Source organism: Orbus sasakiae (assembly GCF_039542345.1).
Lineage (GTDB): Bacteria > Pseudomonadota > Gammaproteobacteria > Enterobacterales > Orbaceae > Orbus > Orbus sasakiae.
This window is the reverse complement of the sequence record NZ_BAABHY010000014.1, coordinates 1-47,389: the sequence shown is the minus strand read 5'-3', so window position 1 is coordinate 47,389 and position 47,389 is coordinate 1. Positions and strand designations below refer to the sequence as shown.

The 47,389-nt window shown below is 37.5% G+C and carries 43 protein-coding genes, 1 tRNA gene and 1 pseudogene; 20 read left to right on the top strand and 25 right to left on the bottom strand.

Annotation, left to right across the window (positions count from 1 at the left end):
• The 4 genes and pseudogenes from ABEA36_RS12835 to ABEA36_RS13305 form a co-directional block, all read left to right on the top strand.
• On the top strand, positions 1-778 hold a 778-nt coding region (locus ABEA36_RS12835; RefSeq protein WP_345492752.1), incomplete at its 5' end, for a DUF2345 domain-containing protein.
• Between the two features lie 16 nt (positions 779-794).
• Positions 795-1,667, top strand: coding sequence for a DUF4123 domain-containing protein (locus ABEA36_RS12830; RefSeq protein ID WP_345492751.1), 873 nt, complete (start codon positions 795-797; stop codon positions 1,665-1,667).
• Positions 1,660-4,743, top strand: a complete 3,084-nt coding sequence (locus tag ABEA36_RS12825) for a T6SS effector BTH_I2691 family protein (protein WP_345492750.1) — start codon at positions 1,660-1,662, stop codon at positions 4,741-4,743. The genes ABEA36_RS12830 and ABEA36_RS12825 overlap by 8 nt, the downstream gene beginning before the upstream one ends.
• Before the next feature lie 416 nt (positions 4,744-5,159).
• Positions 5,160-5,258 (top strand): annotated as a pseudogene (locus tag ABEA36_RS13305) (hypothetical protein); the annotation flags it as partial.
• 36 nt (positions 5,259-5,294) lie between these two features.
• Here the strand turns inward: ABEA36_RS13305 and ABEA36_RS12820 are convergent.
• The 16 genes from ABEA36_RS12820 to ABEA36_RS12745 are packed head-to-tail and all read right to left on the bottom strand — an operon-like array spanning position 5,295 to position 18,874.
• Positions 5,295-6,521, bottom strand: a complete 1,227-nt coding sequence (locus tag ABEA36_RS12820; protein ID WP_345492749.1) for a beta-ketoacyl-ACP synthase — start codon at positions 6,519-6,521, stop codon at positions 5,295-5,297.
• Positions 6,518-7,249 (bottom strand): 3-ketoacyl-ACP reductase FabG2, encoded by a 732-nt coding sequence (locus ABEA36_RS12815; RefSeq protein ID WP_345492748.1) that lies wholly within the window; start codon positions 7,247-7,249, stop codon positions 6,518-6,520. The genes ABEA36_RS12820 and ABEA36_RS12815 overlap by 4 nt, the downstream gene beginning before the upstream one ends.
• A gap of 5 nt (positions 7,250-7,254) precedes the next feature.
• Positions 7,255-7,728 carry a hotdog family protein gene (locus tag ABEA36_RS12810; RefSeq protein WP_345492747.1) on the bottom strand — a complete coding sequence of 158 codons (474 nt, stop codon included), beginning with the start codon at positions 7,726-7,728 and terminating at the stop codon, positions 7,255-7,257.
• Positions 7,725-8,909, bottom strand: a complete 1,185-nt coding sequence (locus ABEA36_RS12805; protein WP_345492746.1) for a beta-ketoacyl-[acyl-carrier-protein] synthase family protein — start codon at positions 8,907-8,909, stop codon at positions 7,725-7,727. The genes ABEA36_RS12810 and ABEA36_RS12805 overlap by 4 nt, the downstream gene beginning before the upstream one ends.
• Before the next feature lie 4 nt (positions 8,910-8,913).
• Positions 8,914-9,480, bottom strand: coding sequence for a DUF3261 domain-containing protein (locus ABEA36_RS12800; RefSeq protein ID WP_345492745.1), 567 nt, complete (start codon positions 9,478-9,480; stop codon positions 8,914-8,916).
• A 42-nt stretch (positions 9,481-9,522) separates the two neighbouring features.
• Positions 9,523-11,820 carry an MMPL family transporter gene (locus ABEA36_RS12795; protein WP_345492743.1) on the bottom strand — a complete coding sequence of 766 codons (2,298 nt, stop codon included), beginning with the start codon at positions 11,818-11,820 and terminating at the stop codon, positions 9,523-9,525.
• A 1-nt stretch (position 11,821) separates the two neighbouring features.
• Entirely contained in the window at positions 11,822-12,427 is a 606-nt protein-coding gene (locus ABEA36_RS12790; RefSeq protein WP_345492742.1) for an outer membrane lipoprotein carrier protein LolA, read from the bottom strand.
• Entirely contained in the window at positions 12,424-12,846 is a 423-nt protein-coding gene (locus tag ABEA36_RS12785; RefSeq protein WP_345492741.1) for an acyl-CoA thioesterase, read from the bottom strand. The genes ABEA36_RS12790 and ABEA36_RS12785 overlap by 4 nt, the downstream gene beginning before the upstream one ends.
• Complete coding sequence (locus ABEA36_RS12780) at positions 12,836-14,584, bottom strand: glycosyltransferase family 2 protein (RefSeq protein WP_345492740.1); 1,749 nt, start codon at positions 14,582-14,584, stop codon at positions 12,836-12,838. The genes ABEA36_RS12785 and ABEA36_RS12780 overlap by 11 nt, the downstream gene beginning before the upstream one ends.
• Positions 14,575-14,922 carry an ApeI family dehydratase gene (locus ABEA36_RS12775; protein WP_345492739.1) on the bottom strand — a complete coding sequence of 116 codons (348 nt, stop codon included), beginning with the start codon at positions 14,920-14,922 and terminating at the stop codon, positions 14,575-14,577. The genes ABEA36_RS12780 and ABEA36_RS12775 overlap by 10 nt, the downstream gene beginning before the upstream one ends.
• Positions 14,923-14,925: 3 nt before the next feature.
• Positions 14,926-16,287, bottom strand: coding sequence for an AMP-binding protein (locus ABEA36_RS12770; RefSeq protein ID WP_345492738.1), 1,362 nt, complete (start codon positions 16,285-16,287; stop codon positions 14,926-14,928).
• Complete coding sequence (locus ABEA36_RS12765; RefSeq protein WP_345492737.1) at positions 16,257-16,820, bottom strand: COG4648 family protein; 564 nt, start codon at positions 16,818-16,820, stop codon at positions 16,257-16,259. Before ABEA36_RS12765 ends, ABEA36_RS12770 begins: the two co-directional genes overlap by 31 nt.
• Positions 16,821-16,848: 28 nt before the next feature.
• Complete coding sequence (locus ABEA36_RS12760; protein WP_345492736.1) at positions 16,849-17,094, bottom strand: acyl carrier protein; 246 nt, start codon at positions 17,092-17,094, stop codon at positions 16,849-16,851.
• 13 nt (positions 17,095-17,107) lie between these two features.
• The gene (locus ABEA36_RS12755; protein ID WP_345492735.1) at positions 17,108-17,362 is read right to left on the bottom strand and encodes a phosphopantetheine-binding protein; all 255 of its coding nucleotides are present in this window, start codon (positions 17,360-17,362) and stop codon (positions 17,108-17,110) included.
• Positions 17,346-18,155, bottom strand: a complete 810-nt coding sequence (locus ABEA36_RS12750) for a lysophospholipid acyltransferase family protein (RefSeq protein WP_345492734.1) — start codon at positions 18,153-18,155, stop codon at positions 17,346-17,348. Before ABEA36_RS12750 ends, ABEA36_RS12755 begins: the two co-directional genes overlap by 17 nt.
• Positions 18,155-18,874: a beta-ketoacyl synthase chain length factor gene (locus ABEA36_RS12745; protein WP_345492733.1), complete on the bottom strand. Its 720-nt coding sequence runs from the start codon at positions 18,872-18,874 to the stop codon at positions 18,155-18,157. The genes ABEA36_RS12750 and ABEA36_RS12745 overlap by 1 nt, the downstream gene beginning before the upstream one ends.
• Positions 18,875-19,164: 290 nt before the next feature.
• Between ABEA36_RS12745 and ABEA36_RS12740 the strand changes: the two genes are divergently transcribed.
• Together ABEA36_RS12740 and ABEA36_RS12735 are read left to right on the top strand one after the other, a co-directional pair.
• Positions 19,165-20,250 carry a methyltransferase gene (locus ABEA36_RS12740; RefSeq protein WP_345492732.1) on the top strand — a complete coding sequence of 362 codons (1,086 nt, stop codon included), beginning with the start codon at positions 19,165-19,167 and terminating at the stop codon, positions 20,248-20,250.
• A gap of 39 nt (positions 20,251-20,289) precedes the next feature.
• Positions 20,290-20,688 carry a hypothetical protein gene (locus ABEA36_RS12735; protein WP_345492731.1) on the top strand — a complete coding sequence of 133 codons (399 nt, stop codon included), beginning with the start codon at positions 20,290-20,292 and terminating at the stop codon, positions 20,686-20,688.
• A 94-nt stretch (positions 20,689-20,782) separates the two neighbouring features.
• Here ABEA36_RS12735 and ABEA36_RS12730 read toward each other — a convergent pair whose 3' ends face one another.
• Positions 20,783-21,349, bottom strand: a complete 567-nt coding sequence (locus tag ABEA36_RS12730) for a hypothetical protein (protein ID WP_345492730.1) — start codon at positions 21,347-21,349, stop codon at positions 20,783-20,785.
• Between the two features lie 134 nt (positions 21,350-21,483).
• Between ABEA36_RS12730 and ffh the strand changes: the two genes are divergently transcribed.
• Positions 21,484-22,863 (top strand): signal recognition particle protein, encoded by a 1,380-nt coding sequence (gene ffh / locus ABEA36_RS12725; protein ID WP_345492729.1) that lies wholly within the window; start codon positions 21,484-21,486, stop codon positions 22,861-22,863.
• Positions 22,864-22,946: 83 nt separating this feature from the next.
• Here ffh and ABEA36_RS12720 read toward each other — a convergent pair whose 3' ends face one another.
• On the bottom strand, positions 22,947-23,693 hold the full coding sequence (locus tag ABEA36_RS12720) for a M48 family metallopeptidase (RefSeq protein WP_345492728.1): 747 nt from the start codon (positions 23,691-23,693) through the stop codon (positions 22,947-22,949).
• Positions 23,694-23,855: 162 nt separating this feature from the next.
• Between ABEA36_RS12720 and queA the strand changes: the two genes are divergently transcribed.
• Positions 23,856-24,884, top strand: a complete 1,029-nt coding sequence (gene queA, locus ABEA36_RS12715; protein ID WP_345492727.1) for a tRNA preQ1(34) S-adenosylmethionine ribosyltransferase-isomerase QueA — start codon at positions 23,856-23,858, stop codon at positions 24,882-24,884.
• A 1-nt stretch (position 24,885) separates the two neighbouring features.
• Here the strand turns inward: queA and ABEA36_RS12710 are convergent, their stop codons facing one another.
• Positions 24,886-25,596, bottom strand: coding sequence for a M48 family metalloprotease (locus ABEA36_RS12710; RefSeq protein ID WP_345492725.1), 711 nt, complete (start codon positions 25,594-25,596; stop codon positions 24,886-24,888).
• Between the two features lie 405 nt (positions 25,597-26,001).
• Between ABEA36_RS12710 and ABEA36_RS12705 the strand changes: the two genes are divergently transcribed.
• The 3 genes from ABEA36_RS12705 to ABEA36_RS12695 all read left to right on the top strand — a co-directional run bounded on the left by ABEA36_RS12705 (position 26,002) and on the right by ABEA36_RS12695 (position 28,553).
• Positions 26,002-27,018: a CAP-Gly protein gene (locus ABEA36_RS12705; protein ID WP_345492724.1), complete on the top strand. Its 1,017-nt coding sequence runs from the start codon at positions 26,002-26,004 to the stop codon at positions 27,016-27,018.
• Positions 27,019-27,282: 264 nt separating this feature from the next.
• The gene (tgt, locus tag ABEA36_RS12700; RefSeq protein ID WP_345492723.1) at positions 27,283-28,422 is read left to right on the top strand and encodes a tRNA guanosine(34) transglycosylase Tgt; all 1,140 of its coding nucleotides are present in this window, start codon (positions 27,283-27,285) and stop codon (positions 28,420-28,422) included.
• A gap of 54 nt (positions 28,423-28,476) precedes the next feature.
• Positions 28,477-28,553: transfer RNA gene (locus tag ABEA36_RS12695), tRNA-Pro, on the top strand.
• A gap of 296 nt (positions 28,554-28,849) precedes the next feature.
• Here ABEA36_RS12695 and ABEA36_RS12690 read toward each other — a convergent pair.
• Together ABEA36_RS12690 and adhP are read right to left on the bottom strand one after the other, a co-directional pair.
• The gene (locus ABEA36_RS12690; protein WP_345492722.1) at positions 28,850-29,593 is read right to left on the bottom strand and encodes an FAD-binding oxidoreductase; all 744 of its coding nucleotides are present in this window, start codon (positions 29,591-29,593) and stop codon (positions 28,850-28,852) included.
• Between the two features lie 136 nt (positions 29,594-29,729).
• Positions 29,730-30,764, bottom strand: coding sequence for an alcohol dehydrogenase AdhP (gene adhP / locus ABEA36_RS12685; RefSeq protein ID WP_345492721.1), 1,035 nt, complete (start codon positions 30,762-30,764; stop codon positions 29,730-29,732).
• Between the two features lie 420 nt (positions 30,765-31,184).
• Between adhP and ABEA36_RS12680 the strand changes: the two genes are divergently transcribed.
• The gene (locus ABEA36_RS12680) at positions 31,185-32,348 is read left to right on the top strand and encodes a M20 aminoacylase family protein (protein ID WP_345492720.1); all 1,164 of its coding nucleotides are present in this window, start codon (positions 31,185-31,187) and stop codon (positions 32,346-32,348) included.
• Positions 32,349-32,450: 102 nt separating this feature from the next.
• Here ABEA36_RS12680 and ABEA36_RS12675 read toward each other — a convergent pair whose 3' ends face one another.
• From ABEA36_RS12675 to orn, 4 genes are all read right to left on the bottom strand, one after another.
• A complete protein-coding gene (locus ABEA36_RS12675; protein WP_345492719.1) occupies positions 32,451-32,771 on the bottom strand; it encodes a hypothetical protein in 321 nt (106 codons plus the stop codon).
• A 66-nt stretch (positions 32,772-32,837) separates the two neighbouring features.
• Entirely contained in the window at positions 32,838-33,806 is a 969-nt protein-coding gene (gene hemH / locus ABEA36_RS12670) for a ferrochelatase (RefSeq protein WP_345492718.1), read from the bottom strand.
• Positions 33,807-33,823: 17 nt separating this feature from the next.
• Complete coding sequence (gene waaA / locus ABEA36_RS12665; protein ID WP_345492717.1) at positions 33,824-35,089, bottom strand: lipid IV(A) 3-deoxy-D-manno-octulosonic acid transferase; 1,266 nt, start codon at positions 35,087-35,089, stop codon at positions 33,824-33,826.
• Positions 35,090-35,094: 5 nt separating this feature from the next.
• Entirely contained in the window at positions 35,095-35,652 is a 558-nt protein-coding gene (gene orn, locus ABEA36_RS12660) for an oligoribonuclease (RefSeq protein WP_345492715.1), read from the bottom strand.
• Positions 35,653-35,980: 328 nt separating this feature from the next.
• On the opposite strand from orn, the gene ABEA36_RS12655 reads away from it, so the two are divergent.
• From ABEA36_RS12655 to hemG, 8 genes are all read left to right on the top strand, one after another.
• Positions 35,981-36,319: a hypothetical protein gene (locus tag ABEA36_RS12655; RefSeq protein ID WP_345492714.1), complete on the top strand. Its 339-nt coding sequence runs from the start codon at positions 35,981-35,983 to the stop codon at positions 36,317-36,319.
• Positions 36,320-36,455: 136 nt separating this feature from the next.
• The gene (gene secA, locus ABEA36_RS12650) at positions 36,456-39,170 is read left to right on the top strand and encodes a preprotein translocase subunit SecA (RefSeq protein ID WP_345492713.1); all 2,715 of its coding nucleotides are present in this window, start codon (positions 36,456-36,458) and stop codon (positions 39,168-39,170) included.
• A gap of 107 nt (positions 39,171-39,277) precedes the next feature.
• Positions 39,278-39,682, top strand: a complete 405-nt coding sequence (gene mutT / locus ABEA36_RS12645) for an 8-oxo-dGTP diphosphatase MutT (RefSeq protein ID WP_345492712.1) — start codon at positions 39,278-39,280, stop codon at positions 39,680-39,682.
• A gap of 293 nt (positions 39,683-39,975) precedes the next feature.
• Positions 39,976-41,865: a DNA topoisomerase IV subunit B gene (gene parE, locus ABEA36_RS12640; RefSeq protein ID WP_345492711.1), complete on the top strand. Its 1,890-nt coding sequence runs from the start codon at positions 39,976-39,978 to the stop codon at positions 41,863-41,865.
• Positions 41,866-41,917: 52 nt separating this feature from the next.
• Entirely contained in the window at positions 41,918-44,161 is a 2,244-nt protein-coding gene (gene parC, locus ABEA36_RS12635; RefSeq protein WP_345492710.1) for a DNA topoisomerase IV subunit A, read from the top strand.
• Between the two features lie 47 nt (positions 44,162-44,208).
• Positions 44,209-45,051: a co-chaperone DjlA gene (gene djlA, locus ABEA36_RS12630; protein ID WP_345492709.1), complete on the top strand. Its 843-nt coding sequence runs from the start codon at positions 44,209-44,211 to the stop codon at positions 45,049-45,051.
• A 23-nt stretch (positions 45,052-45,074) separates the two neighbouring features.
• Complete coding sequence (locus tag ABEA36_RS12625) at positions 45,075-46,526, top strand: TrkH family potassium uptake protein (protein WP_345492753.1); 1,452 nt, start codon at positions 45,075-45,077, stop codon at positions 46,524-46,526.
• 116 nt (positions 46,527-46,642) lie between these two features.
• Entirely contained in the window at positions 46,643-47,176 is a 534-nt protein-coding gene (gene hemG / locus ABEA36_RS12620; protein WP_345492708.1) for a menaquinone-dependent protoporphyrinogen IX dehydrogenase, read from the top strand.
• The last annotated feature ends 213 nt before the right edge of the window (positions 47,177-47,389 follow it).

Below are 47,389 nucleotides of genomic sequence, written 5' to 3'. Positions count from 1 at the left end.
AAATAAAGAAAACCGCGGTCAGGGTTTTGAGCTACGCACCGATGAGTGGGGCGCGATTGCAGCCAACAAAGGGCTATACTTAACCGCCCAAACTGAGCCGAAAGCACAGGGTCAGCAGCTCGACATGCAAGGGGCTATTACCCAGCTTGAAAATGCATTATCGATTGCCAAGGCATTACAAAATGCGGCCAATAATGCTCAGGCGCATCCGGCTGATACCGATTCACAGCAGCAACTCAAAGCCGCGTTAAGTCAACTGAGTCAAGCGGGGATTTTAGCGTATGCACCAGAGGGCATTGCGTTAACCAGTGATGAGACCATTCAGCTATCATCCAGCAATACCTTAACCACCACCTCAGCGGGTAACACAGACATTAACAGTGCTAAAAACCTGACACTGGCCGCCAGTGATGCGGTGAGTGTATTTGCCCATTCACAAGGTATGAAGCTGTTTGCTAACCAAGGTAAGGTTGAGATTCAGGCACAAAATGCCGCCATGGATCTTGCCGCTAAGCAAGATATTAAAATTGATAGTGTTGATGGGTATTTTTCTATAACATCACCCACTGAAATTAAGTTAATTTGTGGTGGGTCATACATAAAAATTACACCATCAGGGATTGAGTTAGGTACCTTAGGTAATATCATCTTAAAGTGTGTGGCTATGCAAAAAATGGGAAGTGCTAATTTAGAAAACATAATGCGCGAATTTAAACAGTGTGATATGAAAACAATTAATTCAGCATTAGTAGGTGACGCCATAACCCCATTAACTTAAATGTGAGAGTTATTTAATGCTTAAAATAACACCAAACCAGTTACTTGATTATCAATATGCAATTGTTGACCAAATTCAGTTCAATGTAAATTTTTTTGAGAGTTATCCAATAGTTGAGTTGTTCCCAGATAAAAATAAAAAGCATCTTTTCCCTATTTTATTACCATTAGAAAAATTATCAAAAATTCAAAAAGAGGAACTGATTGAGATTCTTTTTTCAGAACTTGAACAGAATAATAAACCGATTGTGAGTATGTTTATTAACGCTGATAACTTGAAATTAGTAGCATTTAAAAATTATTTAGAAAAAAAATTAGTGATATCAACCAATGGACATTATTCATTATTCCGATTTTATGATCCGCGAGTTTTTACGCAATTATTATGGATGTGGTCATCTGAACAACTTAGCTACTTTTACTCTTCGATTAACTCTTGCTGTTTTTGCCTTAACAAACAATTTTATTCCTATATTAATCATGATATTAAACATAATTATAATCGAAAACAATCTAAAGTGAATCTAAACACGCTGCATCGAATTGGGCTGATTAACAGGACGCTAGATATATTAAATTTAAAAGTAGATTTGCAAGAGCATACAATAAAAAGTCAGCAAATCAATACATTAATTGAAAAGGCCCAAAGCAACTATCAAATTTATTCTGAGTGTGATCTTATTTTATTTGCAAAACACGGAATGCTGATTTCACTTAATTTTGACTTACACTCTATTTTACAAAATAGATTTAATGATAAAAAATTTTTTTCTAAAACAAATCATTATACGCAAATGTGTCGTCTTATTAGTTCGACAGAATGGCTTTCAATTTTAAATGACTTTGATATTGAAGACGAAATAATTATAAGGAAGGTAATATATGGATAGTTGTCCACGTTGTGAAAAAGGGGATGGATTACGAGTATTATTGACAAGATATACTGTTGTTAATGACAAAAAATATTGTCATACGACAAATAGCGTATCTGATGAATATAAAAATTTAACAGATGAGTTTTCAAAACAAATTGAATATGAAAAAAAATACCGTCTATTACAAACAAAAGAGATTAAAATTCAGGAATATTTAGAAAAGCTAAAACTAACAGATGAGAAAGTTTATAAGGAACTAGTTACAACATTAAAAAAAGTAGAGGATGAGGAGTATGCGGTATGGATAGAAACATCTGCATCAATACCAAAAGAAATAGAAAAAGATGCGTATGATGAATTTATCGAAATATTAAGAGAGCTTTTTAATGAGCATCGATATAGGCTACAGGTAGAACAAGTTGATGATATTAATTATGATTTATCTATAGAGTTTAGTTTGACAAACATGCTAATTACAGGTTGTAGTAAAACACTATTTTCAACAAATCAATATAAAAATATTTCAGCAGTAGGCAAACAAAAATTTGTACAAAAATTATTAAGAGCAGGGTTCTTATATGTCTACAATGAATGTGCTGGGAAACCTAGCTTTTGGGAAGCATACCAAGTAACGGATAATGGCTACTTAATTCCGTTTGATTACGATAATGATACTGATATGAATCATAGTGTTAGCAATGTTGAATCATGTTGTACTGCAGATAAAAAAATAGCTAACTCACTCGTCCTTACAATAAAAAGACCTGAAGATATGACCAATGTTTGGTTTAAATTTTCAAATACAAAATGGACAAATAGAATTAAAGAAAAGTATGCCCATAAAAAACATATAAAAAGCAATATGCAATGTTTAAATGTCCAACAGTGGCTATCGGGGCAAAGCGATCAAAATTATTATCCACTAAATAGCCATTGTTTGTTTAAAACTGTGATTGATTTTTTTCTGCCTGAATCTTTAAACGAGAACAAAAATGAAGAGGTATTCAATATTAATCAATACCTAACAAATATTAATACAAAAAGTATTAGTACTTCTTTCATTCGTAATTCAATGTATCTACATAATATAAGTTCTTCTTTACTACAATTTACTCCGAAGGCAAAACCATTGGTTCTGCTTGATAATGATAATGATAATGATAATGATAATGATGCAAATACCTATAATAATTTTAAATTGAGAAATATCGCAAAAACATTTGATTATGATTTATCAGGAAAAAGTCAAGAAGAACTTGATAGTCTCTCAATAAATGATGCTTATCTGTATGCTGGGGTAATAGTACCAATTGATGATATGGTTGGTTTGGCTGTTGATGCAAATGCATATTTAGCTGCCTCTTATTCTCTTGATAAAGAATTAATTTCAAAAGAAGAAAAAACAGCTGCAATAATACATACCTTAGAACCTATAATAAGAAAAAAAGCCCAATATGATTATGTTGAAAATAAAAGAGATGAAGCGAAAAGCCGAACCTCTTATTATCCTGAGGCAGTAAGATTTTACTATCCATCAAAAGAAGCACAAGAAGCATATTTGAATAGTCTAGAAGAGGATTTTTATGGAATATTAACTTCTTATAATACGTTAAAGGAATATGAAAATGCTACTTGGCATTCTTATTTAGAAAAGAATATTTATGTTAATAAGTATAAGAATGCATTAAATAAAATACAAAATAGAGAGAGGATAAGAAAAAGTCAGATATCTGAATTAGAAAAATTTTATTTGTCAATTCTCCAAAATAAGGCATTTCGTAACATATTCGAAATTGATTTTGATGATGAGAATCTTACTCATGGTATTCAATATACTAATACAGTAACGTCTTGTATTTATGATGCACAAATTAGTCATTTTTGTCAAAAATTTATCGAAAACGAATTAAATAATACGAATAGTTATTTATATAAAGCCATTCTTCTTAACCAATCTGTATTACATAACAAAATTAATGAAAATAAATCTAAATTAACATCACTTATTAATGCAAATAAGCAAAGTCCTGATGTAATAAAAATTTTTAGTGATCTTACTTCAATTGTCGAGCAATATGGTAAATACAAACCTGATGGTCTATATAAATCATTAAATATATTAGTTGCTCAAATATCTGGAGCACTGACATCCATTATGTTGAAAAGTGCCTCTAAATTACAAGAAGTATTAGTTGCAATAGGTATAATGTCACATCAATATTTTTATTATGCAAAAATTACAGATGAATACCAGGTATTTCATAAAAAACTCAATGAAACAGTTAATAATTTTTCTAAAAGATATACGAATAAGAGAGCTCAGGACTATCAATCTGCAGCCTTATTAAAAAGAAAAGATGAGTTTCTTAATAAGACTCTTTTCAGCCATTCAGTGGATCGCAAAGTTACAGTTGATGTTCTTCTTTTTACATCAGATATGTCGAATGCCAGTACCCATTCTAAAAATGTTGACCTAACATTGTTAGGACATCAACGTGTGCAAGAAATCAATAATTCAGCTTTCTCTACTTTTTTAACGACAATTCAATTTTTAGCATCGATTGCCGCTATAAATAAATCAATAAAAGAACTTATCTCTAAGAAAGTCAACAACAATTTAGTCAGAGATTTAATAAGTTTGGGGCTTAGTTTAGGTTCTGTTGTCTGTGCTTTTTTTGAAGGAGTAAAACCTCTTATTATTGCTTGGACGAAAACATCTAGCACTGTTACAACAAGATTTCTTGTTTCAACAAAAATTTTTAGTAAGGCTGGGAATATAATTGGTGTTTTAACAGGACTTTTTGAAATTTATTCCGGAATACAACATTATTTAGAGAGTGGTGAATTACTCGAAAGTAGTTTTATGATTTTTAATGGCATATTAACTGTGGCTATAGTATTGGTAGCTTCAAGAAATGCAATTGCTGGAATTATTCTTTTCTTGATTTCTATAATTACTACTTTAATTTATCCTTCTATATTAGACAGCGAGCTAGAAAAATGGCTAAAACGTTGTTGTTTAGGGATTAATCATGATAAAAATCCTAAATATGATGATATTGAAGAATATAAAAATTTAATAGCACATTAATGAAAACTATTAAATAAAGCTATGTGCTATATCCCTTATAAAGGGAATATAGTACTTAAATTCTTCATATTATAATGCAAATAAGCGTTTTATTGTTGTTTTTTATACTGATTAGGCTAGCTATTTTGTATTCCCATAAAAGGGATATTTTGATGTACCGCAATACTTTATAATATGAATACTATTTTAAAAACAAAACTGATGTAACATCAAAAATAAATTCAAATCGATAAATAGTAATATCGAACCATATAATGAAATTTGATTTGAAGACTTATTATGTTGCAGTCCTCAAGAAAGATTAGAAATCTTCAAAACACTCTTTAAATAGAAAGAAGATAGATAATTCATTTATTTAGTAAACTATGTATTTGTTTGTAAAATGATTTTATACATGGGAAGTTAAAAATGAAAATTTTGAGAAAATGTATAGTGAAGAACAGTTGATTGCTGTTTGGCAAAATATCACCAATACTATAAGAGTCCGCCAGCCTGTATATGAAATAGATGCTTAACCTTAAAGTAAGGTGCCTTTGGCACCTTTGTTCATTTTAAACTCGCTTAATAATAATCGACGTATTGATCCCACCAAAAGCAAAGTTATTTGTCTGAATATACTCAACATCAAGTTCTCGGCCATGACCCATTATATAATCAAGTTCACCACAGTTTGGATCGGGAGTATTAAGATTGATTGTTGGATTGAACCAACCCGAATGCATCATTTCGAGCGATAACCACGCTTCTAAAGCACCACAAGCCCCTAACGTGTGCCCAAAGTAACTTTTTAAGGATGAGATCGGCGTTTTGTTGCCATAAATGGCAGCCGTTGCATTGCTTTCAGCAATATCACCACGATCCGTCGCTGTGCCGTGTGCACTAATATAACCAATCTCGCTTGGGGGCAGATTCGCTTGTTTCAGTGCTTGTTCAATACAGATTTGCATCGTTTCTTTACGTGGCTGTGTAATATGACTGGCATCGCAATTCGTCATAAAGCCGACGATCTCACCATATATTTTTACTCCGCGCGCTTTCGCATGTTCATATTCTTCAAGGATTAAGGCTCCCGCCCCTTCCCCAATCACTAAACCATCGCGATTGTGATCAAATGGTCGCGGTGAGGTTTTAGGATGATTATTTTGTTGGCTGGTTGCAAAAAGCGTATCAAATACGGCGGCTTCTGAGGGGCATAGTTCTTCTGCGCCACCCGCCACCATGACGGTTTGCATGCCGTATTTTATCGCTTCATAAGCATAGCCAATGGCTTGACTGCCAGATGTGCATGCACTTGATGTTGGAATCACTCGCCCTTTCAAACCAAAAAAGAGCCCCGTATTTACGGCTGTGGTGTGGGGCATCATTTGGACATAGGTGGTTGCCGTAATATTATTGGTATGCTTTTCATTTAACATCGTTGCAAACGCTGCTACTGGCGCAGTGCTACCTGTCGATGAGCCAAACGCAATACCGGTTCGACCATCAGTGAGCACTGTTTCGCCAAGTAGTCCTGATTGTGTTAATGCAATCTCGGTGGCTTGGGTCGACATTAATGAGACGCGTCCCATTGAGCGAATTTTTTTGCGAGTATAGTGTGATGGTAGTTCTAAATGATCAATGGGGGCGCCCAGTTTTGTATTTAAGCCGTCATAAACTTCCCATTCCGGCATATATCTGACGGCATTTTCAAGTTGTTTGAGCCGTGATTGTATTGATTGCCAATTATCGCCAAATGCTGTAATTCCAGCCATGCCCGTTATGACTACGCGCTTACTCATACCATTCCTCCATTAATCGAGATGACTTGACGTGTCACATAACCTGCAATGTCCGACATCAAATAACTCGCAAGCCCTGCAACTTCATCAACATTTCCCATCCTTTTTAAGGGGATCATTTTCATGGCTTCTTGTAGTGCAATCGGTTCCATATCGAGAATGCCCGTATCAATCAAACCCGGCGCAATGCAGTTAACCGTAATTTTGCGTTTCGCAAGCTCCAAGGCTAAGGCTTTACTTGCACCAATTACCCCCGCTTTAGCTGCGCTATAATTAACTTGCCCACGATTACCAACAATTCCTGACACGGATGATAATACAATAATTCGTCCACCATTACGCAGTCCAATCATCGGCATGATACAAGGATGGAGGACGTTATAAAAACTATCTAAATCAGTATGAATCACATCTAACCAATCTTTTTCAGTAAGGGCTGGGAATGCACCATCACGAATAATGCCTGCATTATTGACCACGCCATAATAAGCGCCATATTGCTCAATATCTTGCTCTAATGCTGTTTGGCATTGTAAGCGATCACTTACATCAAATTGAATTAAGCGAGCGGTGCCGCCTTGTTGTTGTATCTTTTGTTGAGTGTCTAAAGCACCTTGCTGATCACTATGATAGTGGATCACAATATCAAAACCATCTTGTGCCAGTTTATAGGCTATTGCTTTACCAATGCCTTTACTTGCACCAGTGACTAAAACTGTTTTTTTCATTATCATTATTCTCCTAATCGCTTACTACCGAATAAATGTGCTAATTCCTCTTCATCAGGTTCATAGACATTTAACTTACCAGTAGCAACACAGTTTTCGTTTATTATTATTTTGCAGTCAAAATTGGCGAGTTTTGAGTCTGCAAGAACCAGTTTTGCGTGAATAAGTAATTCACTATTCGTCGGGAATGCATTCAATGACATTTTGATGGCGCGGCCACCAAGCAACATACCTAATCGAGCTGTGTGATTCGACTTAATGCCATGAAAACCATTCCATACCCCTACCGTTTGGGCCATGAGTTCGATAGCATAAAGGTTAGGTAACGTATCATCAGCGTTTAAAAATGGTGCTAATATGCTGTGCTTGCTGACATTAACACTGCATACACACGTTTCATCATCCACGAGGTGGACCTTATCAATCATGACCATCGGGGCTTCATGAGGTAAATAGTGTGTGGCTAAATCATATTTCATTTGTGTGTACCAATAATCAAAGAGGCATTATTACCACCAAAAGCAAAAGAGTTTGACATAATAATGGGCTGTTCAAGTATCATTTTTTGAGTAACCATCGCGATATCTGCTAAGTTTGGATCATAGGGCGATAGTGAAAAGTCTTGTTGAGGTAATGCAATTTTTTGACTCATGAGTATATAACTAATGGCAAGTTCTGTAGCCGCAGCAGTACCTAATGTATGACCGGTTAAGTGTTTTGTCGAACTACAAACCGCATTACTACCATGAAATACACGGTAAACGGCAGCACTCTCTGCCTGGTCATTCAGTGGCGTTGCCGTGCCATGCAGATTGATATATCCGATATCATTTGGGGTTAGCTTTGCATCTTGCAGTGCGTTGACCATGGCTTTTTCAGCACCAATACCTTGTGGATGAGGGGCCGAAATATGGTGTGCATCAGATGATTCACCTGTGCCTAAAATCGCAATATCACCGCTGGCGTCTTTAGTTAGTAAAAAGAGTGCGCCTGCTTCACCAATATTGATGCCATCGCGTGCTTGAGCGAAAGGCATACACGGTTTATCCGACATGGACTCAAGAGCCAAAAAACCATTGATTGGCATACGGCTAAAGCTATCTGCACCACCGACAATCGCTGCATCAACAAGACCAGACTCAATCAGGCGTTTACCACTTATGATTGCTCTAGCACTTGATGTACACGCGGTTGAGATTGTATAAGCAGGGCCTTTTAAGTCCAGTAATGTCGCTAAAAAAGAAGCAGGATCACCGAGTTCTTGTTGATTATAATAATAACCGTTTGGTAAAGTATTTGATTGTAATTGCTGTTTTACTGCTAAATCACCCTCGTGAATACCGGATGTGCTAGTGCCCATTATCACGGCTATTTTTTGTTTGCCAAACTGTTTTATTGCCTTTTCTACCGTGTGTTCAATTTGTAAATAGGCAGTGTAAATTAATTGGTTATTCCGGCTATTAAACTTTGCTAACTGTTTAGGGATGCAAGCTAATTGCTGACTTGCTTCTCCAAACCAAGCTCGCTTATCATGTAATAGCCAACCACTACGCTCAACTAAATGATGATGGGCATTATAATTTAACGCAAGATTATGACTGATTTCAGTTATATCTTGACCTAATGAATTAACAGCGCCGACAGCTGCGATATATGTCATGAATTTACTCCATACTTTCAATATTGATTTGATATCCAAAAATATGGTGTTCAATCAGTATGGGTTTTCTCATTTGTGATGAGGGTGGTTGAAGATAGGTGATATCTATAATTACATCGCGCTGTGGGTTAAGTAGCTTACGGTGTAATTTTTCGTCAACTAATTGCCATCCCGTCGGTAGTACGCTTTGCCATTGTTCAAGTGGGTAAATGCTTAACATGATATCAGACAGTATTTGTGACGCAGAGGGTAACTCTTTAATGAAGATATTTTGTTCTGTTTTAATGTGATTATCACGATATTCAATGTTAAATAAACGAATACCGAGCGTTGAAAGTCCGACGACATTCAATGATTGAGCATCGGCATCAACCACGGTAATGAGTGAATTTTGTTTATCATGATAATGGAACGTTAAAAGTTGTTGATCATGATAGGCCTGATTTAATCCTGCACTGGGTAAATTGATACTGATATCTTTTGTTAACCAAGCTTGTGTTGATGGTTTATTTGCACATGCAGATAACAACAGTGTGACTAAACAGATGAGCCATAGTTGATAATTTTTCATTGTTATTCCTAATTCTTGTTATGATTATTAATCTTGTACTGCTTATTTATTTTGTGATATTTGGGCTAGGGGTGCAAATAAAAATGCACTAAAAATACCGCCAACCAATACCATACCAAATCCAACAATCGCACTTGTGTGACTTAATACTAATAAACCAAATGATAATAAGGTTGTCAATGCCGCCATGGTGACAGCAAGTAGCGAGCTACTTGCTTGATTATGCTGGTTACTTAAAAACAAACTATAATCGATACCAATTCCAATCACCAAAATAAGCGCAAGCATTGAAAACAAATTGAGCGATTGATGTGTTAAACCTAAAATTGAAATGGCGCAGCCAACCGATAATAACGTTGGTAACGTGCTTTTTAACGCATTTTTAATGCCATAATGGCGATTACGATACATAAAACTTAAACAAATAACACTCACCGCAATCATTAATAAATGCGTTAAGTTCACTCGATAAGCAGTAAACATATCATTAAATTCTTGTCGGCGATCGAGCCATTGGACGCCAGATTGCCGATCACTCAGCTTTTTGAGTTCAGCTAAGTTATTAATTCGACTAATTGGAATCAGTGTTGCACTTTCGCCGTTTGGCAGTGTTAACCATAATAATTTTCGACCTTGGCTGATTACGCTTTGTTGCCATTGTGTCGGGGTGATAAATTTAAGTGACGATGGCTCAAAAGATAATGGTTCTATATTCAGTCCAAGATCTTGTAATCCTTGAATAATAGACGGTGCATATTGTTCAATTTGTTGAATATTTTGCAGTTGTTTTTGTCTTGATGGTAGGTTGATCGTTTGGTATTTGCCAAACCATCCTTGCTGCTGGGCATACTGTAATTGTGGTAAAAAATGTTCAAGGCGCTGCAATGTTTGCTCAGCAGTGTCACCATATACGACAAACCATTTTTGATCACTGGATTGATCGGTAATGGTAATAATCTGTTGTTCTTGTTGCTTAAGGGTATCAGGGAGGGCTTGTAGTTCACCAATATCATCATTAATCGTTAATCTAAACAATCCACTTACAATAAAAATACAGGCTAAACCAATCATGGTCAATTGCATGATTTTGTGTTGCCATAATGCCAGCCAAGTACTTAATAAACGCTGCCCAACATCTTCCCTGACGGGCAGTTTGTTGACAAGCAATGGATACCAACAAATGACACTTAAAAACGCACCAATTAAACCAAATACGGCAAATACCGATAACTGCTTTAAGCCAGGAAATGGTGTAAATAATAAAATTAAGTAAGCGAATAAACTGGTTAATAAAGCTATCGTTAAGGTTGATATCAATTTAAGTAAGCTCTGATAAGCGGATTCTTGATTGCCATGCCGTAAACGTTCGGTTAAATAATGCAGTGCATAGTCAATCGCAATACCGATGATACTTGTACTCATAACGAGTGTAATAATATGAATTTCACCAAATAAGGCAAGCACTGCAATTAGTCCGCATAAAATACCAATGGTGATTGAGATAATAGTCAAGACAATCGGTCTTATTGAGCGAAATACTGCATAGATGAGGATAATAATACCGAGTATCGATAACCCACCAATAGTGGATATATCACTTTTTGCCTGATTACTTGCATAATCACTATAGAACAAGACTCCGCGTTTGAGGATTTCGGTCTCTGGCCACTGTTGTTGTAACGTTTCTGCAAGTTGGTTCAAATGCGTAACAATTTGATGTGAGCTATCCATGTTAAATGATGAATTATTTAGCTCTGCATAAATCATATACCATGTCTGACCTTGATCATCTTTTGCCGTTAACCAATTATTTTTAACGGTAAGATGGCTAGTTTGGCTAAGTTGATTGAGTTGAGCTGATCGTGTAAGTAACAATGGGTCATGATTGAGTTCATTAATATTTATGCCACTAAAGGGGGAATAGATTTGACTTAAAATCCAAGGCAGTTGTTGCTGAGAATGTAAACGTTCAATTGTATTTTCATCAATTAATTGATAGCGATAATGATAAGAAAACTGTCCCCAGCGTTGTTGAAAATCAGCATCGATTAAACCATTAACTTGGCTTATAAAGGGCTGTTCTTGCAATTGGCTATACCACCATTGAACTGCGGATAAATCATGTTCATTCGCTGGTTTAATTAACCAAACGAGCTGTTTATCTAAACGATTTTGAAATCCATCAATAACTTCAGTCGGTACATCATTAACCTGAGTTTGTGGTAATAACGACAGTACACTACTATTGAGTCTACTATTGGGTATCAAATAACTTGCAAAACAACATAAGCCGATCACAATGATTAACCAGCCGATCGCTGCTTTTTTTAATAGTGCCATCTTAGTCAAATAAATGTTTCTCTTCGGTAGTTAGGGCTTTTGTTTGGTGATTAAAAAACTGAATAACCGTTTTATCATTTTGCATATCATCAATCGTGATTTGTGACAGGTATTGATGTCCTGTTAGGTTAATCTGTTTAAATATTCTATCTAATGGCGTTGTTTTAGGGACTAAACGCAGATGCCATTGATTCTCTTTTTCTGATAAAGTTAGCGTAAAATTAGCATTTAATGTTGCACTATCGGCATTAAACATTGCAGCAAGAAGTGAATTAAATTGAAATAACTGAGGTTGATCTTGTGCTGTAATAACCTGGGGCGGCTGGTCGCCAATACCTTGTGACATGCGCTGGTCATTCATTTTAAGTGTTAATGCAAAAGGGGTTTTTTGTTGCCACCAAAGCCCTAGCTGTTTTGAGATAATCATTTGACCTGAAGAGTGTAACGGTTTGCTTAATCCATTAATATAGCGATCTTGCTCAAAGTTTGCCCGCACCACTGAATATTGGCTAAATTGCTGTTGGAGATCGTGTAGCGTCAGCCCATAGGCCGATAAAGATAACGCCATTAAACAGATCGTGATAAAGTAAGCTAAGTATTGTTTCATTTTAAAAGTCCAAATTGTGTGAGTAACACATTAGGTGTCACAAAACTCATTTCTTTGGTATCCGTTGATACCGCGACTTGAATCGTGTAACCAGTGGTGGTTTTTTGACCGCTTAATGCATCTTTAATTAAATATTTAATTTTAATACGATGTTCATATTCTTCGAGTTGAGCGGTAATCAGTAGTTTTTGTTCAGCAGTTGTGGTTGCGATAAATTTAACTCGCGTATCGACTATTGGCCAAGCATAACCAGATTCGAACATGGCTTGGTAGCCATAATGAAATTTTTGAAATAATGCTTCTCGGGCTTTTTCAAAGAATTTTAGATAATTACCATGCCACACGACGCCCATTGCATCCGTGTCATGAAATGAGGGCGTTAATTCAACGGTCGCACTGTAATGCAAATTATTTTTCATCATTATTCCCCTTGTTATTCGTTTTTTGGGGTTTAGTCAGCTGCCAAAAATCATAAAAATTAAACCAGTCAAGGGGTGAGATTAAGCAATAATGAGCAAGGCGATCTGCATATTTTTGAACCCAAGTACTGAGCACTTGTTGACGTTCTTTCCTTGGTAATTCAAGTCTATCTGAAAAATGTTCAAAATAGAATTGTAATCGGCCGTTTGGTTTCAACCCCCAAATAAGGTAAATCGGTGCGCCAAGTACCGCAGATAAAATAAAGGGACCTTTTGGAAAAGGGGCTGGTTTACCTAAAAAATTTGCCCATACAACCGCGTCTTCTGATACTCTCTGGTGTTGACTTGGCGAGGTCCGGTCACCAACGATTGCCACCCATTCGCCTGCATCTAATTTTTGTTTTAATAAAATGGCCGTATCTGCACCAAGGGTATCAACTTGAATAAGATTAACGGTCGATTGTGGGTTAGTTTCTTTCAATATTTGATTAAAACGCGCGGCATGGTGCGTAAAAACTAACGCATTGATGGTTATATTGTGTGATAGGCTTGCAATCGCTCTGCACATTTCAAGGTCACCGAGGTGTGAGCCAAGCAATATAATACCTTTTTTACTTTCGATAACATCAAGACATTGTTTTTTATCGGGATAATAAAGATCATCGATTTTAATATCACCGCGCCAACTTGCAAGTTTATCAAGTAATGCGTCACCAAAACGGTAAAAATGTTGAAAAGTTGTCAGTTTTTTTCGATCCACTAAAGGGACTTGTGGGTAATACTGTTTTATTTGATTTAGATAAGAGTGTGATGCATGGCGTTGTTTTCGCCCTGTTAGCCAGAAATAGCTGATAACGGGTAGCATTATACATTGTGCGCATTGGCGACCACATAGTTTGTACAACATTAAAATAAATTTGATGCCCCATAATCCTTTTCTTTCTTCTGTTTGTGACCAATGCTTATTAGGAATATTTTGTTTATTGCGTTTTATTAACGAAATAGCGCGAGGCAACATACCGAAAAATAATTTGGTGTGCATCCACGATATTAACATATTATCTTTAAAGGCTTTAAAATGTGATATACCACCTTGTGGGTAAATCACATTGGTTGGAATAAATATCGAATCAGTGCCTTGCCAATAAAGTCTGACCATTATTTCAGTGTCAAAATCCATTCGACGACCGATTTTATGCTTATTCAATACGGAAATCGTTTGTGATAGTGGATAAATTCGAAAACCACACATACTGTCTTTTATGGATAAAGACAAGGTTTCAACCCATACCCAAAAGTGTGTGATATAGCGAGCAATTAAACGATGTTTGGGAACTGAATGATCATAAATGGGTTGACCTGAAATGAGTTGAGTTGGATATTGTTCGGACATATCAAGCAGTTTTGTAATATCGTGGCAGTTATGTTGACCATCAGCATCAATTTGGATCGCATGCGTATAGCCTAGTGAAGCCGCTTGTAACATGCCTGCCATAACAGCACCACCTTTACCCTGATTAACGTTTAATCGGATTAATTTAACCCAACTAAACGGTTCCGTAATTGCTTGTAAATGGTGAGCTGTCTTTTGGTCACTCCCGTCATCAACTAAAAAACAATCCAAATGATAGGATTCAATTTGCTTAAGTACAGTAAATACAGTACTACCATGATTATAACAAGGAATAATAAAACAATATTGATTTAATAAAGGTTTGGGTTGAGTATCTATAGACATAATTTAAGTTTACCTGAACTTGCTACTTTATGAGCTACCGTATAAGAGAACTGTAATTTATGTTGCTCTTCATGCCAATTAAGTTGTAAAAGTAAGCGATCATTAGGAAGTATTGGAATTTGAAATTTGATGACTTCAATAGACTCAATAGATGAACTCATTCCCAATAAGCATTGACTGTAATGCATTACCCAATTCAATTGCACAACACCCGGTAATAATGGTTGTGATGGAAAATGACCATTGAACCAAAATAAATCGTCAGGGACATACAATGTCAGTTCAGCTTTCGGCTGATTAATATTAATATCAAGTTCATCGGGTAATATTTTTTTCATTATCTACTCTATATTATCAAACAAGGTTTTAAGGGCTATAAACGTTGATTTTCCTTGTTTATTTGTTGGGAGTTGTTCAACAAACCGCCATTTTTTCGGGATAGTGACTAATGATAATTTATCTTTTAATTGTTGTCGAAAATATTGTGACAGTCTAAAGTGACCAAGTTGCTGTTTTTGTTGAATACCAAATTCTGATAGTTGTACGACTGCCGCCAGGATAGTTCTATTTTTTTGTTCTAGCGGAATAACACAAACCTTTGCAATTTCAGCTAACTGACTCAGTTGATTTTCAATATACGTTAGTGAGACGCGTTTTTCTGAGATTTTAATAATCTTATCAGTACGACCTTTAAGCGTGAAGGTATATTGGTCAATCAGTTCTATCTGATCATTCAGAGGCTCAGCACCCTCAATTAAGGGTGACATAAGTTTTGATTGTTGTTTCGTGTTAATTATTTGCATTTGTGGGAACAATTGCCAAGGGATATCTGCTGCTACTTGTGTTCGCGTCGCAATAATACCCGTTTCACTTGAGCCATAAATTTCGGTCGGTAGCTTGCCAAAGCATTGTAAACTGTATTGTGCTGCGTGATAAGCAAGTGGTCCTCCAGCAGAGATAACCTGATCACATTCCACGTTAGTTATTTTACAATCAAGCGTCTTGAGTAGTGAAGGGGTTGTAATATAAATGATCTTTTGACCATTATATTGAGCCAATTGTTCTTGATATTGAATTGATTCACAAACAAATGTTGCTCTGTTAGATAGCGCTAGCATAATCTTAAACGTTAAACCGTACATATGATCATGAGATACGGAAGCAATAAAAAGATGCTGAGATAATGAACCAAAATAAGTACTTAATAAATGACTTTCATATTCAAGTTGATAAAGCGTTTTATTTACAGGTTTAGGTAATCCCGTTGATCCTGATGTAAATAAGGTCAGAGATGTGGACCGTAACTCGCCAATAAATGCAATGTCGATGTTATGAGTGGGTAATTGTGTGATATTAGTAATATTGTGGTTTGGCCAATCGTATGCCGTGATCGCATCATTATCTGTTAATATAGCCTGAAAATAGGGCGCCAAGTCTTGATGTAATGGGTTAATAAGAATGGGGTGTTTACCACAATAGAGCAAGGCGAGTAACCCAGCGACAAAGTGAAAACTATCTTGCATCACTAGCGCCCAGTGGTGCTCTTTTGATGTGTTTAGTTGATGATAAATTGAAATGACAGCATCTTTAAGATCCTTTGTATGCAATGTCTGGCCATTTCTAATCGCAATGATATCGCAATCGTCACGATAAATTTGTTTTGATAAGGGGATTAGGGGTGGTATCGTTTGCGAATAAGCCATTCTGCCCCCATCAATAAAGCCATTAAAAGATAGCTTATTCCACCATTATACAGTGTCCACAAATCTAAATTTTCTAATAGACACGTGAATAACGCAATACCCCCATTTACGATAAAAAAAATGCACCAAACGATGGTTACTTTGCGAGTATATGTGATCGCTTGTAAGGGTAAATTTGGGTTTTGCATTCTCGCAAATCGTTCAATGATGGTAGGGGAGGTACTTAATGAATAACCAAAAACGATCAAGAGTGCAACATTCACCATGACGGGATAATAAAGCAATATTTGGTAATGGTTAAACAACCAACTTGTTGCTGCTAAAAATAGCCCTAAACAAGGCAGCATGTAAGCAAACCAACGCAATTGTGAAAAAAGCGCAGGCAGCATAAATAGTTTTAAGATAAAAATAATGACTAAAGATAAAATTGCTAAATTCACATATCCGTAACGTAGTGATACGAAAATAATAAGTGGATAGCAGACCAATAATAGATTAGTCACTATTTTAATGATTAATTGTAATTTGAACATGATTAAAGGTCAGTCAATAACTCGACAGTTAACCATTCACTAATTTATCGACGGCATCAACAACATCTTGAACGGTTCTGACCGATTTAAATGTTTCAGGATCCACTTTTTTGCCAATTTTTTTTTGTAAATGAACAACTAAATCCACTGCATCGATACTATCGAGATCGAGTTCTTCAAAAAGTTTTGATTGTGGCGTGATATCATCGGGTGAAAGTTCGAAAAGTTTCACCAATGCAGATTGTATTTCATTGAAAATTTGTTGTTTATCCATGTTGTATTCCTTATTATTGTTGTGATGAAACAAAATCAGCCAGTGTTTTTACTGAATAAAACACTTGTTTTGTATCTTCACTTTCTGCTGACAATACAATGCCATAACGGTTTTTAATCGCAAGTCCAAGTTCTAGGGCATCGATCGAATCTAACCCCAAACCCTCACCAAATAGTGGCGCTTCGGTTTCAATGTCATCAGGTGTAATTTCTTCTAAATTTAACACATCAATAATGAGTTGTTTTATTTCATCATGTAACTGGCTCATTGTTTTCCTTATAATTGATTTTATTTGTAGTATGACTGAGTTTTGACGTTAAATAACGCGTTAGCTTTCTCGCTGAGACTGTAATATTATCATCAGCAAAGTCAGCAATTGCAACCTTTTCACCGATCCTGATATCAAAAAACGGTTTTGTTGGTGGAACATCATACCATTTTTGATGTTTAATCAACATCGGCGGGTTGCATTCAATGTGGATGAGGCGGATATCCGCCTGGCAGCGTAAAGCAATATTTGCAGCACCTCTTTGTAAGGTAATCGGTTCACCCGGAATACTACGTGTTCCCTCAGGGAAAATGAGAATTCTGCCATCCTCTGCGAGTGTATCGAGACAGTGTGGTAACATTTTACTGGCTTTACTATTTGGGATATAACCAGCTGCTTTAATCACACCTCTCACAAAAATATTATTTAATAATGACTCTTTAACCATACAATCACAACGCGGCATAACGGATGCAAGCAAGACAAAATCAAGTAAGGAAGGGTGATTTGCGATAACAAGACAGCTTTTATCTTGTCGCAATTTTTCGAGGCCAGTAAACCGATAATCAATTACTCTTAAACCTTTAATCAGCCATAAAAAGAACGTGAAACTAAAGCTAATACTGTATTGAGCAATAATGTGTCGACGATGCTTATCCCAAATAAATAGCCTGATTAAGCTAAACCAAAGGGTTGATAAAATAATTAAACCACCAAGCCCAAATAATGTAAAACCAAAGGCAGTTGCAAATATCCGCCATAGTTGATTCAATTTATTAAGTAAATAGTGCATTAGCGATTAATTATCCATTGCCAATTTTGCAAATTGCCTTGCAAATTAAATACGTGTTGCTTGTTTAAATAAGCATGCAAAAATGCTAATGATTGGGGATAGTGAGCTTGGTATAATGTGACTTCATTCTCAATTGCACTCACCATCAGTTCTTGACCCGCCGTTAAAATAAAACCACATGCATAAGCTGGAATTAGGGCATTAACTTCAGGCTGATAAATATCAGGAATTGCACCATCAAAATCAATTAATAAAATCCGTTTAAATCCTTGGTTAAATAAGGATTGCGCTTCAATTAAAGCTTGTTGAAAACTATCTTGTCCTGCAGCGATAGACGTTAATGGAATCGGATTTTTAGCAATGATGGTAAATAATCCGGCAGCCGTATTGTGTACAGAGAGGGCGAAGTCAGTGGGTGAAATATCGGTATTTTGATTGAGTGTTGTCAAGATCTTGTAGGTTCTTTCTAGCTCACCATGACGACTCACAAAAATAGCAAAATCAATCGATTGTTCATCGAGTAAGTGTAATCCAACTTCAACGGCTAAGCGTGATGGAATACTCATTCTACGAGCTTGCATCATGGGTATTTTGGTCGGTTTTGCTATTGGCAATGACCAGTCATGATTAATGTCATTTGCCCATACTTGCCAGTCAGAGTGTGTTGCTAGTCCACTGGACAATCCAAACCACTTTTCTATTGCAAAAGAAAATTTCATTTTTATTATTTTTTATCTTATGTATTATTATTAGCTAATCAGTTTAGTTAACCATTATATCGTCTCTTAATTGATTTCCAAAATAAAAAAATATTGGAATAGGGTCCGTTAGATATTATGCTATATAGGTTATCATTAAATTGGTGGCAATCAATTAATTGATATTTTAGTAAAAAGGTAAAGGTGTTAAGTGATCATTTATTATGATTATTTCGTCTTTTATATTGCACAATAGCATACTTTTTACTAGCAATAATTATTTGAAAATAATAAATAAAAAGGGATATACATTGCATAATAAGGAATATGTTAAATATGGGTATGATAAGGAATCATACACCGCGTTAGAGGCGATCACTGAAGCCCAAAAAATTGCGTTCTCACCTATTTTGTTTCAAGCCGTTGTGTGTATGCGCAATAAAGGCCTGTTAGCTTATTTAGATCAGGTCGGCGAAAAAGGCGCTACGATAGCTCAAATTCACGACAATATTGTTTTATCCGATTATGCGACACAATTACTCCTTGATGTCGCATTAAGTATGCATATTGTTTATTTGAATGAACAGCACTATATTTTAGGTAAAGTTGGGTATTTTATTTTGCATGATAAAATGACTCAAATTAATTTAGATTTTACGCAAGATGTCTGTTACCAAGGGATGTTCCATCTTGAAGAAGCGTTAGAAAATGGGACGCCAGCGGGCTTAAAAGTTTTTGGTGATTGGACGACAATCTACCCCGCATTAAGTCAACTACCTGAAAAAGCAAAGCAAAGTTGGTTTGCTTTTGACCACTTTTATTCAGATGGGGCGTTTCCTGCTGCCTTCAACCATATCAATCAGCTTAATCCAAAACATATTTACGATATTGGTGGTAATACCGGTAAATGGGCATTGTATTGCGCGAGTAATAATCCAGAGTTAGTCATAACGATTTTAGATCTACCGGAACAAATTGCTTTAGCTAACAAAAATATTATTGCTGCTGGCGTTGAGTCAAGGGTAAAAGGATTTCCTGTCAATGTGTTATCTGCAACATCACTACCAAACCAAGCAGATGTGTGGTGGATGAGTCAGTTTTTAGACTGTTTTAGTGAAACACAAATCACCAATATTCTGTCATTGATTCATCAAAATATGCAAGATGATGCTGTGGTATGTATCATGGAGATTTTTTGGGATCGACAACCTTTTGAAGCTGGTGCACTTAGCTTAAATGCCTCTTCATTATATTTTACCTGTCTAGCTAACGGTAACAGCCGTTTTTATCATTCTAAAGTATTTTATCAATGTTTGCGGGAAGCGGGATTCCATGTCGAACAAGATATTGATGGGTTAGGGTTAGGACATACCTTACTTATTTGTAAAAAACGTTAAATAACAATAGTCAGTCACTTTTATTTTAAGGAGTAAACAATGAAATTTTGGAAAATTGCTTTATCAACTATTTTTGCCATCACACTCTTTGGATGTGCTGGTAAATACCAAGCACCGCAAGAGTTTAATACTACAGTAACTGATGTATCAAAAGCACAGGTAAAAAGTGCAATTTTGGCATCAGGTACGACAGGTAAATCAACATTTGGTACATGGCGAATGAAAGACGTTAATGATAATACGATTCAAGCAACACTATTTAATCGTGGATATGAAATTGTCGTCAATATTCCGTATTCAGCAAAAGGCTATTCAATCAAATATGTATCAGCGAGTGATAATTTAAAAGATAAAAATGGTAATGTTCATCGTAACTATAATCGTTGGGTAAATAATTTAAATACCAAGATTAAGCAAAATATCTTTATGAGCAACTAAATCCATCAATAAAAAAAACCTCTATTGAGGTTTTTTTTATTATGTAATCAATAATGATGGATTAATGGACTATATTTTTATTTGTATAAAAAAATTATAAAATCACATCACTGCCATCAAGTTCTTTCTTGATCTGATCCGTACTCTTTTCTAATGCAGGAATTAATTGTTGCTCAACAATATCAATTTGCTCTTGAAACTGTTTAATCCCATAAGCGGTTGAAATATCACCTTTAGCAATTTTTTGTTGGGTTGTCGCAATGTTGCGGTAAAATTGCTGAGCAATACGCAAAAATTCTGGAGGTGTACCTAATGTTGTTTTAGAAAACTTCATGTTTTCCCAAACTAACGAATAGAAATTAAGTGATTCACTGCGAGCGCCATAGTTATTCGGGTCTTGTAAGCGAGTCATTAAGTCTTTAAGGAGCGAAATATTATCTTGTAGTTCGTATTGGAGTGATTTTTGTAAATAGTAATTTTCTTTGTAACTGGTCATATTTTCAAATTGTACCGCTTGTTTATAACCTTGACTTGCTGCTAAATAAACACCGAGTACTGTCGCCACTAAAATAAACAGTTGACTAACCCAAAAACTGGCTTTTTTTATTTCATTAACACGTTCAACATCCATTTTTGGATGTGTAAAATTATTATCAGACATCATGACTTTCCTTACAATTATTTTTTTATTAAAATTAATCAAAATATGTGATTAGATAACAAAATCACATCACCCAATATTATAATTTTCTGTTATCATTATACAAAGACTTTTTTAGTATGATTGAGAAAATTATGTTTGAGAATTTAACCGATAGACTGTCGCAGACATTACGTAATATTAGTGGTCGTGGTCGATTAACTGACGATAATATTAAAGATGCATTACGTGATGTGCGAATGGCATTACTTGAAGCAGACGTTGCTTTACCCGTAGTGCGCGATTTTATCGCCCAAGTGAAAGAAAAGGCGATCGGCTTAGATGTGAATAAGAGCCTCACACCGGGCCAAGAGTTTATTAAAATTGTGCAACAAGAGCTGACCGTTGCCATGGGGGAGGTCAATAGTTCACTGAATCTGGCCACCCAACCCCCTGCTGTGTTGCTCATGGCGGGCTTACAAGGTGCGGGTAAAACGACCAGCGTAGCTAAACTGGCTAAATTTCTTAAAGAAAAACAAAAAAAGAAAGTTTTAGTGGTTTCTGCCGACGTATATCGTCCGGCTGCGATTAAGCAACTTGAAACATTAGCAAATGCGATTGAGGTTGAATTTTTCCCGTCAGATGTAAATCAAAAGCCGATTGATATTGTTAATAAAGCGATTGCTCATGCTAAATTACAGTTTTTTGATGTTTTAATTGTCGATACCGCCGGCCGTTTACACGTTGACGGCGAAATGATGGATGAAATAAAAGCCCTCCATCAAGCCGTTAAGCCTATTGAAACATTGTTTGTCGTTGATGCGATGACGGGGCAAGATGCTGCAAATACAGCAAAAGCGTTTAATGATGCCTTACCGTTAACTGGGGTTATTTTGACTAAAGTCGATGGTGATGCACGTGGTGGTGCGGCATTATCGATCCGTAATATTACCGGTAAGCCGATTAAATTCTTAGGGATGGGTGAGAAGACCGATGCGTTAGAACCATTTTATCCTGAGCGTATTGCCTCCCGTATTTTAGGTATGGGGGATGTCATCTCGTTAATTGAAGAGATGGAAAGTAAGGTTGATCGTGAAAAAGCCGAACGTATGGCTAAAAAAATCAAAAAAGGCGATAAATTTGATTTTAACGATTTCCAAGAACAATTAAAACAAATGCGTAACATGGGTGGTATGAGTGCCATGTTGGCTAAATTGCCTGGCGCAGGGCAACTGCCTGAACATATTAAATCACAAATGGATGATAAGGTGACCGTTAAGATGGAAGCCATTATTAATTCAATGACATTTAAAGAACGATTAAACCCTGAAATTATCAAGGGTTCACGCAAGCGTCGTATCGCGCAAGGTTCCGGAACTCAAGTGCAAGATGTGAATAAATTATTGAAGCAATTTGATGATATGCAGCGCATGATGAAAAAAATGAAAGGCGGCGGCATGATGAAAATGATGCGCAATATGAAAGGTATGATGGGGGGTGGCATGGGCGGTTTTGGTGGATTACCACGGCGCTAAGTCACCAGTTATCTGTTTTATTATTTGATTTAGTCAGGCTAAGCACGTGAACGCTGCTTAGCCTTTTTGTTTACGAGTAGTCTTTATTTAGCTTGATTCATCTGTGCAATTCGATCCCGAATATTTTGTGATCGTGCTGATGATGAAGGGTGCGTACTGAGTAGTGAGGCTTCTCCCCCACCTAATTTTTCAAATGCAGTTGCAAGACCAATTGGATTAATGCCTTTTTTAACTAAATAATCAAACGAGAAGTTATCTGCTTCACGTTCTTGCTTTTGAGAAAACTGTGCATTAATGGCTTGCTCAGCGATATCACCTAATTGGGAACCGGTTAAGCTAGCAATGGTTGCATTGGTTGTTGCAGCAATCGCACCTCGCGCAAGCTGTGTACCGTAAGCCACCTGCATTGCTTTTTTACTATGACCAAGTGCAACGTGCCCTAATTCGTGTCCAACCACACCTTGAATCTCATTATCCGTCATTTTGTCCATCAAACCGCTATAAACACGCACGCAGCCGTTTGCCATTGCCCAAGCATTCACATCTTGAGTTAAGTACACTTTATAATTAATTTTAGTCCCGTTGATAGTGTCGCCAAGGGATTGGCTAATTTTGTTTAAACGAATAGCATAGGGATTGTTATCAGGTGCAACTTTTGCTTCGGCGTCCATTTGAGTACATGATTTGTCACTGAGTTGTTTGACTTGAGCATCATTTAGTGTGGCTAACTGCACCGACTGGCTACCTAAGTTGACTAAACTGTCTGCATTTACTTGGCACGCTGTTAATGACACCATCAGCAATGAACTTGCAATTAATTTTAATTTCATCCAATATTCCTTCCTTTTATTTATTTACTTACCTATTGTAATAAAATTTGGGTCTTTATTAAACCCAATCTTACTAACTTAAATACTAAAATCCTTGCATGATTGATTTTCGACAATTAGACTAGCCGACAATTGATCGTCACATAATGGTTAAATTGTTTTATGCAGCTTTCTAATTTTCATTTTGAATTACCCAATGCACTTATTGCTCGCTATCCAACCGAAAAACGTAGTGAATGCCGTTTATTATCACTCGACGGTCAGACAGGTATCATTGAACACGGCGTATTTACTGATATTGTGGATAAATTACAAATGGGGGATTTACTCATTTTTAATAATACGCGCGTCATTCCAGCGCGCGTTTATGGGCATAAAGCATCAGGTGGTAAGATTGAAATACTTGTTGAACGATTGCTTGAAAATCATCGTGTATTGGCACATGTCAAAGCTTCTAAGTCACCCAAAGAGGGGGCTGAGCTACTGCTCGGTGAACAAGATCCCGTGAGTGTCACGATGATCGCTCGGCATGATTCATTATTTGAACTGCAGTTTCCAAGTGATGTGTTAACCATTTTGGAGCAAATTGGTCATATTCCGCTTCCGCCTTATATTGATAGAGCAGATGATGAACAGGATCGTGAAGTTTATCAGACGGTATATAATAAAGTACCTGGCGCAGTCGCTGCACCGACAGCGGGTTTACATTTTGATGAGCAGTTACTTGACACGCTTAAGCAAAAGGGCGTCGAAATGGGCTTTGTGACATTACATGTCGGTGCCGGTACGTTTCAGCCGGTCCGCGTTGATTCCATTGAAGAGCATATTATGCATGCCGAATATGCTGAAGTGAGTCAAGCTGTCGTGGATGCGGTTAATGCATGTAAAGCACGCGGTAATCGCGTTATTGCGGTAGGGACGACTTCGGTACGTGCATTAGAAAGTGCGGCTCAACACACCGGCAAAATTGCGCCATTTTTTGCTGATACTCGGATCTTTATTTACCCTGGATATAAATTTAATGTGGTTGATGCATTAATTACCAATTTCCATTTACCTGAATCAACGTTGATTATGTTAGTATCGGCTTTTGCGGGTTATCAAAATACCATGCAGGCCTATCAAGAAGCCGTCAAGGCAGGCTATCGCTTTTTTAGTTACGGCGATGCGATGTTTATTACTAAGCAATAAACTATGGTTGAATCCATGTTAAGATATGGTTTTTGCGGATCAGTATACTAGGGTGACTTTGTGATTGTTCTTTGTGGTAATCACTGAGTTTATCTAACATACTAATGAGCCCATTTGGATCGATATGATGCTGTTTAAGTAATCGTACGGCGTAACGATCTGCTTCAAGTTCTTGTTGCCAAGATAATGTTTTTGGAACCAATAACATTATTTTACCGTTATCTTTTATTTCTGCATATTTAGCCATTTGAAAACGTTGTTCCGAATGGTGTAAGGCAATATGCCCTATTTCATGTGCAATCACCGCTTGCACTTCTTGAGCGGTTAAATGATTCAGTAAGCTACTTGTGATACGAATACAGCCATTAGATGTTGCCCAAGCATCAGGTTGAGTGTGCAGATAAACGCGATAGTTTAGTGTTTGGTTTGCAATTGATTGTGGTAATGACTGTGTCAATGTATCAAGATATTGTTGCCATTTATGTGTGGGTCGCACCATTACCGCATATTTATCTTGTTGCAGACAACTTTGCTGATTAATGTGCATAATTTGTGTTGAGGTGAGTTGCTGCAGTTCTTGCTCGGACAAGATTGTTGGCTTGTGTTGGCATGCACTTAATAACATTAAAAACGTGATAATTATTAGAAGGTTATTTATTATACCCCGCATTTTGTTACCCGTATCTTTATTTGGATATTTTGTCAATATCATATCATAAACCCTCGTGTCATATTTGAATACTTTTTAAAAATTATATATATACAACTAAGTATACGCTGAAGTCTTCCTTTCTAGACAGTGAAGTCAGCTAGCGATTGGTTAAATGGTCATTTGACTCGATGCGAATTTAGGTATGTTTTGTGAGATTTTACGAAAGCCGTTTAATATTTAACTATCAATTCAATTGGTTTAAATTAAACTTAAATATTTGAAATATAATATTTTTCATGACACTCTTAAAAAGTAATTCTGGTTTGGAATTATCATTTAAACTGTTTTGTTTAAAAAAATTAACGCATATTTTGTGCAAATACACATTCATGTACCAAACGAACAAACCTATTTCATCACATAGGAATTGTATCAATTTTATTAATGAGTCGTTAAGGGGTTCAAATGGTCACAACTAATATTAATCAGTATCAGCAAAAAGCATCATGGGGAAGCATTATAGCCGGTGTCGTCACAGTTTTAGCCGTCGCTATGCTACTTGCAACTTTAGGAACAGCAATGGGATTTAGTCTTATCGAACCATTATCGAATGATCCTTTATCTGGCTTTGGTACATCGTTTGGCATCTGGTCAGCAGTGATTGTGATCGTCAGTTTAGCATGTGGTGGTTTTGTTGGTGGTAAGCTTGCGATGCGTGCTGGAATGGTTCATGGTTTTCTTGTTTGGTCGGTATCATTGATTTGTGCAACACTTGTTAGTGGTATGATTGTTGGTACAGCAGTCAAAATGGTTGGTAGTGCTGTTGGTGCAGGTGTCAGCACTGCGGGTTCTGTGACGGCAAATATGAGTTCATCAATTGGTAGTGGCATTGCTGATTTAACCAGTAATGTAGCGAGACAATTGGATAAACATATTGATTTTGATAGAGATCAAGCCAAAAACAAAGTGGATCAATTATTACGTGATACCGAAGTTGAAACACTTCAACCTCAATATTTAGATCAACAAATGGCGAATACAAAATCAGATATACAAACTGCATTACGTCAGCTTAAAGCGAATCCAAATAACTATGATGCCATTTTTAATAATTTGATGGATAAGTTGAACAAACGTGTGGATACTATGAGCAAAGGGATTGATAAAAATGCAGCAATCAATGCTTTAGTGAATAACACAGACATGTCAAAAGATGAAGCAACTAAAACTGTTGATGGCTTCATCCAAAAATATCAAGATAGTATCACAGCCGCGAAACAAGCCTTAAACGATACACAACATCAGTTAATGCAACTTAAAGCTGAAACTAAACAGATGGTTGAAGACGCAAAAGTACAAGCTGATAAGGTGACAAATGCGATTGCTAAATCGGCATTGATGGCCTTTTTTGCACTGCTTATCGGTGCCGTAGTGAGTGCGGTGTTTGGTTATTTAGGTGCTCGTTGTAAACGCGATATGTAATTAAGATAAAACATTACATTTATATCGCTTACAAGATTGATGAATATCCCCTTACTAATAAGACAGTAAGGGGATTTTTTATGTTATTAATTGTATATTGGATTTGTTTACTGATCGTGATGCCTATAACATCTTTTTATTTAGAGTGATTGCTATGTTATGATAGCGCCCAAAATAATGGGTGGTGTTTGGATTCCTTACACCATAAAGTAATAAATACTGCGCCAAACTGTTTATTTGGTGGCGAGAGGTTATGATAATAGTATGAAATTTGAATTAGATAATACAGATGGATTGGCACGTCGTGGTCGAATGAAGTTTGATCGTCGTGGTGTAGAATATACGGTTGAAACACCGGCATTTATGCCCGTTGGTACTTATGGTACGGTTAAGGGAATGACCCCAGAAGAAGTTGCAGCAACGGGGGCGCAAATTTTATTAGGGAATACATTTCATTTATGGCTAAGACCCGGACAAGATGTGATGCGTAAGCACGGTGATTTGCATGATTTTATGCAATGGCCAGCGCCAATTTTGACTGACTCTGGTGGCTTTCAGGTCTTTAGTCTCGGTGATATCCGAAAAATTAAAGAAGAAGGGGTACACTTTCGTAATCCGATTAATGGTGATTCCATCTTTTTATCACCTGAAATTTCAATGGAAATCCAAGATGATTTGGGATCAGATATTGTCATGATCTTTGACGAATGTGCACCGTATCCCGCTGAATGGGATTATGTTAAACGTTCGATGGAGATGTCATTACGCTGGGCAAAACGTAGCCGAGTACGTTTTGATGAACTAAACAATAACAATGCACTATTTGGTATTGTGCAAGGTGGCGTTCATCAAGAGTTACGTGATATTTCGGTCAAAGGCTTAACTGAAATTGGGTTTGATGGTTATGCTATCGGCGGCTTAGCCGTAGGCGAACCCAAACAAGATATGCACCGCATTTTAGAGGGAACTTGCCCACAGCTACCGACCGATAAACCTCGTTATTTAATGGGGGTGGGTAAACCAGAGGATTTAGTGGAAGGCGTTCGCCGTGGTGTCGATATGTTTGACTGCGTTATGCCAACACGTAATGCGCGTAATGGTCATTTATTTGTGACAGATGGCGTGATTAAAATCCGTAATGCTAAATATCGTGATGACACGTCACCACTTGACCCTGAATGTGATTGTTATACCTGTAAAAATTACACTAAATCGTACTTACATCATTTAGACAAGTGTGGTGAGATTCTAGGAGCGAGATTAAACACAATACATAATCTTCGCTACTACCAACGCTTAATGGCACAGATTAGGCAAGCCATTGCAGATAATTGTTATGAAGCGTTTGTTCATGCGTTTTATGAGCGAATAGGCAAACAACCTGCACCATTAACCGTAAGATAATTTTTCAACAACCCTTGACAGCAAGTGATTTGCGCAGTATTATGCGCATCCTAACGGCGAGTAGCGCAGCTTGGTAGCGCAACTGGTTTGGGACCAGTGGGTCGGAGGTTCGAATCCTCTCTCGCCGACCAATTTAAAAGAAACCGACGTAAGTCGGTTTTTTTATACCTAAAATTCATCAGGATGAGAGCCTCCGAAGGAGGTCGACAAATCGTCGGAACGATTTGCACAACACGAAGTGATGTCCATAGGGCGAGTATCATGCATGATACGAGTGAATCCTCTCTTGCCAGCTATAGGGTTAACCTAAGGTAAATTTAATTCATTACAAGTTGCAACCTAACAGTAACACATAAAGTATTTTTCATTATAAAACTGGCAAAAAGTTGTTTTTTATATCAAATTCGGTCAATTTGTATCGGGCCTATTACCAATACCGTTCACTCGTAATATGGCCAGGTTTTCGACGCAAATGTTTTGATAAACCGCGTTGTTTTAATGCACTGATTGTATCGTTAACCATTGCAGGGTTGCCACATAACATGATATGACTCTGTTCAGCACTGATTGGTATACCGATGGTTTGTTCTAACAGCCCATTTGCGATTAATTGTGGCACCCGTCCATAAAGGGAATTCGGATATGATTCACGGCTAATAACGGTTTGTATAGAAAGTTTACCTTGGTAAAAGCGTTGTAATTGTTGCATGAGTGGCAAATAACACAAATCTTGTCTATAACGTACGGCATGGATCAACACAATCTGTTTAAAGCGGGCCAAATCTGTTTTTTGTTGTAACATTGATAGATAAGGCGCAATACCCGTTCCCGTTGCAACCATCCATAATGTCTCACAATCAGGCACTTCATTGAGAGTAAAATACCCCGTTGACTGATGTGTCATCTGTATTTGGTCACCTGATTGCAACTGTTGTAAATAAGGCGTTAATTTACCGTGTTCAATTGTGGTAATATAAAATTCAAACGTATTCTGGTTTGGCGCGTTGACAAATGAATAAGGGCGTTGAATTCGTTGACCATCAATTTCAAGAGATAGTTGTGTGAATTGTCCAGCGATAAACGGTTGTATGTCCGCCATAATCGTTAAACTAAACAGTGATGGCGTCCAGTGGGTGATGTGATTAATGTAACCGGTTGTCCATTTACTCATATTCAACTCATCAAGATTTCAACGAATTCTTAGCTTACACTGAATATTGCATGAATAATATGCTTATTTTATTAAGCGAGGGTGATTAAGTCAAAAGGGAAAGTATAAACTTTCCCTTTGTTACCCAATGTATTGGCTAATTTTTCTTTTTCATCTTCATATCAACGACCATACGTCCTTGGATTTTCCCTGCGCGCATTTCATCGATCATCTCATTGATGTCATCAAAGGGGCGTTTTTCAACAATCGGTACCACTTTACCTTCGGCACTAAAACGGAATGCTTCAGCTAAGTCTTCGCGTGTCCCCACTAATGAACCGAGTACTTGAATACCATCAAGAACCGTTTTCGGAATACTTAAGTCCATTGTTTCTGATGGTAAACCGAGAGCAACGACACGACCTAACGGACGGACTGAATTGATCGCTTGATTAAATCCCGTTTTGGTTACTGATGTCACCACCGCACCATGAACACCGCCACCGGTATGTTCTTTAATATACGCGCCAACGTCGTCCACTTTTTTAGGGTTAACCACTAAATCTGCGCCTAACTTTTTACACAATTCAAGTTGACTGTCGCTGTTACTAATGGCTACCACTTTGTTGTTAAACACATTTTTACCATATTCAACGGCTAATGTCCCTAAACCACCAATCCCAAATACAGCAAGCCATTGGCCCGGTTTTGTATCGGCAACTTTGATGCCTTTATATGTCGTTACACCAGCACACGTTACGCTAGTTGCTTGTGCAGGATCCAGTCCATCAGGGACTTTAACTGCATAATCGGCTTTCACTATACACTGTTCAGCCATACCACCATCAACGCTATAGCCAGAATTAAGCGCACTACGGCAAAATGTTTCATTACCTGAAATACAAAATTCGCAAACACCGCAACCTGCATGGAACCAAGCTATACTGACGCGATCACCAATTTTTAAGCTTTTGACATCAGGGGCAATTTTAGTCACAATCCCGACACCTTCATGACCAATGACGCGGCCTGGTTTTTTACCAAAATCACCGGCCGCAACATGTAAATCAGTGTGGCATAAGCCACAATATTCAACTTCGACCAGCGCTTCGCCTGATTCAAGTGCTCTGACAGGCACATCTTTTAGTTCCACTTGCCCATTACAATCTTGCCTAATTACTGCAGCTCTCATATAAGCTCCTTATTAAGTTTAAAGTTAAAATTTCAAAATACAATTACTGCTAATTGTAGCTGAATTTGTTTTTCACAAATTTGAACTGTGCCGCATTTTTAATGAAATTTAATAAAAAATTATTTATTAAATCAAATGTTTTAATAATTTTTAAACAGTAATAAAAAGCATCATTTATGGTCAATTTTCTGTAATTTGCTTAATAAATTAGGATATAACCTACAGTTATAAATATATTCAAATATATCATTGTTCTTTTGCAACGATCTCACCTATAGTGGTTTAATGGTAATGTATGAAGTACATTAAATGTTATTACTGACTTTTTTATGTTTCTTTTATGGGTAATACAAAATAACTGACTTAATCAGTAAGTTATCTATTGTAATGCCGCACAAAGTAAGGATAGAGGTAAATCAAATGACACAACATATCGACCCCAATATTATTGCATTAAAACCAGAGATGACCGCTTGGCGTCAACATATACATAGCTATCCTGAGACCGCTTTTGAAGAACAGCAGACCACACAATTTATTATCGAAAAGCTCAAATCATTTGGCATTGACGAGCTCTATACTGAATTTGCGCCTACCGGTGTAGTCGGTATTATTAAAGGAAATAAACCAGGTAAATGGATTGGACTACGTGCGGATATTGATGCGTTAGATATTATTGAACAAAATAACCTAGATTATTGTTCAAAAATCAGCGGTAAGATGCATGCATGTGGTCATGATGGGCATACCTCAATGTTGCTTGGTGCGGCAAAGTATTTAGCAACACATCGCGATTTTGCAGGTACGGTGGTTGTTATCTTTCAACCTGCAGAAGAGAACGAAGGCGGAGGCAGGGTCATGGTCGAAAAGGGGTTATTCAAACATTTTCCGATTGAATCCGTGTACGGTATGCATAATCAACCCAATATGCCACTGGGCGAATTTTTTATTCGTAAAGGCCCACTGATGGCTGCCTATGATATTTTTGAAATTAAAATAACAGGTAAAGGCTCTCATGCCGCCGCGCCTCATTTGGGCTTTGATACTATTGTGACGGCAACCCAAGTTGTGAGTGCATTGCAAACGATTGCAAGTCGTAATGTGAATCCACTTGATTCAATTGTCGTGAGTGTGACACAAATTCACAGTGGTGATACGTGGAATGTGCTTCCTCAAGAAGCGATTATTCGCGGTACGGTACGTACATTTAAACCCGATGTGCAGGATTTAGCTGAAACACGCATTCATGACATTGCTAATGGTGTCGCATCAACCTTTAATGCAACAGCCGATGTCCGTTACGAACGACGATATCCTGCAACAGTCAATCATGCTGAGCAAACCGATATTGCAGTGAATATTGCGACAAAAATCGTTGGAGCAAAAAACGTGCATGCTGAGGTCGAACCTTCAATGGGATCGGAGGATTTCGCTTTTATGTTACAAGCAATACCAGGGGCTTATATTTGGTTGGGAGCGGGTAAGGGCGCAAATTTACACCATCCACAATTTAATTTTAATGATGAGATTCTTACGACGGGTGTGGCTTATTTTGTTGAGCTTGTTCGTGCTGAATTAAAATAACTACGTTATTAAATCGCTATACGTCTCAGATTATTCTGACTATAAAAGGATAACCGGGTTTACGTTATCCTTTTTATGGCTAAATAATCATTTACATCACGATCAAGACATCAATAGGTGTGCACTTATTTTAGCGAGGGAACCGAATAAAATAGCATTTAAAGCAATAATAGGTAATGCGCGTCTATCGTGTTGAGCAACATGAATCAGCATGGGTAGCATTAAACATAATCCTAAAATACCCCCTAATAACCACCACGGAATAAAATCAATATGGATATTAACAATGACCGCCGTTGCGACAATAAAATGGAAAAATGAAGCATAAATCGTATACTGAGGGCATTTTTTTATCATCATCGGGATGATATCAATGGTTGCAAGGATAAGGCCTAAAGCTAAAGAGAATAAAAAAAGAGTCATTTGTTTTCCTCTCGTTTATTTTTACCAGATGGCTCAAAGCAATGATGAAATGTTCAACCAGAATCGCTATTCTGTTTGTGTCAATAAATCATTCACGATCTGTTTTTGTAGTTCAAGCTGTGCATCACTTGCATTGAGCGCTGGGATATAACTGAATTGTTGACCACCATGCTGCATAAATAATTCACGGTTTTCAATGTCAATTTCATGCAACGTTTCAATGCAATCTACCGCAAACCCAGGGCAAACAACGGCAACGGATCGTTGTTGTTTAGCTAATTCGACAAGGACATCACTGGTGTTAGGCTCCGTCCAAGGGCTTTTACCAAAACGAGATTGATACGTCATTAATATATTAAGCTTAGGATAATGACGTTCGAGTTGTTGTTTTAAATGTTGCGACGTCAGTTCACAACGCTCGACATATTCATCCTGGCGTTTTTTGATATAACTTATCGGGATACCATGATATGACAACAGTAATGTATCGGGTTGATTAATACAAATGCTTTGATCTATCTGTTGAGCGAGTGCTGAAATATAGGCAGGGTGATCTGCGTAATCATATAAATAATTGAATTTAGGGGGATGACTCCACGGTTTTGTGATTTTTTTTATACTATCTATGACGGCCAATGTGGTCGTGGTTGAGTACTGTGGGTATAGGCTAAGCACATGAATTGTCTCACAAGATTTTAGCTTATTTAACGCATTATTCAAACTTGGCTCACCATAGGTCATTGCAAGCTCACATTGTACTTGAGGGTAAGCGGTTTGCAGTTTTTCAGTTAACAGCTCGCTGTAGTAAAGCAAGGGGGATTTATTATTCAGCCAAATTTCTTGATAATGCTGAGTAATATATTTCAGGCGTTTTGGTATGACAATACCGTAGAGAATGGGTAACCAAATGAATGGGTTTAAATCGACGACATGACGATCTCGTAAAAATTCGCCTAAATAACATTTTATTGCGCGATCAGTTGCCTGGCTCGGTGTTCCTAAATTAACAATCAATAAACCTTGTTTTGTTGTCACGCTGTTATGTCCTTAATTTAAGATAATGGGTTATCGATGACGGTGAGTAAACGATCTAATGCACCTTGATTATGTTTGAGTACTAAAAATGCATTTTCACCCACTCTTTTTCTCTGTATCTTATCTTGGAGTAGTTGACTTATTTTTTGTGATAAATCGTCTTTAGTTGCTTGAGTAACCCACAGCCCGTTTGCTTGGACTAATTGCTCGCATATGACGTTAAAATTAAACGTATGTTCACCCATAATGATCGGTAAATGATGAAGAGCCGGTTCAAGAGGGTTATGGCCGCCACGTTCAACTAAGCTTCCGCCAACAAAGGCAATATCAGCCATGCCATAGAGTACAATCAGTTCCCCCATGGTATTGCCCAAAATAATTTGGGTTTGTGGTGTGGGCACGTGGTTTTCACTTCGTAATTGGTAAGTTAAGCCATAATCATTAATCAGTTTTTCAACACTGGCAAAACGTTCAGGGTGACGTGGTACTAAAATCAGCAGTAAATCGGGATAATTTTTGAGTAAATGCTTATGCGCCATTAAAATAATGTCATCTTCACCATGATGAGTACTGGCGGCTATCCATACCGGTCTTTGTGATAACCATGCTGCTTTGAGATCGGCAATGCTTTGCTGTTGCTGCTCACTCAAATGAATATCAAATTTTATGCTACCGGTCACGGTAATATGATCCTGTGGTAAACCTAAATCGATAAAGCGTTGTGCGTCAAATTGATTCTGTGCTGCGATATGGGTGATTTGAGGCATTAGTCGCCTGATTGCGTTTCCTAATTTAGCATATCTTTTGGCAGAGCGTTCAGATAGCCGAGCATTAGCGATAACCAATGGAATATGGCGTTGATATAAGGCAGTAATGAGATTTGGCCATAGCTCTGTTTCCATGATAATGACAAGTTTAGGTTGTAATTGCTTAAGAAAACGACGGATTGAACCAGGTAAATCATACGGCAAATAGACATGGCTTACGGTATTTCCTAACGACTTAACCACTTGCTGTGAACCTGTTGGCGTCATGGTCGTGACGGTAATAGGAAGGTGCGGGTAGCGATGCTGTAACGCTTTTATTAACGGGATGGCAGCGATCGTTTCACCGACCGATACACTGTGAATGAGTATGCCATGTGCCTTGACTTTTCCATGACAAAATCCATATCTTTCAAGCCACCGTTTTCGGTAAGCTGGCGCTTTACGACCACGCCACAGCAATCTTAGCCAAACTAACGGTTGAATGAGATACAGTAAACAAGTGTAAAGTCGTTGCATGGTCGTTACTCTTTAAAAAAATGTGTCCGGTAGTAAGCAAGTTCTGCAATTGAATCTTTGATATCATCAATGGCTTGGTGAGTGCCTTGTTTCGTTAAACCCGATAAAATTTCAGGTTTCCAACGCCGAGCCAATTCTTTAACGGTACTGACATCTAAATAGCGATAATGAAAATATTTTTCTAAATTTGGCATATAATTGAACAAAAAACGGCGGTCTTGGCCAATGGTGTTACCACAAATCGGTGAACAGTTTTCAGGTACCCATTGCGAAATAAAATCAATTGTCTGTTGTTCGGCTTGTTGTTCATGAATCTCGCTTTTTTTAACGCGTTCAAGTAGACCTGTGCGAGTGTGAGTCGTCACATTCCACTCATCCATTAATGCAAGCTGACTGGTCGGTTGTGATATTGCGAACACAGGACCTTCAGCTAAAATGTTGAGATTAGAATCGGTAATTATCGTGGCAATTTCGATAATGCGATCCCGATTCGGATCAAGACCTGTCATTTCGAGGTCGATCCATATTAGGTTATCTTTACTTGGTTGTGGCTTGCTAGTCATAATATATTCTATATGTAATGAGTATTGAGATTAATTTTAACATATCTTATGGATAATGTTTTACATCAATCGATAAAATTGGTCTATCAAGGATAGTCTGTTTTTTTACACTATAATTATAGGCTATGATAATAATTTAACGAAAAAAGCACAATAACGCTTATTTAAACGAAGATATTTGATTGGTTAAAAAGTCAGATAAAAAAGAAAACATGCCAAAAAGTAAAAAATACGTTAATATATTCGGCAATTTAATACGTTAGCTTGTGATATCACACTAATACGATCAATATTAAACAGTAAAATTATCTTATAAATGATCATGACGATGGATTATTGGCATAAACTGAGTAAACGCTTCGCGATAAAAATGGCTTTACCACACCTCTTATTTGGTGTGGTTGCAGCTGCATTGAGTTTATCTGTACAAAGTGGCCTACCCGCTAGCCAACAACCTGCAAATATTATTACCATTGCGGCAGTCATGGTTAATTTGCAAGAACTCCAATCTGATCGCCAAATGCAAGTTGTCATCGTTGTTGATAATCAGCAGCAGATGGTTCTTGATACACCGCTTTCCTCGATTCAATATCAAGCATCGATTCCCGTTATTCGATTAACACCGAATAATGGCATTAGAGCTGGGCCATTTTCTTTATTTGCTTAATCTTAAAGCAAAGCCAATTAATTGTATTCATCACTTTAACCTATGCGTTGTAGCTTGATGATGAAACATATTCTGAATTAAAACAATCATTGATTAAACGTGATTTATTTCATATTTGAATAAAAAAGAGAATTGTATGTTATTAAAATTATTAACGAAAGTATTTGGTAGCCGTAACGAGCGTGTTTTAAAAATTATGCGTAAACGTGTGGAGCGTATTAATGCATTAGAGCCAGCAATGGAACGCTTATCTGATGAAGAACTAAGAGCAAAAACAGCCGAATTTAAGCAACGCGTTGCCGATGGTAAAAGTTTAGACTCACTGTTAGAAGAAGCTTTTGCTGTAGTGCGAGAAGCCAGCAAACGCGTGTTTGGGATGCGTCATTTTGATGTGCAGTTAATTGGTGGTATGGTCCTAAATGATCGCTGTATTGCTGAAATGCGTACGGGTGAGGGTAAAACATTAACTGCAACGTTGCCTGCTTACCTTAATGCGCTAACTGGGCAGGGGGTTCATGTCGTAACCGTCAATGACTACTTAGCGCAGCGCGATGCTGAAAATAATCGACCATTATTTGAATTTTTAGGGTTAACTGTTGGTATCAATTTACCCAACTTACCTGCCCCTGTTAAACGCGAAGCCTACAATGCTGATATTACCTATGGGACTAATAACGAATATGGTTTTGACTATTTACGTGACAATATGGTGTTTAATAAAGAGTCGCGCGTGCAACGCCCGTTAAACTATGCATTAGTCGATGAGGTTGACTCCATTTTAATTGATGAGGCTAGAACACCGTTAATCATCTCAGGTCCAGCAGAAGATAGTTCGGAACGTTATGTCAGCATTAATAAAATTATCCCGTATTTAACGCGTCAAGAAAAAGAAGACAGTGATGAGTTCCAAGGTGATGGTGATTTCTCAATTGATGAAAAGTCACGCCAAGTCAATTTAACTGAGCGAGGTTTAGTTAAAGTTGAAGAACTGTTGATTCGTGAAGGCATTATGAAGGGTGAAGAATCGTTATATGCACCGAATAATATTGTGTTGATGCATCATGTTAATGCCGCATTACGTGCACATCACTTGTTCCATCGGGATGTCGATTATATTGTGAAAAACGGTGAAGTGATTATCGTTGATGAGCATACAGGTCGAACAATGGAAGGGCGTCGTTGGTCAGATGGCTTACACCAAGCCGTAGAGGCCAAAGAAGGAGCTAAAATTCAGAATGAAAACCAAACATTAGCATCAATTACGTTCCAAAATTATTTCCGTTTATACCAAAAATTAGCGGGGATGACGGGTACTGCTGATACTGAAGCATTTGAATTCAACCAAATTTATGGCCTTGATACTATTGTTGTACCAACGAATAAACCGATGGTGCGTAAAGATCATCCTGATTTAGTCTATATGACTGAAAAAGAAAAAATCGATGCGATTGTGGCGGATGTTAAAGAGTGTGTCTCACGTGGGCAACCGGTGTTAGTTGGTACGGCATCAATTGAAAAATCAGAACTGGTTTCTCACTTTTTAAAGCAAGCCGGCATTAAACATAGCGTGTTAAATGCAAAATTCCATGCTCAAGAGGCTGAAATCATTGCCGATGCAGGGCGAAAAGGTGCGGTGACTATCGCAACCAACATGGCGGGTCGTGGTACAGATATTATGTTAGGCGGCAATTGGCAGATGGAGATCTCGAAACTAGAATCCCCTACTCCCGAACAAATTGAACATGTGAAACAAGATTGGCAAAAACGCCATGAAGAAATCATCGAACTCGGTGGATTGTATATTTTAGGTACAGAAAGGCATGAATCGCGTCGTATCGATAATCAGTTACGAGGTCGTGCAGGTCGTCAAGGTGATCCAGGTGCATCGCGCTTTTACTTATCACTTGAAGACCCATTGATGCGTATTTTTGCGTCTGATCGTGTCAGTGGCATGATGCGTAAATTAGGCATGAAAGATGGTGAAGCAATTGAACATCCATGGGTAACGAAAGCCATTGCCAATGCACAGAAAAAGGTCGAAAGTCGTAACTTTGATATTCGTAAGCAATTACTTGAATTTGATGATGTTGCCAATGATCAGCGCCGTGCAATTTATGGTCAACGTAATGATCTCCTCGATAACCATGATATTAAAGAGACGATTGATTCCATCCGTGGTGATGTGTTTAATACGTTAATTGATCAATATATTCCACCACAATCTATTGAAGAAATGTGGGATATTGATGGTCTTGAAGCTGCCTTGAAAAAAGACTTTGATCTTGAATTACCGGTTAAACAATGGCTAGATGATGAACCTAATTTACATGAAGAAACATTGCGTGAGCGAATTTTGCAAATTGCGACCGAAACCTATCATGCTAAAGAAGCATCAGTAGGCAGTGAAGCCTTCCGTAATTTTGAAAAGAGCGTTATGTTACAAACACTTGATACATTATGGAAAGATCATTTGGCCGCAATGGATTATTTACGTCAAGGCATTCACTTACGTGGTTATGCGCAAAAGGATCCTAAACAAGAGTATAAACGTGAATCCTTTAATATGTTTGCAAATATGCTAGAGTCACTTAAATATGATGTGATTGGGGTATTAAGTCGTGTCCGTATCCGCTCACAAGAAGAAGTTGATGAAGCTGAACGTCAAAGACAAGAAGAAATGGCCAAACTAGCCCAACAACAGACGCTAAGTCATGATGAAATGGACTCACTTGAAGATGAGACTGCGACAGCACAGCCGATTGTACGAGCTCAGGCAAAAGTTGGACGTAATGATCCGTGTCCATGTGGTTCAGGTAAAAAGTTTAAACATTGCCATGGGGCTGTTCAATAACGGCAAAGTTTAGTATCATGCCGTCATGATGTTTTTTTCAACATATTTATGCCATAACAGTCACTGTTATGGCATCCTAACAATAAAGAAGAAACCAATAACAAATCATGAAAAAAGTTGAGATTGCGGTCGGTATTGTTCGTTCACATGATGGTAAAATTTTTATTACCCAACGAGGTGAAAGCTCTCACTTAGCCGGATTCTGGGAATTCCCTGGCGGTAAAATCGAGCCGAATGAAACTCCCTTTGAAACACTTCAACGCGAAATTGCTGAAGAAATCGATATTCACATTCACAAAGCAAAATTTTTAAAAACGGTACAACATCAATATAACGATCGCGCATTAACCATTCACGCCTATCTTATCGAAGAGTGGGATGGAGAACCCTTTGCGGCAGAAGGACAACCAAGCCGTTGGGTGGATGAGGAAGAGCTTAATGCCGATGAATTTCCTGATGCGAATCGTACGATTATTGAGATGTTGAAAAATTTGGATAAAGATTTCAATTAATTGCAGTACGATTGTCAGTTATGCAACGAGTATGGTTTGGTCACACTGAAGCCGTTTTCTTCTGCTGCATTAAACATATGCTATCAGCGGGTGAAGCCATGATGGCGTTTAAATATATGGCCTCTACTATATGACTTGTTATCGTTATATCACATCATCGAGATGTAACGTCATTAGTATACTGCAAACGTTAGCGGTTTCTGTCGTCAAAATGTAAAGCCTTATCCTCTGATCGCATTTTCCTACAATTGCAGTATAATACATGCAATTTTTGGTCTCTATGAAGTAATGTTATGACACAATCAAGTTACAATGCAACCGATATCGAAGTCTTAAAAGGCCTCGATCCAGTTAGGCATCGTCCCGGTATGTATACCGATACAGCCCGTCCAAATCATTTAGGACAAGAAGTTATTGATAACAGCGTGGATGAGGCGATCGCCGGCCATGCTAAGCATATTCAAGTGATATTACATGAAGATCAATCATTAGAAGTGATTGATGATGGGCGAGGAATGCCTGTTGATATTCATCCAGAAGAGGGTGTTCCTGCCATCGAGTTATTACTTTGTCGTTTACATGCGGGTGGCAAGTTTTCTAATAAAAATTACCAGTTTTCTGGTGGCTTACATGGTGTTGGTATTTCAGTTGTTAATGCATTATCTAAACGCGTAGAAGTGACCGTCAATCGTGATGGGCAAATATACGAAATTGCTTTTGAACAGGGGCATAAAGTTGAAGATTTGCATGTAACAGGGACATGTGGTCGACGTAATACAGGAACCAAAGTCCGTTTTTGGCCTGAAGAAAAGTATTTTGACTCACCTAAATTTTCGGTACCACGACTTGAGCATTTATTAAAAGCAAAAGCGGTGCTTTGCCCAGGTCTTGAAATTATCTTTAAAGATAAGGTGAATAAAACAGAACAAAAGTGGTGTTATGAAGCTGGTTTAACGGATTATTTAATTGAATCAGTAAGTGGTTACACACTATTACCCCAAGCACCTTTTACCGGCGAACACACCGGGGAAACAGAAGCTGTTGAATGGGCATTATTATGGTTACCTGAAGGTGGTGAGTTATTAACTGAAAGCTATGTTAACTTAATTCCAACCGTGCAAGGTGGCACGCATGTTAATGGACTCAGGCAGGGTTTACTTGATGCGATGCGCGAATTTTGTGAATTCCATAATTTATTGCCAAGGGGGTTAAAACTGACTGCTGATGATATTTGGGAACGTTGTGCTTATGTGTTGTCGGTTAAAATGCAAGAACCACAGTTTGCTGGTCAAACCAAAGAACGTTTGTCTTCACGCCAATCCGCAGCTTTTGTGTCAGCTATTGTAAAAGATGCATTTAGTTTATGGCTTAATCAGAATGTGCAAACTGCAGAATTATTGGCTGAAATGGTCATTTCGAGTGCACAAAAAAGGCTTAGAGCATCAAAAAAAGTTATTCGTAAAAAATTAACGAGTGGGCCTGCTTTACCTGGTAAATTGGCGGACTGCTCGTCTCAAGATTTGGCCAGAACCGAATTGTTTTTGGTGGAAGGGGATTCTGCGGGAGGATCGGCAAAACAAGCACGTGATCGCCAAACACAAGCGATCATGCCACTAAAAGGTAAAATCCTAAACACTTGGGAAGTCTCATCTGATGAAGTGCTTGGCTCACAAGAAATTCATGATATTTCAGTCGCAATTGGTATGGATCCTGACAGCGATGATTTAAGTCAGTTACGTTATGGTAAAATTTGTATTTTGGCGGATGCCGACTCGGATGGTTTACACATTGCTACTTTATTATGTGCGCTGTTTGTCCGCCATTTTAAATCATTAGTCATACAAGGGCATATTTATGTTGCTATGCCGCCACTGTATCGAATTGACTTAGGTAAAGAAGTTTACTATGCACTAGATGAAGAAGAAAAAGCCGGTATTTTGGAACAGCTTAAACGTAAAAAAGGTAAACCAAACGTACAGCGTTTTAAAGGTCTTGGTGAGATGAATCCATTGCAATTAAGGGAAACCACAATGGATCCAAACACGCGTAGATTAGTCCAATTAAAATTAGATGATGATGAACAAACGATGGCTATCATGGACATGTTATTGGCGAAAAAACGCGCTGAAGATCGCCGAGAATGGTTACAAAATAAAGGCGATCAAGTTGAGCTTGAAATTTAAGATTGGATTGTTTGATTAGTTTCTTTTCATTAAGAAGAACCAAGGAATAAAAATGAGTGAAATAACGCATGATGGCGTAGAAGCACAGTCTCTACAGACGTTTACTGAAAGTGCGTATTTAAATTATTCGATGTATGTCATTATGGATCGGGCGTTACCATTTATCGGTGATGGCTTAAAACCGGTACAACGGCGTATCGTCTATGCAATGTCTGAATTGGGCCTTAATGCACAAGCAAAATATAAAAAATCAGCCCGTACAGTCGGTGATGTTTTAGGTAAATATCATCCGCATGGTGATAGCGCATGTTACGAGGCAATGGTACTGATGGCGCAACCTTTCTCATATCGCTATCCTTTAGTGGATGGTCAAGGTAACTGGGGGGCTCCCGATGATCCTAAATCATTTGCAGCCATGCGTTATACCGAGTCGCGTTTATCCAAGTATGCTGAGCTGTTACTAGGCGAACTAGGTCAAGGTACAGTTGATTATGTGCCTAACTTTGATGGTACTTTGCAAGAACCTAAAATGTTACCTGCACGTTTACCTAATATTCTATTAAATGGTACAACGGGTATTGCCGTGGGGATGGCAACTGATATTCCGCCACACAATATTCGTGAAGTCGCTAATGCAGCAATCATGTTACTTGATAATCCGCAGAGTTCACTTGACGATGTCATGGCGCACATTAAAGGGCCTGATTATCCGACATCTGCTGAAATTATTACGTTGCCAGCCGATATTGCCAAAATTTACGAAACAGGTCGTGGTTCAATCCGTATGCGAGCGGTCTGGAATAAAGAAGATGGCGATATTGTGATTACTGATCTTCCTCATCAAGTTTCAGGTGCAAAAATTCTTGAGCAAATAGCGTCTCAAATGCGGGCTAAAAAACTGCCTCTGATTGAAGATTTGCGTGACGAATCCGATCATGAAAATCCGACACGATTAGTGCTTGTACCTCGTTCAAATCGTGTTGATCCAGAACAAGTGATGAATCATCTTTTTGCAACCACTGACTTAGAAAAAAGCTATCGTGTGAATTTGAACATGATCGGTCTTGATCACAAACCGTCTGTAAAAGGTTTATTGACGATACTGACAGAATGGCTTGAATATCGACGTGAAACGGTTACAAGACGTTTAAATTACCGTTTAGATAAAGTGCTTAAACGCTTACATATTTTAGAAGGTTTATTGGTTGCCTTTTTAAATATTGATGAAGTTATTCATATTATTCGCTATGAAGATGAGCCTAAAGAGGCGTTAATAAAACGCTTTTCGTTGACAGAAATTCAAGCTGAAGCCATTTTAGAATTAAAACTTCGTCATTTAGCTAAACTTGAAGAAGTTAAAATTAATGCTGAACAAGCCGAACTTGTGAAAGAGCGAGATCAGCTGCAAGCTATTTTAGCATCAAGCCGTAAACTCAATAGTTTGATTAAAAAAGAGTTAATCGCCGATGTTGAAAAATACGGTGATGACAGACGTTCCCCGATTGTTGAACGTGCTGAGGCTAAAGCGATTACAGAGCAAGAGTTAACCCCATCTGAACCTATAACGATTGTTCTATCTGAAATGGGATGGGTGCGAAGTGCCAAGGGGCATGATATTGATCCGACATCACTTAGCTATAAAGCTGGTGATAACTATAAAGCGTCAGCTAAAGGTAAAAGTAATCAACCGGTTATCTTTGTTGATTCGACAGGACGAAGTTATGCTGTTGAACCGACATCCTTACCTTCAGCTCGAGGACAAGGCGAACCGTTAACCGGCAAATTGACATTACCTGCCGGTGCGCAAGTCGAACACCTGATAATGACGGCAAGTGATGAACAGAAAATCTTAATGGCATCAGATGCTGGTTATGGATTTATCTGTACCTTTGCCGATCTGATTGCGCGTAACCGCAATGGTAAAGCGATTATTACATTACCTAAAAATGCCAAAGTGATGCCGTTAATTGAAATCAATGATGACGAATCGCTATTGCTTGCTATTACGCATGCCGGCAGAATGTTAGTTTTCCCTGTGAAGGATTTACCTGAGTTATCAAAAGGTAAAGGTAATAAGATTATCTCGATTCAAAGCGCTCAAGCTGAAAAACATGAAGACTACTTGTCTTATATGATGCTAATTACCGTTGACTCGTCGATCACGCTTTATGTTGGTAAACGAAAATTAACGTTAAAAGCGATTGATTTGCAGAAATTTAGAGCAGAAAGAGGTCGTAAAGGTACCCTTCTGCCAAGAGGATTACAACGTATCGATCGTATTGAGATTGATGAATAGCGTATACGTTTAATGAAATTTATAAGATTAGGCCAGAGGTTGTAAATATGTCATTTATTTGGGCAATCGTGACAGGTATTGCTTTATCCTTTTTATTAAAAAGTGGTTGGGGATTTTTACTCGGATTATTTATTGGGCCGATGCTCTATCGTGCCTTTAATAATATTGCACCAATGCGAACTAACCAGCCGAGCCCAACACTATTTTTAACTGTTGCATTTGAAGTATTAGGTCATTTAAGTAAAGCCAAAGGCCAAGTCACACAAGATGATATTAATATTGCTTCCCAGTTTATGGATCGTTTGCAACTTGACAGCGAAAAACGCAAATTAGCACAAGACTCATTTAATCGTGGTAAATCTGCCAATTATCCATTACAAGAACGGTTAAATGAACTGTATACCCAATATCGGTATCGAAAAAAGGTGCTTAATATCTTTTGTGAACAGCTGATTCAGGCTGCGATTAGTGACGGTACATTGCATCAAAAAGAAGAACAAATTCTGTATAGTGTTGCCCAGGCTTTTCATATCCCGCGAGCGCAAATGGCAATGTATATTCAGATGATGATGGCAAGCTATCAATTTCAGCGTGGTCAACAATATCAGCAATATAATCAAAACAGACAACAAGGTGGGTATCATCAGGGATCATACCAACGTCAATCGGCACAAAGTGATATTGACAATGCTTATCGTATTTTAGGCGTCGATCCTAATGCCGATAATACCACGATTAAACGCGCATATCGTAAATTAATGAATGAACATCATCCCGATAAGTTAGTTTCAAAAGGATTACCAAAAGAGATGTTGGAAGCCGCAAAAAAACGCGCTCAAGAAATTCAAGCAGCATATGATTTAATTAAAGCTCATAAAGGCTTTAAATAGGAACTTAAAGAGATACCATCATGATGCATTGGCGCTCAATTATTCGTATTGTTGGTTTACTGATTACCCTATTATCAGTATTTATGCTTATACCCGCATTAGTTGCGCTCATTTACCGTGATGGTGGTGGTACCATTTTTATTCAATCATTCGTGGTTGCTCTCATTTTAGGTATTGTTTTATGGTTGCCTAACCGAAAACAAAAAAGTGAATTAAGTACCCGTGAAGGATTTTTAATTGTTGTATTGTTTTGGGTCGTTTTAGGTACGATTGGCTCGTTTCCGTTTATTTTTGATAATCACCTCAATCTAAATTTAACTACGGCGTTTTTTGAATCGTTTTCTGGTTTAACAACAACTGGCGCAACCAGTATTATTCATCTTGATACACTGCCAAAAGCATTATTATTTTATCGGCAGCTCTTACAGTGGCTAGGTGGGATGGGGATCATTGTATTAGCTGTGGCTATTTTACCGCTGTTAGGTGTGGGGGGGATGCAGCTTTATCGTGCCGAGATCCCCGGTCCGCAAAAAGATAACAAAATGCGTCCACGTATTGCGCAAACGGCTAAAACATTGTGGTCAATTTACATTATTCTCACTGTCGTCTGTGCATTGTGTTTATGGCTTGCTGGCATGAACTTGTTTGATGCCATATCCCATAGTTTTTCAACCATTTCAATGGGGGGATTTTCAACCCATGATAATAGCCTTGCTTATTTTGATAATGCAGTGATTAATTACATTATTACATTTTTCTTAATTCTCTCTGGTTGTAATTTTGGTTTACACTTTATCAGTTTTAGTCAGTTTTCAATTAAGCATTATTTCCGGGATCAAGAATTCCGTACATTTTTAATGATCCTTGGTGCATTGATGGTTATTAGCATTGTACTTATTTATGTCTGGGGTGGAGTGAGTGGTTTTGAAACGTCGATTGATAAAATTGTTTTGCAAGTTGTGTCAACGGCATCTACAACTGGATTTTCAGTTGATACGATGAGTAGCTGGCCGCCAGTATTACCGATTTTATTACTATGTGCATCATTTATTGGTGGTTGTGCGGGTTCAACTGGTGGCGGCATGAAAGTCGTCCGTGTTTTACTTTTATTTATGCAGGGGTCGCGTGAGTTAAAACGTTTGGTTCATCCTAATGCAATATATAGTTTAAAATTGAATAACCGCGTCTTACCAGAACGTATTATTGAATCGGTTTGGGGCTTTTTTTCTGCTTACGCATTAGTCTTTTTAGTCAGCTTATTTATTGTGATGGCAAGTGGGGTGAGTGCCATGGATGCTTTCTACATCGTTTCATCATCATTAAATAACTTAGGGATAGGTATTGGCGAAGCCAGTGATAGCTTTAATAATGTCAGCGATCTGGTTAAATGGGTAATGATTGTTGATATGCTATTTGGTCGACTAGAGATCTTTACATTACTTGTTATTTTTACACCCGTGTTTTGGAAGTCATAATCAGGCACGCTTTGAATACCATATTTTGTCTTTATGTCTGCGACTATAAAATAGCATATTGTGTTACGAGCAATCGTTTATTTAGTTAGGTTATTCAATTCATTTTAAGAGTTAATATGAAACTACTATTACTGTACACCACTCACGAACATCAAACTGAAAAAATAATGAAACGCATTCAGTTCCAACTTGGCGCACAATGTGAATGTGATTTAGTTGAGTTAAATAAACAATCATCGATTGATTTATCATCTTACCAAGCTGTTATTATTGGTACATCAATTCGCTATGGCTATTATAGTAAACTGATTAAAACGTTTATTGATGAGAATACTCAAAGACTAAATCAAATGCCTAGTGGTTTTTTTGGGGTTAATGTCGTTGCACGTAAGCCACATAAAAATACACCAGAGACCAATTTATATACACGAAAGTTTTTAGCAAGCATTAAATGGCAGCCCACATTAAAAGCGGTGTTTGCGGGGGCGCTTTATTATCCCAAATATAATTGGTTCGATCGTAATATGATTCGCTTCATTATGTGGTTAGGAAAAGGTGACACTGATATTACTAAACCAGTGATTGAATACACAGATTGGAATAAAGTCGACCAATTTGCTAAACAGTTTGCCGAAATGACCACCTTGTAACAAATATTATTGAGGCATCTTATCGAATGTAAGGCGTTTTTAAGTATTTGGTGGGGTGAAGTAAAGAACCGTAACATAGATAGAATTTGGCTTAAATGAGTTGGTGGAATGGTTTTTTAAGCGCGATTTGCTTAAAAAAGCAGAAAATCGGTTAAAAAATGATTAAACGCGAAAAAAATTGCAAATTAGGCTTGAAGAAAGTGAGAAGATGTC

What these genes read in the sequence shown, in the direction of transcription:
- ABEA36_RS12830 (WP_345492751.1), top strand. Translation starts at nt 795, where the DNA reads ATGCTTAAAATAACACCAAACCAGTTACTTGATTATCAATATGCAATT.
- ABEA36_RS12825 (WP_345492750.1), top strand. Translation starts at nt 1,660, where the DNA reads ATGGATAGTTGTCCACGTTGTGAAAAAGGGGATGGATTACGAGTATTA.
- ABEA36_RS12820 (WP_345492749.1), bottom strand. Translation starts at nt 6,521, where the DNA reads ATGAGTAAGCGCGTAGTCATAACGGGCATGGCTGGAATTACAGCATTT.
- ABEA36_RS12815 (WP_345492748.1), bottom strand. Translation starts at nt 7,249, where the DNA reads ATGAAAAAAACAGTTTTAGTCACTGGTGCAAGTAAAGGCATTGGTAAA.
- ABEA36_RS12810 (WP_345492747.1), bottom strand. Translation starts at nt 7,728, where the DNA reads ATGAAATATGATTTAGCCACACACTATTTACCTCATGAAGCCCCGATG.
- ABEA36_RS12805 (WP_345492746.1), bottom strand. Translation starts at nt 8,909, where the DNA reads ATGACATATATCGCAGCTGTCGGCGCTGTTAATTCATTAGGTCAAGAT.
- ABEA36_RS12800 (WP_345492745.1), bottom strand. Translation starts at nt 9,480, where the DNA reads ATGAAAAATTATCAACTATGGCTCATCTGTTTAGTCACACTGTTGTTA.
- ABEA36_RS12795 (WP_345492743.1), bottom strand. Translation starts at nt 11,820, where the DNA reads ATGGCACTATTAAAAAAAGCAGCGATCGGCTGGTTAATCATTGTGATC.
- ABEA36_RS12790 (WP_345492742.1), bottom strand. Translation starts at nt 12,427, where the DNA reads ATGAAACAATACTTAGCTTACTTTATCACGATCTGTTTAATGGCGTTA.
- ABEA36_RS12785 (WP_345492741.1), bottom strand. Translation starts at nt 12,846, where the DNA reads ATGAAAAATAATTTGCATTACAGTGCGACCGTTGAATTAACGCCCTCA.
- ABEA36_RS12780 (WP_345492740.1), bottom strand. Translation starts at nt 14,584, where the DNA reads ATGTCTATAGATACTCAACCCAAACCTTTATTAAATCAATATTGTTTT.
- ABEA36_RS12775 (WP_345492739.1), bottom strand. Translation starts at nt 14,922, where the DNA reads ATGAAAAAAATATTACCCGATGAACTTGATATTAATATTAATCAGCCG.
- ABEA36_RS12770 (WP_345492738.1), bottom strand. Translation starts at nt 16,287, where the DNA reads ATGGCTTATTCGCAAACGATACCACCCCTAATCCCCTTATCAAAACAA.
- ABEA36_RS12765 (WP_345492737.1), bottom strand. Translation starts at nt 16,820, where the DNA reads ATGTTCAAATTACAATTAATCATTAAAATAGTGACTAATCTATTATTG.
- ABEA36_RS12760 (WP_345492736.1), bottom strand. Translation starts at nt 17,094, where the DNA reads ATGGATAAACAACAAATTTTCAATGAAATACAATCTGCATTGGTGAAA.
- ABEA36_RS12755 (WP_345492735.1), bottom strand. Translation starts at nt 17,362, where the DNA reads ATGAGCCAGTTACATGATGAAATAAAACAACTCATTATTGATGTGTTA.
- ABEA36_RS12750 (WP_345492734.1), bottom strand. Translation starts at nt 18,155, where the DNA reads ATGCACTATTTACTTAATAAATTGAATCAACTATGGCGGATATTTGCA.
- ABEA36_RS12745 (WP_345492733.1), bottom strand. Translation starts at nt 18,874, where the DNA reads ATGAAATTTTCTTTTGCAATAGAAAAGTGGTTTGGATTGTCCAGTGGA.
- ABEA36_RS12735 (WP_345492731.1), top strand. Translation starts at nt 20,290, where the DNA reads ATGAAATTTTGGAAAATTGCTTTATCAACTATTTTTGCCATCACACTC.
- ABEA36_RS12730 (WP_345492730.1), bottom strand. Translation starts at nt 21,349, where the DNA reads ATGTCTGATAATAATTTTACACATCCAAAAATGGATGTTGAACGTGTT.
- ffh (WP_345492729.1), top strand. Translation starts at nt 21,484, where the DNA reads ATGTTTGAGAATTTAACCGATAGACTGTCGCAGACATTACGTAATATT.
- ABEA36_RS12720 (WP_345492728.1), bottom strand. Translation starts at nt 23,693, where the DNA reads ATGAAATTAAAATTAATTGCAAGTTCATTGCTGATGGTGTCATTAACA.
- queA (WP_345492727.1), top strand. Translation starts at nt 23,856, where the DNA reads ATGCAGCTTTCTAATTTTCATTTTGAATTACCCAATGCACTTATTGCT.
- ABEA36_RS12710 (WP_345492725.1), bottom strand. Translation starts at nt 25,596, where the DNA reads ATGATATTGACAAAATATCCAAATAAAGATACGGGTAACAAAATGCGG.
- ABEA36_RS12705 (WP_345492724.1), top strand. Translation starts at nt 26,002, where the DNA reads ATGGTCACAACTAATATTAATCAGTATCAGCAAAAAGCATCATGGGGA.
- tgt (WP_345492723.1), top strand. Translation starts at nt 27,283, where the DNA reads ATGAAATTTGAATTAGATAATACAGATGGATTGGCACGTCGTGGTCGA.
- ABEA36_RS12690 (WP_345492722.1), bottom strand. Translation starts at nt 29,593, where the DNA reads ATGAGTAAATGGACAACCGGTTACATTAATCACATCACCCACTGGACG.
- adhP (WP_345492721.1), bottom strand. Translation starts at nt 30,764, where the DNA reads ATGAGAGCTGCAGTAATTAGGCAAGATTGTAATGGGCAAGTGGAACTA.
- ABEA36_RS12680 (WP_345492720.1), top strand. Translation starts at nt 31,185, where the DNA reads ATGACACAACATATCGACCCCAATATTATTGCATTAAAACCAGAGATG.
- ABEA36_RS12675 (WP_345492719.1), bottom strand. Translation starts at nt 32,771, where the DNA reads ATGACTCTTTTTTTATTCTCTTTAGCTTTAGGCCTTATCCTTGCAACC.
- waaA (WP_345492717.1), bottom strand. Translation starts at nt 35,089, where the DNA reads ATGCAACGACTTTACACTTGTTTACTGTATCTCATTCAACCGTTAGTT.
- orn (WP_345492715.1), bottom strand. Translation starts at nt 35,652, where the DNA reads ATGACTAGCAAGCCACAACCAAGTAAAGATAACCTAATATGGATCGAC.
- ABEA36_RS12655 (WP_345492714.1), top strand. Translation starts at nt 35,981, where the DNA reads ATGGATTATTGGCATAAACTGAGTAAACGCTTCGCGATAAAAATGGCT.
- secA (WP_345492713.1), top strand. Translation starts at nt 36,456, where the DNA reads ATGTTATTAAAATTATTAACGAAAGTATTTGGTAGCCGTAACGAGCGT.
- mutT (WP_345492712.1), top strand. Translation starts at nt 39,278, where the DNA reads ATGAAAAAAGTTGAGATTGCGGTCGGTATTGTTCGTTCACATGATGGT.
- parE (WP_345492711.1), top strand. Translation starts at nt 39,976, where the DNA reads ATGACACAATCAAGTTACAATGCAACCGATATCGAAGTCTTAAAAGGC.
- parC (WP_345492710.1), top strand. Translation starts at nt 41,918, where the DNA reads ATGAGTGAAATAACGCATGATGGCGTAGAAGCACAGTCTCTACAGACG.
- djlA (WP_345492709.1), top strand. Translation starts at nt 44,209, where the DNA reads ATGTCATTTATTTGGGCAATCGTGACAGGTATTGCTTTATCCTTTTTA.
- ABEA36_RS12625 (WP_345492753.1), top strand. Translation starts at nt 45,075, where the DNA reads ATGCATTGGCGCTCAATTATTCGTATTGTTGGTTTACTGATTACCCTA.
- hemG (WP_345492708.1), top strand. Translation starts at nt 46,643, where the DNA reads ATGAAACTACTATTACTGTACACCACTCACGAACATCAAACTGAAAAA.